The sequence below is a fragment of the Paenibacillus luteus genome (assembly GCF_006542765.1).
Classification (GTDB): Bacteria; Bacillota; Bacilli; order Paenibacillales; family Paenibacillaceae; genus Pristimantibacillus; species Pristimantibacillus luteus.
On sequence record NZ_SKCD01000088.1, the window covers coordinates 57,672 to 115,342 of the forward strand.

Annotated in this window: 50 protein-coding genes, 1 pseudogene and 2 riboswitches (1 of these 53 only partly in view); of the genes and pseudogenes, 11 read left to right on the plus strand and 40 right to left on the minus strand. The window is 49.1% G+C overall.

Annotated features, from left to right (window positions below; all coding sequences use genetic code 11):
• The 4 genes from rlmD to E0496_RS33615 all read right to left on the minus strand — a co-directional run.
• Positions 1–12, minus strand: partial view of a 23S rRNA (uracil(1939)-C(5))-methyltransferase RlmD gene (gene rlmD / locus E0496_RS33600; RefSeq protein WP_141506274.1) — the 5' end (the start) only. 1,470 nt of this gene lie to the left of the window's left edge; the window shows 12 of its 1,482 coding nt (coding positions 1–12); the start codon lies at positions 10–12; its stop codon lies off the left edge, out of view.
• Between the two features lie 80 nt (positions 13–92).
• Entirely contained in the window at positions 93–1,001 is a 909-nt protein-coding gene (locus E0496_RS33605) for a diacylglycerol kinase (protein WP_175598163.1), read from the minus strand.
• A gap of 48 nt (positions 1,002–1,049) precedes the next feature.
• Positions 1,050–1,835 (minus strand): sirohydrochlorin chelatase, encoded by a 786-nt coding sequence (locus E0496_RS33610; protein WP_141506276.1) that lies wholly within the window; start codon positions 1,833–1,835, stop codon positions 1,050–1,052.
• Positions 1,836–1,846: 11 nt separating this feature from the next.
• On the minus strand, positions 1,847–2,137 hold the full coding sequence (locus E0496_RS33615) for a YerC/YecD family TrpR-related protein (RefSeq protein ID WP_139991747.1): 291 nt from the start codon (positions 2,135–2,137) through the stop codon (positions 1,847–1,849).
• Positions 2,138–2,373: 236 nt separating this feature from the next.
• Here E0496_RS33615 and E0496_RS33620 point away from each other — a divergent pair, with 236 nt between their 5' ends.
• Positions 2,374–2,901, plus strand: coding sequence for a tyrosine protein kinase (locus E0496_RS33620; protein WP_141506277.1), 528 nt, complete (start codon positions 2,374–2,376; stop codon positions 2,899–2,901).
• A gap of 490 nt (positions 2,902–3,391) precedes the next feature.
• Here the strand turns inward: E0496_RS33620 and E0496_RS33625 are convergent, their stop codons facing one another.
• The 3 genes from E0496_RS33625 to E0496_RS33635 form a co-directional block, all read right to left on the minus strand.
• A complete protein-coding gene (locus E0496_RS33625; protein ID WP_141506278.1) occupies positions 3,392–4,387 on the minus strand; it encodes an inorganic phosphate transporter in 996 nt (331 codons plus the stop codon).
• Positions 4,388–4,411: 24 nt separating this feature from the next.
• Positions 4,412–5,023 carry a DUF47 domain-containing protein gene (locus tag E0496_RS33630; RefSeq protein WP_139991744.1) on the minus strand — a complete coding sequence of 204 codons (612 nt, stop codon included), beginning with the start codon at positions 5,021–5,023 and terminating at the stop codon, positions 4,412–4,414.
• Between the two features lie 221 nt (positions 5,024–5,244).
• Entirely contained in the window at positions 5,245–6,315 is a 1,071-nt protein-coding gene (locus tag E0496_RS33635; protein WP_141506279.1) for a DUF3048 domain-containing protein, read from the minus strand.
• Positions 6,316–6,484: 169 nt separating this feature from the next.
• Between E0496_RS33635 and E0496_RS33640 the strand changes: the two are divergent.
• From E0496_RS33640 to E0496_RS33650, 3 genes and pseudogenes are all read left to right on the plus strand, one after another.
• Positions 6,485–7,504: pseudogene (locus E0496_RS33640) on the plus strand (endospore germination permease); the annotation flags it as partial.
• Positions 7,505–7,577: 73 nt separating this feature from the next.
• Positions 7,578–9,077 carry a spore germination protein gene (locus E0496_RS33645; RefSeq protein ID WP_141506281.1) on the plus strand — a complete coding sequence of 500 codons (1,500 nt, stop codon included), beginning with the start codon at positions 7,578–7,580 and terminating at the stop codon, positions 9,075–9,077.
• Complete coding sequence (locus E0496_RS33650) at positions 9,074–10,234, plus strand: Ger(x)C family spore germination protein (RefSeq protein ID WP_161601665.1); 1,161 nt, start codon at positions 9,074–9,076, stop codon at positions 10,232–10,234. Before E0496_RS33645 ends, E0496_RS33650 begins: the two co-directional genes overlap by 4 nt.
• Positions 10,235–10,295: 61 nt before the next feature.
• On the opposite strand, the gene E0496_RS33655 is transcribed toward E0496_RS33650, so the two are convergent.
• The 19 genes from E0496_RS33655 to purE all read right to left on the minus strand — a co-directional run bounded on the left by E0496_RS33655 (position 10,296) and on the right by purE (position 31,629).
• Complete coding sequence (locus E0496_RS33655; protein ID WP_141506283.1) at positions 10,296–11,117, minus strand: alpha/beta hydrolase; 822 nt, start codon at positions 11,115–11,117, stop codon at positions 10,296–10,298.
• A 178-nt stretch (positions 11,118–11,295) separates the two neighbouring features.
• Positions 11,296–11,880 (minus strand): thioredoxin family protein, encoded by a 585-nt coding sequence (locus E0496_RS33660; protein ID WP_141506284.1) that lies wholly within the window; start codon positions 11,878–11,880, stop codon positions 11,296–11,298.
• A 295-nt stretch (positions 11,881–12,175) separates the two neighbouring features.
• Positions 12,176–13,570: a sensor histidine kinase gene (locus E0496_RS33665; protein WP_141506285.1), complete on the minus strand. Its 1,395-nt coding sequence runs from the start codon at positions 13,568–13,570 to the stop codon at positions 12,176–12,178.
• Positions 13,567–14,412 (minus strand): response regulator transcription factor, encoded by an 846-nt coding sequence (locus E0496_RS33670; protein ID WP_141506286.1) that lies wholly within the window; start codon positions 14,410–14,412, stop codon positions 13,567–13,569. The genes E0496_RS33665 and E0496_RS33670 overlap by 4 nt, the downstream gene beginning before the upstream one ends.
• A 25-nt stretch (positions 14,413–14,437) precedes the next feature.
• On the minus strand, positions 14,438–15,883 hold the full coding sequence (locus tag E0496_RS33675; RefSeq protein WP_141506287.1) for a hypothetical protein: 1,446 nt from the start codon (positions 15,881–15,883) through the stop codon (positions 14,438–14,440).
• A 30-nt stretch (positions 15,884–15,913) separates the two neighbouring features.
• Positions 15,914–17,053: a polysaccharide deacetylase family protein gene (locus E0496_RS33680; RefSeq protein ID WP_141506288.1), complete on the minus strand. Its 1,140-nt coding sequence runs from the start codon at positions 17,051–17,053 to the stop codon at positions 15,914–15,916.
• Positions 17,054–17,309: 256 nt separating this feature from the next.
• Entirely contained in the window at positions 17,310–18,575 is a 1,266-nt protein-coding gene (gene purD / locus E0496_RS33685) for a phosphoribosylamine--glycine ligase (RefSeq protein WP_141506289.1), read from the minus strand.
• 201 nt (positions 18,576–18,776) lie between these two features.
• On the minus strand, positions 18,777–20,324 hold the full coding sequence (gene purH / locus E0496_RS33690; RefSeq protein ID WP_141506290.1) for a bifunctional phosphoribosylaminoimidazolecarboxamide formyltransferase/IMP cyclohydrolase: 1,548 nt from the start codon (positions 20,322–20,324) through the stop codon (positions 18,777–18,779).
• Between the two features lie 458 nt (positions 20,325–20,782).
• On the minus strand, positions 20,783–21,394 hold the full coding sequence (gene purN, locus E0496_RS33695) for a phosphoribosylglycinamide formyltransferase (protein ID WP_141506291.1): 612 nt from the start codon (positions 21,392–21,394) through the stop codon (positions 20,783–20,785).
• Positions 21,394–22,437, minus strand: a complete 1,044-nt coding sequence (purM, locus tag E0496_RS33700; RefSeq protein WP_141506292.1) for a phosphoribosylformylglycinamidine cyclo-ligase — start codon at positions 22,435–22,437, stop codon at positions 21,394–21,396. Before purM ends, purN begins: the two co-directional genes overlap by 1 nt.
• 63 nt (positions 22,438–22,500) lie before the next feature.
• On the minus strand, positions 22,501–23,985 hold the full coding sequence (purF, locus tag E0496_RS33705) for an amidophosphoribosyltransferase (protein WP_141506293.1): 1,485 nt from the start codon (positions 23,983–23,985) through the stop codon (positions 22,501–22,503).
• Positions 23,967–26,213: a phosphoribosylformylglycinamidine synthase subunit PurL gene (gene purL / locus E0496_RS33710; protein WP_141506294.1), complete on the minus strand. Its 2,247-nt coding sequence runs from the start codon at positions 26,211–26,213 to the stop codon at positions 23,967–23,969. Before purL ends, purF begins: the two co-directional genes overlap by 19 nt.
• Positions 26,191–26,886, minus strand: coding sequence for a phosphoribosylformylglycinamidine synthase subunit PurQ (gene purQ / locus E0496_RS33715; RefSeq protein ID WP_139991586.1), 696 nt, complete (start codon positions 26,884–26,886; stop codon positions 26,191–26,193). Before purQ ends, purL begins: the two co-directional genes overlap by 23 nt.
• A 4-nt stretch (positions 26,887–26,890) precedes the next feature.
• Complete coding sequence (purS, locus tag E0496_RS33720; RefSeq protein WP_175598164.1) at positions 26,891–27,136, minus strand: phosphoribosylformylglycinamidine synthase subunit PurS; 246 nt, start codon at positions 27,134–27,136, stop codon at positions 26,891–26,893.
• A gap of 302 nt (positions 27,137–27,438) precedes the next feature.
• The gene (locus tag E0496_RS35810) at positions 27,439–27,591 is read right to left on the minus strand and encodes a hypothetical protein (protein ID WP_161601666.1); all 153 of its coding nucleotides are present in this window, start codon (positions 27,589–27,591) and stop codon (positions 27,439–27,441) included.
• A gap of 165 nt (positions 27,592–27,756) precedes the next feature.
• The gene (locus E0496_RS33725) at positions 27,757–28,653 is read right to left on the minus strand and encodes a phosphoribosylaminoimidazolesuccinocarboxamide synthase (protein ID WP_141506295.1); all 897 of its coding nucleotides are present in this window, start codon (positions 28,651–28,653) and stop codon (positions 27,757–27,759) included.
• 15 nt (positions 28,654–28,668) lie between these two features.
• A complete protein-coding gene (purB, locus tag E0496_RS33730) occupies positions 28,669–29,964 on the minus strand; it encodes an adenylosuccinate lyase (RefSeq protein WP_141506296.1) in 1,296 nt (431 codons plus the stop codon).
• Positions 29,965–29,971: 7 nt separating this feature from the next.
• Positions 29,972–31,147 carry a 5-(carboxyamino)imidazole ribonucleotide synthase gene (gene purK / locus E0496_RS33735; RefSeq protein WP_141506297.1) on the minus strand — a complete coding sequence of 392 codons (1,176 nt, stop codon included), beginning with the start codon at positions 31,145–31,147 and terminating at the stop codon, positions 29,972–29,974.
• Positions 31,144–31,629, minus strand: a complete 486-nt coding sequence (purE, locus tag E0496_RS33740; RefSeq protein WP_141506298.1) for a 5-(carboxyamino)imidazole ribonucleotide mutase — start codon at positions 31,627–31,629, stop codon at positions 31,144–31,146. Before purE ends, purK begins: the two co-directional genes overlap by 4 nt.
• A 350-nt stretch (positions 31,630–31,979) precedes the next feature.
• Positions 31,980–32,079, minus strand: a riboswitch (purine riboswitch).
• Positions 32,080–32,687: 608 nt separating this feature from the next.
• On the opposite strand from purE, the gene E0496_RS33745 reads away from it, so the two are divergent.
• Positions 32,688–33,965 (plus strand): LysM peptidoglycan-binding domain-containing protein, encoded by a 1,278-nt coding sequence (locus E0496_RS33745; protein WP_141506299.1) that lies wholly within the window; start codon positions 32,688–32,690, stop codon positions 33,963–33,965.
• A gap of 240 nt (positions 33,966–34,205) precedes the next feature.
• On the opposite strand, the gene E0496_RS33750 is transcribed toward E0496_RS33745, so the two are convergent.
• The 3 genes from E0496_RS33750 to E0496_RS33760 all read right to left on the minus strand — a co-directional run bounded on the left by E0496_RS33750 (position 34,206) and on the right by E0496_RS33760 (position 37,694).
• Positions 34,206–34,775 carry a nitroreductase family protein gene (locus E0496_RS33750; RefSeq protein ID WP_139991591.1) on the minus strand — a complete coding sequence of 190 codons (570 nt, stop codon included), beginning with the start codon at positions 34,773–34,775 and terminating at the stop codon, positions 34,206–34,208.
• 53 nt (positions 34,776–34,828) lie between these two features.
• Positions 34,829–35,761, minus strand: coding sequence for a peptide-methionine (R)-S-oxide reductase MsrB (gene msrB / locus E0496_RS33755; RefSeq protein WP_141506412.1), 933 nt, complete (start codon positions 35,759–35,761; stop codon positions 34,829–34,831).
• 175 nt (positions 35,762–35,936) lie between these two features.
• Positions 35,937–37,694, minus strand: coding sequence for a stalk domain-containing protein (locus E0496_RS33760; RefSeq protein ID WP_161601667.1), 1,758 nt, complete (start codon positions 37,692–37,694; stop codon positions 35,937–35,939).
• Between the two features lie 266 nt (positions 37,695–37,960).
• On the opposite strand from E0496_RS33760, the gene E0496_RS33765 reads away from it, so the two are divergent.
• From E0496_RS33765 to E0496_RS33775, 3 genes are all read left to right on the plus strand, one after another.
• Entirely contained in the window at positions 37,961–38,392 is a 432-nt protein-coding gene (locus tag E0496_RS33765) for a hypothetical protein (RefSeq protein WP_141506301.1), read from the plus strand.
• A complete protein-coding gene (locus tag E0496_RS33770; protein ID WP_141506302.1) occupies positions 38,389–39,465 on the plus strand; it encodes a phosphodiester glycosidase family protein in 1,077 nt (358 codons plus the stop codon). Before E0496_RS33765 ends, E0496_RS33770 begins: the two co-directional genes overlap by 4 nt.
• Before the next feature lie 100 nt (positions 39,466–39,565).
• On the plus strand, positions 39,566–40,498 hold the full coding sequence (locus tag E0496_RS33775; protein WP_141506303.1) for a proline dehydrogenase family protein: 933 nt from the start codon (positions 39,566–39,568) through the stop codon (positions 40,496–40,498).
• A 126-nt stretch (positions 40,499–40,624) separates the two neighbouring features.
• On the opposite strand, the gene E0496_RS33780 is transcribed toward E0496_RS33775, so the two are convergent.
• From E0496_RS33780 to E0496_RS33820, 9 genes are all read right to left on the minus strand, one after another.
• A complete protein-coding gene (locus E0496_RS33780; protein ID WP_141506304.1) occupies positions 40,625–41,629 on the minus strand; it encodes a 5-oxoprolinase subunit C family protein in 1,005 nt (334 codons plus the stop codon).
• Complete coding sequence (gene pxpB, locus E0496_RS33785) at positions 41,626–42,387, minus strand: 5-oxoprolinase subunit PxpB (RefSeq protein WP_241675079.1); 762 nt, start codon at positions 42,385–42,387, stop codon at positions 41,626–41,628. The genes E0496_RS33780 and pxpB overlap by 4 nt, the downstream gene beginning before the upstream one ends.
• Positions 42,384–43,145: a LamB/YcsF family protein gene (locus tag E0496_RS33790; protein WP_141506305.1), complete on the minus strand. Its 762-nt coding sequence runs from the start codon at positions 43,143–43,145 to the stop codon at positions 42,384–42,386. Before E0496_RS33790 ends, pxpB begins: the two co-directional genes overlap by 4 nt.
• 195 nt (positions 43,146–43,340) lie before the next feature.
• Positions 43,341–44,726: an NCS2 family permease gene (locus E0496_RS33795; RefSeq protein ID WP_141506306.1), complete on the minus strand. Its 1,386-nt coding sequence runs from the start codon at positions 44,724–44,726 to the stop codon at positions 43,341–43,343.
• Between the two features lie 119 nt (positions 44,727–44,845).
• A riboswitch (purine riboswitch) is annotated at positions 44,846–44,946 on the minus strand.
• A 110-nt stretch (positions 44,947–45,056) separates the two neighbouring features.
• A complete protein-coding gene (locus E0496_RS33800) occupies positions 45,057–47,108 on the minus strand; it encodes an iron ABC transporter permease (RefSeq protein WP_141506307.1) in 2,052 nt (683 codons plus the stop codon).
• A gap of 8 nt (positions 47,109–47,116) precedes the next feature.
• Positions 47,117–48,139 carry an ABC transporter substrate-binding protein gene (locus tag E0496_RS33805; RefSeq protein WP_141506308.1) on the minus strand — a complete coding sequence of 341 codons (1,023 nt, stop codon included), beginning with the start codon at positions 48,137–48,139 and terminating at the stop codon, positions 47,117–47,119.
• 248 nt (positions 48,140–48,387) lie between these two features.
• A complete protein-coding gene (locus E0496_RS33810; protein WP_141506309.1) occupies positions 48,388–49,704 on the minus strand; it encodes a 6-phospho-beta-glucosidase in 1,317 nt (438 codons plus the stop codon).
• 18 nt (positions 49,705–49,722) lie between these two features.
• Positions 49,723–50,694: an N-acetylglucosamine kinase gene (locus E0496_RS33815; protein ID WP_241675080.1), complete on the minus strand. Its 972-nt coding sequence runs from the start codon at positions 50,692–50,694 to the stop codon at positions 49,723–49,725.
• Between the two features lie 96 nt (positions 50,695–50,790).
• A complete protein-coding gene (locus tag E0496_RS33820; protein WP_141506310.1) occupies positions 50,791–51,642 on the minus strand; it encodes an AraC family transcriptional regulator in 852 nt (283 codons plus the stop codon).
• A gap of 223 nt (positions 51,643–51,865) precedes the next feature.
• Here E0496_RS33820 and E0496_RS33825 point away from each other — a divergent pair, with 223 nt between their 5' ends.
• The 3 genes from E0496_RS33825 (at position 51,866) to E0496_RS33835 (ending at position 54,012) form a co-directional block, all read left to right on the plus strand.
• The gene (locus E0496_RS33825; RefSeq protein ID WP_241675081.1) at positions 51,866–52,486 is read left to right on the plus strand and encodes a TetR/AcrR family transcriptional regulator; all 621 of its coding nucleotides are present in this window, start codon (positions 51,866–51,868) and stop codon (positions 52,484–52,486) included.
• Between the two features lie 248 nt (positions 52,487–52,734).
• Positions 52,735–53,259, plus strand: coding sequence for a PadR family transcriptional regulator (locus E0496_RS33830; RefSeq protein ID WP_141506312.1), 525 nt, complete (start codon positions 52,735–52,737; stop codon positions 53,257–53,259).
• Positions 53,260–54,012, plus strand: coding sequence for a CPBP family intramembrane glutamic endopeptidase (locus E0496_RS33835; RefSeq protein WP_141506313.1), 753 nt, complete (start codon positions 53,260–53,262; stop codon positions 54,010–54,012).
• A gap of 220 nt (positions 54,013–54,232) precedes the next feature.
• On the opposite strand, the gene E0496_RS33840 is transcribed toward E0496_RS33835, so the two are convergent.
• Together E0496_RS33840 and E0496_RS33845 are read right to left on the minus strand one after the other, a co-directional pair.
• On the minus strand, positions 54,233–55,723 hold the full coding sequence (locus tag E0496_RS33840; protein ID WP_161601668.1) for a helix-turn-helix domain-containing protein: 1,491 nt from the start codon (positions 55,721–55,723) through the stop codon (positions 54,233–54,235).
• Between the two features lie 225 nt (positions 55,724–55,948).
• The gene (locus tag E0496_RS33845) at positions 55,949–56,959 is read right to left on the minus strand and encodes an ABC transporter substrate-binding protein (protein WP_141506315.1); all 1,011 of its coding nucleotides are present in this window, start codon (positions 56,957–56,959) and stop codon (positions 55,949–55,951) included.
• Between the last annotated feature and the right edge of the window lie 712 nt (positions 56,960–57,671).

The window sequence follows — 57,671 nt, forward strand, 5'->3', positions numbered from 1 at the left end:
TCCTTTGTTCATAAACTCTCTCCGCTCTATCTTCAATGCTGTTGCCTGCTTGTTGCTAACCAGTATTCCCTATACCGAGCATTCATCCCTGCTCACCGATACGTTGATGCACCCGTCTCATCAGCAAATATACGCAAGTGCGAAGGCAGTACCGAGAATGTACATGGCAGCACGCCGCCATATTCGCCATCCAGATTAATTTGAACATAGTCCGGCGTCGTTACTCTCAGCTCATCCGTTCTGAAATGAATGACATGCGGATCGTTCAAATGCTCGCCGCGCAGCGCCAGCGTCACCAGCTTAATGAATTCCGGCAGATTGCACTTGCGAATCAGCAGCACATCCAATAGTCCATCATCCAGCTTGGAATCAGGAGCGAGGCGCTCGAATCCGCCAACCGAATTGCTGTTGCAGATGAGGAACATCATGAATTCATCATGAAACTCGCCTACGCCAGCCGCTTGAAAAGTCAGTTCCGTCGGACGAAGACGGGTCATTTTCTCCATGCCCTTCATATAATAAGCCAACTGGCCAATCATCGTCTTCAGCTTGCTTGGCACATCGTAAGTCAGCTCCGTCAAGGAGCCCCCTCCGGCGATATTAATGAAGAAACGATCATTTGCCTTGCCGACATCAATCGGCCGAGCATATTGCTGGATAATCAGGTCTACGGCATACTCCCAGTGCTTCGGAATGCCCATGGCTCTTGCAAAATCATTCGTTGTACCAACGGGAAGAATACCAAGCGGCGGTCGATTCACTTTGTTCGTCAAGCCGTTAATGACTTCATAGAGCGTACCGTCCCCACCCGCAGCAATAACCATATCATACCCGCGATCCGCCGCATCTGCGGCAGCTAGCGTAGCATCTCCTTCACCGATCGTCGCGTGACAGCTCGTTTCGATGCCGCCCTGCTCCAGACGCTGCAAGATATCAGGCAGACGTTTCTTCATTTCTTCTCTTCCCGATGTCGGGTTATAGATCAATCTTGCCCGCTTGATTGCCATCCTGGCTCACCCCTAACAATCACTCAACCTATGTACTGGGTATTACTTTTGCACCTGCAAACGCTGCAAGCCGCTAACCATTTGACGCTCTAGCCATCTCACGATTGCCGGATTAGGCAGCATCGCTCTGCCGTTATATCTATACTCAAGGCCGGTAAGCCTGGTCGGAATAACATGATTCGTAAAATAACCCTGACTCAGAAACAGCGGTACAACGATCACCGCTTCCTCTGGATTAGCCGTCTGCATAGCGGCTAACTTAGCAGCCGCTTGATCAGGCAGCAGCATGGCATATTCGGCACGCTGAAAGCCGCCCAGTGCACGCAGGCGCTCGCCAAGCTTCAGCAAGCCCTCCTGCCATCGTTCGTGAAATACCTTTTCTTTGCTTCCATGACCGATAAGCAGCAATGCCTCCTGCTTGGGGTCGAAGGACAATGAAGAAATATTATCCAAGAGCAGTTCGGCGATTTCCGGATCATCATCAATAGGCATCCCGTAATGAACATTCGCGGCTACGCGAAAGGTACCAAGGTCCCCTTCAAGGTCAGATAACCATGGGAAACCGAAGGCTTGCCCGATTTCATCCACATGGGTACTGCCTGAGGATATGAACAGCGGTACCACATAAAGATCGGTAACCCCCTGCTGCTCAAGCTCATCGATTCCATCCTGAATAAGCCGTCCCTCAATAATTTCAAGAAAGGACGACACAATTGGAACATTTGACAAGCTTGGCGAGGCAGCCGCTGCCGTTATCGCATCGTCAACCAGCTTTACCCACAAGCTTTCTCTGGAGCCATGGCTAATAACAAGTATTCCTGGCTTCATCGTATGGAGCACTACCTTCCAAGACGCTCTAAAGCCATTTTATACCCGTCATTGCCGTAATTCAAACAGCGTTTCACACGTGAAATCGTTGCCGTGCTAGCGCCTGTTTCAGCCTCAATGGCGTTGTATGTACTGCCTTTTCCGAGCATACGAGCGACTTCAAGCCTTTGGGACAAGGATTGAATCTCATTTACCGTACACAAATCATCAAAAAACACATAGGCTTCTTCGACCGATTTCAATGTTAGAATCGCTTCGAATAGTTGATCTATTGCTTTATCGTTCAGCTTTTTAAGCTGCATGCGTATTCACTCCTATTAAAACTAATGTAACTATTGTATCGTTTTTACCCGTTTTTTTCAAACATTACCGTATTCACGCATTTAGAAGCGAATCCATTGGAATCGATGTCCAACAGGCCAAGACGTTCAACATTACAGGGCATTTATCTAGAAAAAATTCCGTGAACCGAGACATTCGTCCAATCCTTATGTTCGCCTACTCCATAGACTATTAGAAAAGAAGGGTTGTGATCCGTGTGAATTATCGCAATAACCCCGGTACCGGCAACCAGCAGTACGATTGGCACGGCAGCGAGCGCCTTACGCAAGGCCAGCTAAGCAAATCGTCCGGCGCGAAGTCGAGCGGCTTCATCTTGGGTACAGATCTGCCCAAAATGCCGCCTGCAGCCGATGCGCTGGCAGCTCAGGATATCCTGCCCGCCATCATACCGGAATCAACTGCTCAACTAACCGAAACGTCCGCCAGCGCCAAGGCAGGCGGCTTCTCTCTTGCCAGTCTGGGCGAAATCAAGGGTTTCGTCGACAGGATTGGAGGCATCGATGGCATTCTGACTACCGTTACAAAGGTACAGAAGGTCATGTCCAGCGTATCTCAAATGGCACCTTTAGTAAAAGTGCTTATGGGCTCATTCGGCAAAAAATCGTCGGATGACTCCGATGATGAGGATTCTAGCGAATGGAAGCCAAAGCGCCGCAAGCGTCGCAAAACCGGCTCTGGCAGCGGCACTGCCAAGCGTCGCCGTACAACAAAACGCCGCCGCTAAAGAAGGTACACTATAGCACTATACCCTATATTCCCCTAAATGAAGCATACTCCTTTTGCAGTGATGAGACCCTGCAATCGGAGTATTTTTTATACACAGCCTATTATGCACATTTTCACACTTTTAATATGAAGTTGTCCTTCTGTGGATAACCTAATTTCGTTGTCTATCCACAGCTTTTTGAGCAATAACTGTACTTCCGGCTTGTACGCCTGTGCACAAGTGCAACCTTCGACACGCTTCGTCAGCTTCTACTTTGACTTTCATTCACACCTGTTACTTGAATGTGCATATCCTGTTTGGTCTCACGTTGCTCAAAGCATACTCATGCACAGCTGTGACTAATTATGTGCATACATGCAATTTTCGCGCATTTTCGCTAGAGATTGTCCACAAGAAAACGCAAAAAATAGTGAGAAAAAGCTCAATCCCCACGAACCTAAGGCTCATGGCGAGTGAGGTTTTCCTCACTATCTCAAGTCATATCGTCTTATAGGAAGAGAAGGTGGATAATCCAATAGAACAACATAGCCATAATAATCGTAATTGGAATCGTAATGATCCATGCAATAATGATTCTGCCGGCTACTCCCCATTTTACGGCCGAGAAGCGCTTCGCGCTGCCCACACCAAGAATGGAGGAGGTAATAACATGCGTCGTGCTGACTGGCAAGTGAATCATTGTAGCCGTCAAAATAACCGCTGCAGAACCGATATCTGCCGCAAAACCATTGATTGGCTCGATTTTGAATATTTTTGTTCCCATTGTCTTAATAATTTTCCATCCGCCGACTGAGGTACCTAGCGCCATTGCTGTCGCTGCAGAAATTTTAACCCACAATGGAACGTCCATCGTCGTCTGAATCCCGGAAGCAACAAGCGCGAATACGATAATCCCCATTGCTTTTTGTGCATCATTCGTTCCGTGAGAGAACGATTGGAATGCAGCCGTAAGAATCTGTCCGAAACGGAAACCTTTATTCACTTGATGAGGGCTAGATTTGGCAAATATCTTTTTTAAGATCCACATAATGATAAAACCGGCACTAAAAGCGATCAACGGCGAGAAGATCAGTGCTTGAACGATTTTAATCAATCCGCCGGAATTGATGGCACTCATGCCCGCACCGCCGATGACTGCACCCGCGAGGGAACCGATCAATGCATGTGAGGATGAGGATGGAATACCAAACCACCAGGTAAGCAAGTTCCAGACAATGGCCGAAAGCAATGCGGCGATAACAATCGGCACGCCATGCTCCAGCTCCGCTGGATTTGCAACACCTTTACCAATAGTAGCCGCAACGCCAGTAAACGTAACCGCGCCGACAAAGTTCATGACAGCTGCCATGACAATGGCAACTCTTGGTTTCAAAGCTCTTGTCGATACGGCGGTTGCGATTGCATTCGCCGTATCGTGAAAACCATTTATAAAATCAAACGAAAGCGCCAGAAAGACAACAATCCATAGAACCATTAAATCCATTGTGTAAGACTCCTACTCTCCAGATTAGCTGTTACGCATTATGATCGATTCCAGCGTATTGGCAACATCTTCGCAGAAGTCGGTCGTTTGCTCCAGCATCTCGTAAATCTCTTTGCGCTTCATCAATTCAATTGGATCGGTAACGTTAGTGAACAAGCTCTTGATACAAACTCGAAGCAGATCATCGGCCTGATTCTCAAGTTCATTAAGCGCAATATTCGGCTCGCGAATGGCAAGCAGCTTCCGCTCCGTCAACAAGTAGATCGCCTTCTTGATCTGATGCGAAGAACGAACGAGAATATCGCCGAACAAGGTGATGTACTCATCCTTTTCCTGAATGTTGTACATTTCAAAACGGGATGCGCAAGCTTCTATGCCGTCAAGCACATCATCAAGTGAAGTTGTAAGGGCCATAATATCTTCGCGCTCGATTGGAGTAATGAACGTTTTGTTCAATTCCTTCAAAATCGTATGCACATGCTTGTCGCATTTGCTTTCGTATTCCTTCATCGTTTTGGCGAAAGCCGATACGTCCGATAAGTCGGACAAGCCTTTGGCGAAGTACTCCACTGCTTCAACGATAGCATCAGCCATCTCTTCGAACGTCTTAAAGAAAATATCCTTTTTCTTGAACATCGTAATCCCCTTTACCCGACTTGATGTTTAGGCGTACTGCTATGAGCCCACAATATCTTAACATAGTTTACATGTGAATTGTTAAGAGAATGTAAAGGTTTTATGAAAAAGCGATAAATTTCAAAAAAAAATTAAAAAAGACGCAATCTTGAAACCAGATTGCGTCCATTTACCTCTCGGAGGCTCATCCGTTAACGCCTGTTAACAGTGTTCCCCATTTTCTATGTTTGTACCCAAGTGACATGTCCCTCGAAAGTCGGCGTGTTTGGCACGATGTGAAAAAAGGTTTTGCCAGGGACAAAGGCTGCCTCTGCCCCATCGATGACGATTCGTATCATACCATCCGGTGCGCGGACCCAATCCGCTTCAATGGCCTTGCCCTTTTGGAATAACAACGCCTTGCCTCCCCTGTCCAAATCGACAGCGAGCCGTCCTTCCTTATCCAACGTCTTATGATCCGCACCAAGCACGACCAAGTTAGACGCTTTCAGCTGTTCGTTATTATTCAGATCAATATGCGGCTTATCACCGATAGAACGTTGATATAATCCGGTTGCCGCATCGTATTTGTAGCCAACATTATAGTTTTTGAGCAAAAAGTTAATAGTAATATTCTCCGCAGTCACACCTGTCGCAGATACTCCTGAATCTGTAAACGTATAAGGCAGAGCGTGCTTATCCATGCTATATTTCTTCTTCTCCGCACCCGTTCGCAGCTTCTCTAAGCTCGAATAGAGGTTATGCGGCGCCTTCCGCTCCTTGCTTCTCCAGAAATAGCTGCCCGCATTAGAAATTTCATCCAGGTAAGGTTTGCCCTGCCGCTGCAGAATTGCATAACCATCATTGCTGGCGCCAGCGTGGGCAAGTATGGCCCCATAGCTGTCACCGATATCAATAAGATAAGGCCTAATGCTTCGGATCGGTCCAATCGTGTCCGTTATTGCATTCGTACTTTGGAATACCGCAATCAATCTGGTTATGCCGCCTTCAGCGAGCACTTCCCAAATGACATCAGCATTCGTCAATCCGGACTGTGGGCGAGCTGCTGCAAAATTATTAATCATAACGACAATAGGTCTTGCTGTTGCTGCCTGCTCCAGCTTAAGGCCCGTTAAAGGCGCATCATAAGGAAGCGGCGTGGGCTCTGCCACTGGCTCTGTCACCATCGTCGGTTCAGTCGTATCGCTCGTTTCCTGAGGGGGTTCATTGCCCCCTTTGCCACTGCATGATGTCACGAGAAGCATCAGCGACAACAACAAGGTTACAGCCGATAATCGGATTCGTATATTCATTCGTTTACCCTGCCTTTTCCTGCTATGTATAGCTTGTATTCGTTTACACTTATCTTCCATTTAAACACAATTCCTCGCCGATGTCTCGACAAAATAGTTGCTTTCTCGGTTAGAAAATCCATTAATTGCACATGTTATCCATATCTCCCACTAAAGAAAGGGTGTTTTCATGGGCAGAGCGAGCGGTCTTATTAGTATCTGGCTTTCCTTCACTATTCTTCTACTGAGCGCTGGTTTAGTCTCGCATGTCATGTCAATTCCCATCATTCTTGGTGTAGCCCATCGCGATTCGTGGCTGTCCGTCATTTTGGCAGCACCGTTTTTTTTACTTTGGATTTTTATCTTATTCGGCATCTTAAAGCAGCTTCATGGCCAGCGGCTGCCGGATTGGATTGAGAGAGAGTTCGGCGTTGTTCCCGCTTGGATATTCCGTCTTTCAGCTATTGTCCTTGTATTTGCTTCTGGAAGTTATACGCTCCATGACACCTCGAAGTGGACGGTCGTCACTTATATGCAGCAAACACCGATGATTGTCATCATTGTGATTGCCGTCGTGGTCTCCATGCTTGCGGCTTATGGTGGACTTCGAACAATTGCTATGACATCCAGCATCCTGCTTCCGTTTGTCATCCTACTCGGTTATTTCGTTTCTTTCGCCAATACTAAATACAAGGATTATAGCCTGCTCTTTCCGCTGCTTGAAAATGGCTGGCAGCCAGTTGCCAGCGGTATGTTCTATACGCTTGCCGGACTTATGGAGCTTTGGGTGATCCTGCTCTACCAGCATAAACTTCGGAGCCGGCTGCGCTGGTGGCATCTGCTGCTTCTTGCTTTGTTCATGCTAGGGATGGTGATTGGCCCAACCATTGGCGCTATTACAGAATTTGGCCCCCAAGAAGCAGCCAAGCAGCGCCATACCGCCTTTGAGCAGTGGAAAATCGTGAAGCTAGGCGAACTGCTGCAGCATGTTGATTTTTTATCTATCTATCAATGGCTGTGCGGCTCTTTCGCCCGAATAGCCATTTCCTTATATCTTGTTACGGATTTGCTTGATGTCCGCAAGCCCTTCAAACGTGGAATTACCTTGGGAATCATCTCCATCTGTATGACAGTTGTCGCCATCCAGCCTTGGAGAGATGACCAAACTCTCTCTTATTTGGCGAGTGTTCATTTCCCGGTTTCCGCTATTTATGTATCCGCCGTAACTGTCCTATTGGCATTCGCGGTCCTCATCCGCAGCAAACGAAAGGAGCCTGCCGTTAATGACTCAAATCGATAACTTTGATGCCGAGAAAAAAGTACATTTAGATGAGCACTTGCTCCGGCAGTGGTTTGCCAATACCGAGGATGTCATTGTCCTGACGCATATGTTCGGTAAACCGCCTGCATCCATTCAAGCCATTTTTATATATTGCAGTGGAATGACAGATACTCGGACCATTAATGATATTGTATTTCCTGAGCTGACCGAACTCTTCGAGCTTACCCGCTTCAACAGACGCGAGGATATGCAGCGAAGCGCCAGCATTCAATGGCATGCTCTTACGCAAACCGATCAGAGATTAGATCGCAGATCTCTTTCCACTTATGTATTTGAAGGCCATCTTGTTTTTTGCTTGCCCTCCCTCCAGACCATATGGACGATTGATATTGCCAATTTCCCGAATCGTGAGCCAAATGAATCCTCAACTGAGGTGTCCATACGCGGACCTAAGGACGGATTTGTAGAACAGGTTTCCATTAATATTGCTCTTATCCGCAGGAGGCTCCGTACCGATATGCTTGCTTGCCAGTATTTTGTCATTGGCTCAAGGACCTTAACCAAAACCGCTCTGCTCTATATTGAGGATATTGCTGATAGCGATATGATTGAGAACATAAAACATAAGCTCGGAGCCATTAACGTAGAGAAGCTGATCTCTACCGGACAACTGGAGGAGCTGCTTGCTCCATCGCCGATTACTTTATTTCCGCCTACGGATTATACCGGACGTCCCGATTTTGCCGTTGATTGCCTGCTTAATGGTCGCTTCGTCATCCTTGTGGATGGCAATCCAACCTGCATTATCGCACCCGTTAATTTATTTTTGCTCATGAAATCACCGGAAGACGCCTATTTCCCCCCGATGTCCGTCAATATTGGACGTCTGCTGCGATTTATCGGACTGTTGACAACTATTTTTTTGCCTGGGTTTTATATCGCACTAACTGCTTTCCACACCGATCAGGTTCCTTTTCCGCTTCTCGCGACGATATCTTCGGGACGACACGGTCTCCCGATGGAGTCCGGGCTGGAAATGTTTTTTATTATGTGCTTAATGGAGCTGTTTCGGGAAGCCGGCGTACGCCTGCCAAGTTCTATTGGACAAACCTTGACTGTTGTTGGGGGATTGATTATCGGTGATGCTGCTATCCGCGCAGGCATGATCTCTCCGCTTATGATCGTCGTAACCGCTATTACCGTCGTATCTGGCTCTACTCTCGTTAACCAAGTGTTGACAAGCACCACTATTTTGCTTCGTTTTGCTTCATTTTTTATGGCAGCGATACTCGGGATGTACGGGTTTATTTTATCCATGATCTTGTTTGTCATTTATTTGACCTCGATTGAATCGTTCGGTGTTCCGTATCTTGCTCCTGTCACGCCTCTAAATGTGAGACAGCTGCTCGTCTCCCTGCTTAAAATCCCTTTTCGATGGAACAAGCGCAGACCAGATTATCTTCATACCCAAAAACCTCGAAAGGACGGGAATTCTCCGTGAGACGCATCGCCCACTTATTGTCCCTCCTTTGCCTCCTCGGGTTTTGTTCGACGTTGTCTGGCTGCTGGAGTGCAACCGAAATTCAAAATGTTAGCTATGTCAAAGCGTTAGGCATTGATTATAAGGACAATCAGTTTCAAGTATATGTACAGCTGCTTGATTTCTCCAATATTGCAAAGTCGGATGCAGGCGGCAAAGCCAATGAGCAAGCCGTTGTATGGATTGGCATGGGCAAGGGGGAAACGCTTGTTTCTGCGATTACAGATTTGTTCAAAACAGCCCAATTCCGATTATCCTGGGGGCATGTCTCGTCCATTATCCTGTCTGAGCAGGCAATTAAAGCCAAGGGCGAAAGCTTGGTGGAAATGATTAATCGATATCCTGAAATTCGTTATAATGCATGGGTTTACGGCACAAAAGCGCCCATGGATAAGCTGCTGTCGACAACCCCTTTTTTCAAGCTATCACCGCTAGTCTCCATTATGCATGCTCCACAAAGGAACTATGATCAAAATTCAATGTATCCGCCTGTATTGTTCTTTAAGTACATTGCGCAATTCAACGAGCCCTCTTCCAGTGCCTACTTACCCAGTCTGGCGATCAATCTCACGCAGTGGGAGGAGAGCAACGTGAAGAAACCTATGCTGATGATAAATGGCGCTTTTTTTGAATATGGCGAACATACGAAAGGCTTCATCCCGCGTGCTAAGCTGGAAGGCTATCACTGGCTTATTACCAATATGAAGAGCTCGCCGCTTCAGCTAAAAAAAGAAGGAAAGGTTTACGGACAACTGGTTATCGGTCGGCCCAGGATCAAAATCACGCCCGTTATCCATGGCTCGAATGTCCGTTTTCGGATTAAAGGGAGCTACACCGCTGGTATGTATGAGTATTTAATTCCAATGCCCTACCCAGAAATGGCTGAGCTCGCAGAGGAAGCCATTAAGAAGCAGATCATGCTGACCTATGAGGAAGGGCTTAAAATCGGCGTCGATCCTTTTGAACTGGGACATAAGCTCCGTCTGAAGCACCCTCAATTGTGGAAGCAACTCTCGAACAACGGCAGTCAATTAGTCATTGATAACAAGTCCATTGAGTCTCTTGATATCAAAGTGAATATTTCGTTTAATGGAAAATACAAACGGCAGACGCAATAAAGGACAAGCTGCTTTGTTAATACAAAGTGGCTTGCCCTTCTCTGGTATGATCGATTTTCGCTTAAATACTCCAGTTATGCCATTCCTCTTGCTGCTTATCAAGTCCGCCTAACCAGTCTGAGGTGACCCGGATCGCTTCCTCCTGATGATCCCGCGCAGAGTAGGTATGATTGGCCTGAAAAATAATCTCCTTATCGCATAATCCCTCGTTGCGGGTCCAGAACACCTTCTGGTAAAGGAAGCTGTAATCGACAGGAATAAGCTCGTCACTCGTACCATGTACAAGCAATACCTCTCCGCCAAACTTGGTTGCCGCTTGAAACGGCTGATGCTGAAGCAGTGATTCGAAGAATACCGGCTGCATAGTATAGCCTTGATAATCCGAGCTGCCCGAGGTGACCGCTTGGTCATAACTCCTGCGTCCGACGATGCGGACAATATCATTGAAAGGGTACGCCACAGGGGACCATAACACAAGGCGTTTCGCCCGTTTGTCCTTGACTGCAGTCATAATGGCTACAGCGCCTCCTAGGCTATGCCCAAGCAAAACAATTTTTCTTGGATCAACGCACTCCATGCTTGCAACATAGTCAATAGCGCTGCGCGTCTGGTCGACCATTGAATCAAAGCCTAGCGAGCCATAGTCGCCGCTGCTTTCGCCACAGCCGCCGTAATCAAAACGTAGAACGTAAGAGCCTTGCGCTGCGAGCGCACGAGCCGTCTTCACGAACAGCCGATCTACCCCAATGCGGGAGCCAATGAATCCATGGCATATAATGATAGCTTGTTTTTTCTCTGAATTGTTTTTGCTTCCGTCTGTGGGGTAATGCAAGGTTGCCGCCAGTTCAAGCTCATTATGTCGCAGCGTCAAGTGCTTTTCCATCCCGAAAACCTCCTGCTAGCTTATATATAATAATTCCTACCTGTATACTGTGAATTAATGATAAATTCATAATATCACCCCTGCTCCTTACCTGTCAATCCGGTGTGATCAAATAAAGTCGCCCCCCGGCATGCATATGGGGACGACTTTGCTTTAGGCCCTGCCAACTCATCTATTATTAGGATACTAAATCGCAAGCCTCGACCGGCATCCAATGCTCATCCTGCCCATCCCATTTGACATTGCAGCCAATTGGATTCGTTAATGGGGTGCCGATGCCCTTGCCTGCCAAATGCTCGTTCAATGCATTTTCCAAATCATTCGTGCTCATTTTGCTCGTATCGCGGGGGTTATCAACGCCTCTTCCCGTGTAAATCAGTTTTCGAGCCTTGTCGAACACAAAGAAATGAGGAGTCCGAAGCGCTCCGTACTGCTTGGCTACTTCTTGTGACTCATCATGTAAGTATGTCCACGGGAACTGCTGCTCTTGCATTCGTTCCACCATGTGGGCAAAGGAATCATCTGGCTTTGTGTTCACGCTGTTTGCATTAATCGCAACAAATGCCACGCCTTGGCTTTTGAACTTCTCCGCAGTGGCCCGCGTAACCTCGTCCGAACCTACGACATAAGGACAATGATTGCAAGTGAAAAATAAGACTAACGTTTCATTTTGGACAAAATCATGAAGTGAGTAAGTATTGCCATCTGTCGCCGGCAATCGAAAGTCCGGCGCTTGCTCGCCAAGCTGCAACGTGAATGACATTAGAAATCCCTCCCATTTTTTGTTCATAGCTATTATACCATAATAGACGGATGATCAATATTTAGGCGTGATTTCAGGACATACTATGCCTGACACGAAGCCGTACTGGCTTCCATCCCATTTACAGGAGGTACATTATGCCTTTATGGATTGAATGGCTGCAGGAGCACTGGTTGTCCTTCCTGCTTACAATTGGCATTGTGGTCGCTATTATTTTCGTCATAGCGAACCGCAAACTGCTCTTCTACAAAGAATAACGATCCGGACCGCATGCTAACGAGGCACAAAAAACCGATCATTCCTCATGCATTAGCGGTACCCGAATCGTTACGATCGTACCGGCTCCACGCTCACTGTCAATGGCAAGCAGACCGCCGTGGAGCTCTATGATTTCTTTGCAAATCGCAAGTCCAAGCCCAGAGCCTCCTTGGATCGTGTTGGCCTTATAAAACTTCTCCGTCACATGGGGGAGGTCTTCCGCCTCAATGCCGCAGCCCGTATCCGCAACGGTCAGCATCGCATACTCCTGCTCGGTCGTAGTCGCCACTCGTATCGTACCGCCTGCTGGCGTAAACTTAAGGGCATTGTCGATCAAATTAATAATGACCTGCTTCATCCGGTTGGCATCGCCGCGCACCACAATCGGACTTTTTCCATAGGTAGCAAGAATCCTTACTCGTGTATGCTCTTCACGCACCGCAAGCTGATTGACTGTCTCCTTCACAGGGCCATTGAAATCAAGCACCTCCCGGTGCAGTTCCATCGTTCGCGCGGACAGCTTGGAGAAATCGAGCAAGTCCTCTACAAGCCCGGACAGCCGTTCCGTTTCCTTGCTGATGATGGACAAGCCCAGCTTAACTTCTTCATCATCCTCGGTAGGTTCGCTCTCCTTCAGCGTTTCGCTCCATCCCTTGATTGAAGTTAACGGCGTTCGAAGCTCATGCGAGATCGACGATATAAAATCATCCTTTAGTTTCTCACGCTTACTGAGCTCAATAACCATTGCGTTAAACGTTTCTGCCAGCTGGCCAATCTCATCATCATTGCGCTGAATCGCGCGGCGTGTCCAGTCCCCTTCAGCCATATAGCGCGCCGCGCGCGTTAGCTCGCGGATCGGCTTAACGATCCGCTGCGCGAGAAACAGGCTAAGCCCTAGAAATAGCAGCACGACGGCAATGCCGACCGCTATAGCCATCCGAATAAGAGTGATGACCATCGCATCCACCTGATTCAAGGAAGCGGAGTACCGCAGCATGGATACTACACGCGTTTCATTCCAAAGAGGAATGGTCACGGACATCACTCGTTCACCGTAGTAGGGATCAACGCCCCGCCAACTACCGGTCGCTCCTGCTATAGCTGCCTTCACATCCGCCGTTGTATAACGAATATCCGGCGCAAAGCCATCGGAGTCAATCCGAATTTGCCCTGTACTGTCGAGCAACTGCAGCCTTATGCCGCTCTCCACCATATATTGGAGCATATAATCGCCCTGATCCTGCACCGTCAGCGACGAGAGTGACCGGCTATGCAGAGTGAGCGCCGATTCAGCTCTCTGCTTAACCGAGCTCTGGGCGCTCCCATAGTAGTAGTTCCACATTAATGCCGCAAATACGCCGCCGAGTACGCTGACAACAAGTACGATGAGCAGGAGATAGCTCCACACCATTCTCGTTTGGACGCTTTTCATTCTTCGCCGCCCCGCTTCCAGCGATAGCCGTAGCCCCACACCGTTTCAATAAAAGCAGGATCGGAAGGATTCTTCTCAATCTTTTGGCGGATTCTCCGTATATTAACGTCTACCACCTTGAGATCGCCAACATAATAGCGGCCCCATACCTCTGTTAAAATATAATCACGGCTCACGCTCTCACCGACCCGCTCCATCAGCAGTCGCACGAGCGTCCATTCCGTTGGCGTTAAAATAATTTCCTTCTCGTGTTTCCATAGCTTACGCTCGGCAACAGAGAGTCGAAACGGGAGGACTCTCAGCTCAAGAGGGGGGTGTGCTGGCGGATTCGACTGAAATGGCATCTCTGACGTACTTGAAGTCAATAGGTTCCCCGCAGTGCCTGCCGCAACGGCTGCGGCACCTTCATTTCCAGCAGCACTCTCAGCTCCCGAGGAGGCCTCAGCAGCGTTCCCGGTCTCCTGCGCCTCAAGGTCAGGCTTCATGCGCCGATAAAGTGATTTAATACGGGCAATCAGCTCGCCTGGGCTAAACGGCTTTTGTACATAATCGTCAGCCCCAAGCTCTAGCCCATGAATTTTGTCCTCTTCCTGAGACTTGGCTGTCAGCATAATAATGCCCATGCGGGGATAAAGCGCCCGCAGCTGCTCACATACCTCAAAGCCGCTGATCGTAGGCAGCATGACATCCAGAAGCGCAATATCGATTGGACCCTCTGTGGCAGCAAGAGCAAGCGCCGCCTCCCCCTCCTCCGCTTCAATAACCTCCATGTCATTGCGCTTCAGATTAATGCGGACGAAGCCGCGAATGGACTCCTCGTCCTCCAACAATAATATTCGCATAACTTAGAGCACCCGCTTTTCCTTCTTAATCGTTAAGAACCTTGAGGGTTGAAACAAAATCCGTTTCCACCTGTTCCATTTCGCTGAACGCTTGCCGCTCTTCTTCCGGCCATTCCGCAGGCGCCTCCTTGACGAAGGAAACCGCAAATACGTTGCCGCTGTCTGCAAGCAGCTGATGGTACGATCTTCCTTGCTGCTTCCATTCCGACTCCACGCTCTCCCATAACTTGTGAGGTACTGCATACAAAGTCGCCAGCTCGGCCGTCAGGTTCTTCTGCTCGTTCCAATAATCAATGCCTACGAATGCATACTGCTCCTCTGAGTTGTGCAGCGTATATCGGCCCATCCACTGCTCTGGAATACGAAGCTGCAAGCCATATCGGTAGTCGGTAAATTCTTCTTTTACTTTCACAAAACCGTCCTTGCCATCCCATTGCATCCATTCATTGAGCCACTTGGACTCCGCATAAGAAATATCGGGATACCCTGGCGCCTCCCTTGCCCATTGCAGCTCCAATATCCCATCGTTATTAATATCCTTGCTCATAGATGGCGTACCATTCAGCCCTTCCAAATCTTTGGATCGGTCGGGGTACACCAGCCTCAGCTTATTTTTCTCCCATACATACATAGAAGAGTAGGTGCTGTGGGCTCCTGTTGATGCCTCCAAAATAATGCCTCGGTGGCGGGATGATATTTTCCCAATGATTAAACGGTCATAATTATTAACGTCATTATATAAATTTTCCGTATAAAGCTCCTGCATACGTCCATTTTCCCACGTATAGATCGTCAAGTGAAACTCAGGCAGCGCCATCTCCTGATTGGTTCCAATCTCAGATATGATCGCCAGCTCCAATTGCCCGTCATCATTAATGTCGCCCGTATCCCCGTAAGAGTAAGGGATGGACTCCAGCGGCTTCAGCATCAGCTTGCCTGCTTCATTCCGAACGGGCTTCGAGCTGAACGAATAGATCTCAAGCATATTGGGACTGTCGAATGCGCCAATCCAACCGATCATTATTTCCAATTGGCCATCCTTATCAAGATCCTCGATCTTCAGCCAATCAATTAATCTTGCCAGCGGCTGCTGGACAAGCACCCATGGTCTCCATAACCCTGAAGTATATTTAAACACCATTAACTCAGGTGAACTATATTCGTTGTAATAAGAAACGATTGCCTCTTTAGTGCCGTCTCCATCTACGTCCAGCAGGCGAATGGCCTCCATATGGTCTTCACGAAACGGAAGCATTAGCTTGCTGTAATCAGGCAAATATTTCTCGATGGCTGCGACGATCGCCTGTTTCTCGGGGGAAATCGCCGGCTTCTGCAGCAGATCTGCAGGTGCCGCTGTATAACGACAGCCTGTAACTACGAAAAGGAGTGGGATTGCGCAAAGGAGCAGCAAGCCCGCCCGCACTATTTTCCCACGCCTGTTCTTGGCATAGCTATGGATTGAGACATCCAACTTGACGGCCTCCTCGTGCATGAATCCTTGTTAAGAGATTTGATTAGCGAAGACAAACGTGTAACCCATGTCCTTCAGATCATCAATGACTCCTGGCAGAGCTTGTACGGTATTCTTAATATGCTTGCCGCCAAAAGAATGCATTAATATTATACCACCAGGCTTAGCCTCTTTTTTAATCATTTTGCGAATGCCCGCCACAGAGGTTCCCGCCCAATCACGCGTATCGATATTCCAGCCAACCATATCACGGTTGCCTGCTTTCAATAAAACTTTCAGCGTATCCGACACAGCGCCATAAGGAGCCCTGAACATCACCGGCGTGAAACCTACTGCTTTCTTGATAGCAGCGTCTGCCGTTTTAACTTCCTCAATAATTTGCTGCTTATTTAGCTTGGATAGATCTTTATGATTATAAGTATGATTGCCAATTGCATGTCCTTCGTCCACGATTCGCTGAAGAACCTTCGGATTTTTGGTTACCTGTTGTCCGACGACAAAAAAAGTAGCCTTTACATCCTTATCCTTTAGGATATCCAAAATATCGGACGTATAATTTTTATCGGGTCCATCATCAAAAGTCAACGCAATGAGCTTCGCGTCTTTGCTTGGTTTTTCTACTACAGCTTGCTCATCAGGTTTGTCCAACTTATCCGTTGCTGTTGCACCCGGCTTGTCCGTTGCTGTTGCACCCGGCTTATCCGTTGCTGTTGCACCCGGCTTGTCCGTTGCTGATGCATCTGGCTTGTCCGTTGCTGTCGCACCCGGCTTGTCCGTTGCTGGCGCATCCGGTTTGTCCGTTGGTGTCGTACCCGGCTTGTCCGTTGCTGGCGCATCCGGCTTGTCCGTTGGTGACGCATCCGGCTTATCCGTTGCTGTCGCATCCGGCTTGTCCGTGGTTGGTTGCCCGCCTATATGACCATGAACGATTCCTCCGTCATCATTCCCTCCATTACCGATAACCACAACATCCTCGTCTTGATCCGTTGCGCTTCCTGTCTGAGGTCCTTTTCCTGTGCTGCCCGTGTGATCAACCGTTTGCTTCTCGCCCGAAAAAATGGACGATAAACTAAGGGAAGAGCCTGTACTGCATCCACTGACCCCAATCGCAACAACAATCATAATTAGCAATAAAAACATCTTGCGGTTTTGCTTTCTTGCGCTTTTCATTCCATTCACCTTCTATTCCTCGCTAGTAGTTTCATTGTAGCCCTATTGCCGTGTGATAGAGTTACAAATTAGTAACACCATTCGAGCGCATTTGACACATTTATTATGAAATAGACGGCTGTTAATTGGTCTTCTCTATTATTCTAGTAACCTGCCAGAGGCACAAAAAAGCCAATCCTTATTGCCGCTCTGCGCGAGCGTTGCAAAGGATTGGCTATTTGCGTTCGGATCCTGTTTCCTGTTGTTTGTGTAGCGATTAAACTAGTGCTTTGGCAGCAATATCCGTACGGTTTTGTTTCCCTTCAAAATCAATTACGCTAACCGCTTCATAAGCACGGGCACGAGCTTCCGCAATATCACGGCCACGGCCAACAATGCCAAGCACACGGCCGCCATTTGTAACGAACTGGCCATCTTTCTCTGCTGTACCTGCGTGGAAGATTAAAGCGCCCTGCGCTTCTGCTTCAGCAAGACCCGTAATAACACGGCCTTTCGGATAAGAAGCCGGATAGCCTTCGGAAGCAACAACGACGCAAACCGCCGCTTCGTCACTCCATTGAATGTCCAACTGATCCAGATTGCCATTCATCGATGCAAGAACGATGTCGATTAACTCGGTTTGCAAGCGCGGCAATACGACCTGTGTTTCCGGATCGCCCATACGCGCGTTGAATTCGATCGTTTTTGGGCCGTCTTTTGTAATCATGAGACCTGCGAATAATACGCCACGGAATGGACGACCTTCGCTAACCATCGCTTTAGCGGTTGGAATAATAATATTTTGAATGGATTCATCGATGATTGCTTGATCGATATGCGGAAGCGGCGTGTAAGTGCCCATTCCTCCCGTATTCGGACCTTTATCACCATCAAAGATCGGCTTATGATCCTGTGCCGGAACCATCGCTCGTACCGTCTCGCCATCAACGAAAGCAAGAATCGACATTTCCTGTCCAATCAGGCACTCTTCAATTACGATTTGGCTGCCCGCTTGACCAAACACTTTGTCGACCATCATATCGCGCAGCGCCTGCTCTGCTTCTTCAAGCGTTGCGGCAACCGTAACGCCTTTGCCTGCGGCAAGACCATCTGCTTTGATAACGATCGGAGCAGACTGCTCGCGAAGATACGCAGAGGCTGTTTCGTAATCGGTAAACGTTTCGTATTTGGCTGTCGGAATTTCATATTTCCGAAGCAGGTTTTTCATGAATATTTTGCTTCCTTCGATTTCCGCAGCATTTTTGCGAGGTCCGTAGGCCTGAATGCCAACAGCCTCAAACGCGTCTACGATTCCGTCTGCAAGCGGATCATCCGGGCCCACAAAAACCAGATCGATCGAAGCATCCTTGGCAAAACGAATCAGCTCATCAAAATCGCTAACCGGAATCGGAACGCATTCCGCAAGCTGTGCAATGCCCGCATTTCCTGGCGCACAGTAAATATCTTTGACCTTCTCGCTTTTCTTAAGCGCCCAGACGATCGCATGCTCCCGTCCGCCGCCGCCAACTACCAAAATACGCATATGAGTAACCCCCTAATTAACTATACAAGCGTAACGACTATCTCCGTCATCTATCTGAAAGCATAAGCTCGTTTTGCTAAGAAAAATAACTTGTTGATCGAAAAATAACCGTACCCCACTTATTGCTTAAACAAGCAGCAGCCGCTCGCTTCGCCAGCTCTCTGTCGTTAACGCGCGGCTGCCTATGGGGAAAAGTAAGCTTTAGTGCTTAAAGTGACGTACGCTTGTGAACACCATAGCGATGTTGTTGGCGTTTGCCGCAGCGATGGACTCTTCGTCCTTGATTGAGCCGCCTGGTTGAATAATTGCAGTAATGCCGGCTTTTGCCGCAAGCTCTACCGTGTCGCCCATTGGGAAGAAAGCGTCCGAAGCAAGTGCTGCCCCTTTTGCCGCTTCGCCAGCTTGCTCAATAGCAATGCGAGCTGCGCCTACGCGGTTCATTTGACCAGCACCTACCCCGATGGTCATATCATCCTTCGCAAGCAAAATCGCATTCGATTTTACATGCTTAACCACTTTCCATCCAAACAGTAGCTGTTTCAGCTCTTCTGCTGTTGGTTTGCGGTCCGTTACAAATTGCAGGTCGGCTTCGGTTACGCTGTGAACGTCGCTCTCTTGCACAAGCATGCCGCCATCAACGGATGTTACCAGCCATTCCGGCTTGCGCTCGCCAGCTGCGGACAGCTCTCCAAGCTTAAGCAAACGGATATTTTTCTTCTTCGTCAAAATATCAAGCGCCTCAGGCGTGAAGTCAGGAGCGATGATGATTTCAAGGAAGATGCCGCCTAGCAGCTCAGCTGTATCCGCACCAATCGTACGGTTAGCTGCAACGATGCCGCCGAAGATCGATGTTGGATCGGCTGCATATGCTTTTTGGTAGGCTTCATGGATCGTTGCGCCGATGCCTACGCCGCATGGATTCATATGCTTAACCGCAACTACCGCAGGCTCGTCGAACTCTTTTAGAATCGCAAGCGAAGCGTTAGCATCGCTAATGTTATTGTAGGACAACTCTTTGCCGTGCAGTTGCTCAGCTGTCGTTACATTGCCTGCCTCTGCTAGCGGCTTGCTGTAGAAAGCAGCTTTCTGATGCGGGTTCTCGCCGTAACGAAGATCCTGTACCTTCTCGTAAGTAACCGTGTACGTTTCAGGCAATGATTCGCCAACTTGCTTAGTCAGGTAATCCGAGATAAGAGAATCATAAGCCGCAGTATGGCGGAACACTTTGGCGGTCAGACGTTTACGTGTCTCAAGCGTCGTATCGCCTTGTGCTTTTAATTCTTCAATTACCGTGCCGTAGTCGGCAGTATCCACTACAACGGTTACGAAGGCGTGGTTTTTGGCAGCTGAACGTAGCATTGTCGGGCCGCCGATATCAATGTTCTCAATCGCATCCTCATAAGAAACGTCAGGCTTCGCGATCGTTTCTTTGAATGGATACAGATTAACGACAACAAGGTCGATATAATCAAGACCAAGCTCTTTCATTGTGTTCTGATGCTCTTCATTATCACGCACCGCCAGCAAGCCGCTATGTACGGCCGGGTGAAGCGTTTTGACGCGCCCATCCAAAACCTCAGGGAAGCCAGTTACATCGGAGATGCCGATAACCGGAATGCCTTCCTTTTGCAGCAGGCTGAATGTACCGCCTGTCGAAATAATTTGCACACCTTGGCTAGCCAGTTCTCTGGAAAACTCCACGATTCCTGACTTATCCGAAACACTAATTAACGCTCTGCGAATTGCCATGCAAATCCCTCCTCCTCTATTTGGCCAAACCATTGCTTCTCCCAAAATCATACGCCCGCTCGAAATCGCCGAAGTTGGGGAAATAGAGCTACTTTTTAGATCTATTCTGCTCTCCAACGCCAATATGAGCTCATATCTGCCGATTCCGAACCAATTAGATCTACTTTTTAGACCTATTTCGCTCGAAACCGCTGAAGTTGGGGAAATAGAGCTACTTTTTAGATCTATTCTACTCTCCAACGCCCATTTGAGCTCATAACCGCCATTTTCGAACTAATTAGATCTACTTTTTAGACCTATTTCGCTCGAAACAGCCAATGTTGGTGAAATAGATCTACTTTTTAGATCTATTCTACTCTCCAACGCCCATTTGAGCTCATATCCGCAGTTTCCGGACCAAAGCACCATCAGATCGACGCGCTCGCATGCTTTAAACAAACTAACACTATGCTCGTCGCTTAGTTCTGTACGCGCACATGGCGGCCATCCAGCGTCACGCGCCCCTGCGCGATCTGCTGGATGACACCCGGCAGCAGCGACTGCTCCGCTGCATGAATACGCACGGCGAGCGAGTCTTCCGTATCCTCATCCGCCACTTCAACCACGCGCTGCGCGATAATCGGCCCGCTGTCCATGCCCCCGTCCACATAGTGGACGGTGACGCCGGTCACCTTAACGCCGTATGCGAGCGCCTGCCCGATGCCGTTCACGCCGGGGAATGCCGGCAGCAGCGCCGGATGAATATTAATCATCCGCCCGTAGAACGGCTCAACGAGCACTGACGTGATAATGCGCATATAACCCGCCAGCACGATCAGCTCAACGCCGCGACGCTCCAGCTCGGCGATAATTTCCGTCTCGTAAGCTTCACGAGACGAGTACTCCTTCGGCGTGAACAGGAACGTGTCCACGCCAGCCTTCCTCGCGCGCTCCACAACGGGAGCGGCTGGCTTATCACAAACAAGAAGCTCGATGGTTACATCGAGCTTCCCCTCCTGCACCGCATCTACAATCGCTTGGAAGTTGGAGCCTTGTCCCGAAGCGAAAACAGCGATGCGAAGTGCTCCCATTATACTTCCGCTCCCGTAAACGTCACGATGCGGCTTCCTTCCGTAACCGTTCCGATACGGTAAGCCTGCTCACCAAGCTCATTTGCAATGCGAAGAGCTTCGTTTGCTTGATCAGCTGGTACAACAACAACCAAGCCGATGCCCATATTAAAAGTCGTGAACATATCACGATTCGTAATGCCGCCTTTATTTTGCATCAAATCGAAAATCGGCAGAATCGGCCAAGAGCCGAATTCTACATCCACGTTCACGCCATCCGGCAGCACCCGCGGAATGTTTTCAATAAAGCCGCCGCCCGTAATGTGCGCCATGCCTTTCACTTCTACCTGCTCCACCAGCTTAAGCGCCGATTTCACATAGATGCGGGTTGGCTCAATCAATACGTCGCCAAGCTTAGCACCGCCAAGCTCTTCGAGCTCTTGATCCAGCTTGTAGCCAGCATCTTCAAGCAGCAAACGGCGAACGAGCGAGAAGCCGTTGCTGTGAATTCCGCTTGAAGCAAAACCGATAACCGCGTCGCCAGCAGCAATCGTGGAGCCATCGATCATTTTTTTCTTGTCCACGATACCTACAGTAAATCCAGCGATATCATATTCTCCGCCTTGGTACATGCCCGGCATTTCAGCCGTTTCGCCGCCGATCAAGGAACAGCCCGCTTGCACGCAGCCTTCCGCAATTCCTTTGACGATGGCTTCGATTTTCTCAGGCACGACTTTGTCGCATGCCAGGTAATCAAGGAAGAACAAAGGCTCCGCGCCCTGTACGATAATATCGTTCACGCACATCGCAACGGCATCAATGCCGATCGTGTCATGCTTGTCCATAGCAAAAGCAAGCTTCAGCTTCGTTCCGACGCCATCCGTTCCAGACACGAGCACAGGCTCATCATACTTGTCCTTGTTCAGGCTGAACAGACCGCCAAAGCCGCCTAGCTCCGCCAGTACTTCTGGACGGTACGTCCGCTTTACGTGCTTTTTCATCCGTTCTACCGCTTCGTTGCCTGCCGCGATATCGACGCCGGCTTTTTTGTACGCTTCTGACACTCTCGGTCAACTCCTTAACTATTTTAGGAGCATAATCACTCCATGGGTTAAACATTTATGCGATTAACAGCTGCAGCTTTTGTCCGATTCTTCGTCAACCACCGTAGGGTAGTCATTATCGAAGCATGCGAGACACATGCCGCGATTGTAGGCACCGTCATTGCCGCCAACGGAATCCACAAAGCCCTGATCAGTCAAAAAGGATAATGAATCCGCATTGATCTGCTTGCGAATCTCCTCTACCGTACGGTAAGAAGCGATAAGCTCCTTGCGGTCTGGCGTATCGATGCCATAGTAGCAAGGGTTTTTGAAAGGAGGCGACGTAATCCGTACATGCACCTCTGTCGCACCTGCTTCACGAAGCAGGTTAACGATGCGAAGCGAGGTCGTACCGCGTACGATCGAGTCGTCGATCATAACGACGCGTTTGCCTTCGACCACTTTACGAACAGCGGACAGCTTCATTTTGACACCCTTCTCGCGAAGCTCTTGGGAAGGCTGGATGAATGTCCGGCCCGTATATTTGTTTTTGATGAGGCCAAGCTCGTATGGAATGCCCGTTTGCTCTGCATAACCAATGGCCGCCGAAATACTCGAATCAGGCACACCCGTTACGATATCCGCATCGACAAAAGACTCCGAAGCGAGCTGGCGTCCCATCCGTTTGCGCGCCATATGAATGTTAATGCCGTTGATATCACTGTCCGGACGGGCAAAATAAATGTACTCCATCGCACAGGTCGCACGTCGTTCCACCTCAGCGTAACGCGTTTCGCGCATGCCGTTCACATCCAGAATCAGAAGCTCCCCTGGCTGAACGTCACGCTCGTAAACAGCGCCAATCGTCTCAAACGCGCAGGACTCCGACGAGAACACGTAGCCATCGCCGATACGGCCCATTACAAGCGGACGCAAGCCATGCGGATCAGATGCGACAAGCAGCTTGTCGTTCGTCATAATCAGGAATGCAAAGCCGCCGACAATGCGCTGCAAAGCTTCCTTAGCCGCCGTCTCGAAATCCTTCGAGGAACGGGCGATAAGATGGGCAATAACTTCCGTGTCGCTTGAAGTTTGGAAAATCGAACCCGACATTTCCAGCTCTTTGCGAATTTCTGGCGCATTTACGATATTGCCGTTCGTTGCAACCGCTAGGTCGCCGTCACGATAGCGGAAAATAAGCGGCTGCGCATTGGCCAGCTTGCTCTCTCCCGCAGTCGAGTAACGGACATGTCCGATGGAACGGTCGCCCGCTAGAAGATCAAGGTTATCCTTGTTGAATACTTCTTTGACAAGGCCCATGCCGCGGTGATACGCGAACTTATTGCCGTTTTTCGTATCGACTGTGCAGATTCCCGCGCTTTCCTCGCCGCGGTGCTGAAGCGCATGAAGCCCGTAATAAGATAGGTTGGACGCTTCAGGGAGATTAAATACCCCGAAGACGCCACATTCCTCACGCAATTTATCAAATATATCGTCACGGCCAATGCCTTCGTTATAATGGTCGCCCGTCCATAACAAAGGCTCCTGTCTTATTTGCTCATCAGACATGGAATCGCATCCTTCCAGACCTTCTCCAGTTGTGTTACCGGCGCCTGAATGCCGGCTTTTCCGTTTACGCTTATGGTCAGGCTGCTGCCTTTAACAGTACCGATTTGAGTGTGAACAACGCCTTGCTCCGAGAGCTTCGCTTGCAATGCCGCAGCATTTTCCGGCTTAGCCGAAAGAAGAATACGGGATTGCGATTCACTGAACAACAGGTGGTCAGCACGCAGGTCAGAAGTCAATGCAACTTCCGCTCCCAGGCGACCGCTGATACAAGATTCAGCTACAGCTACAGCAATGCCGCCTTCAGACAAGTCATGCGCCGAAGCGACTAGTCCGCCTTGGATGGCGCCAAGCACCGCATCCAGAACCTTTTTCTCCGTTGCAAGATCAATTTCAGGAGGACGACCAGCAGCCCCACCTTGCAAAACATATTGCAGCTCGCTTCCGCCAAGCTCCGCTTTCGTCTCGCCTACGAGAATGATAACGTCGCCTTCCGATTTAAAGCCTTGTGTTGTAATGTGATCGATGTCATGCACGAGACCAACCATACCAATTACCGGTGTCGGGTAAATCGCACCCTTGGCGTTCTCGTTGTACAAGCTCACGTTACCACCGATAACCGGCGTATTCAAGATAACACACGCCTCGGACATGCCGTCAGCCGATTTCTCAAGCTGCCAGAACACTTCCGGCTTCTCCGGGTTACCAAAGTTTAGGTTATCCGTAACAGCAAGCGGCTCAGCGCCCGAGCATACAATGTTACGTGCTGCTTCAGCAACTGCAATGCGTCCGCCTACTTCTGGGTCTAGATATACGTAACGTCCGTTGCAGTCTGTCGTCATCGCAAGCGCCTTGCGCGTGCCGCGAATCGTCACAACTGCCGCATCGGAGCCTGGTTGAACGGCTGTCGATGTACGAACCATGTAGTCATATTGGTTGTAAACCCACTCTTTGCTCGCAACCGTTGGGGAAGCAAGAACCTTCTCCAGCGCGCCAGTAAGGTCGGTTACTTCTTCGTAAGCCGAAGTGTCTACCGCAGCATTTTCGCTGAAGTAAGCTGGCTCTTTCGAAGGTTTGTCGTATACAGGGCACTCGTCAACGAGCGCTTTAACCGGCATATCGGCAACCTCTTGGCCTTGGTGGAACAAGCGAAGACGTCCGTCATCCGTTACTTTCCCTACTTTGGCGCAAATAATGCCCCAACGTTCAAAAATTTCTTTCGCTTGCGCTTCATGCTGAGGCTCGACAACGAAGAGCATACGCTCTTGCGACTCGGAAAGCATCATTTCATAAGGCGTCATGCCTGTTTCACGCTGAGGAACCTCGTCAAGGTAAAGCTCAAGGCCGTTACCCGCTTTGGAAGCCATCTCCGCGCTGGAGCAAGTCAGTCCCGCTGCTCCCATGTCTTGAATGCCGAGCACGATACCGGAATCGATCAGCTCAAGCGTCGCTTCCATTACCAGCTTCTCCATGAATGGATCGCCGACTTGTACAGCGGTACGATTCTCTTCGGACTCTTCGGATAGCTCAACGGATGCAAAAGTTGCACCATGAATACCATCGCGGCCAGTTGCAGGACCCACGTAGAATACCGGGTTGCCTACCCCTTTAGCCACGCCACGTTGAATTTTATCATGATCGATTAGACCCACGCACATTGCGTTAACAAGTGGGTTGCCTTCGTAGCTCTCGTCAAACATAACTTCGCCGGCAACCGTCGGAATTCCGATACAGTTACCATAACCTGCAATACCGCTAACGACATGCTCGAACAAATATTTTACGCGCTCATTCTCTAGGCGGCCGAAACGCAAGCTGTTCAGCAATGCGATCGGACGTGCGCCCATGGAGAAAATGTCACGGATAATGCCGCCAACGCCTGTTGCCGCGCCTTGGAAAGGCTCAACCGCAGATGGATGGTTATGCGATTCGATTTTGAATACGACCGCTTGGTTGTCGCCAATATCGACGATGCCCGCGCCTTCGCCCGGTCCCATTAGCACGCGTGGTCCTGTGATCGGGAACTTTTTGAGAATCGGCTTGGAGTTTTTGTAAGAGCAGTGCTCTGACCACATGACGCTGAATACGCCGATCTCTGTGTAGTTTGGCTGACGGCCTAGAAAACCGCAAATCAGCTCAAACTCATAATCGGATACGCCAAACTGGCTGTAAATCTTTTGCTCGGCAATTTGCTCCGCTGTCGGTTCCTTAGCTGTTAACTGCTGCGCCATGTTGTTCCCTCCATGCATTCAAAATCGATGTAAACATCCGTTTGCCGTCTTCCGAACCGAGCAATTGATCAATCGCACGCTCTGGGTGAGGCATCATTCCTACTACATTTCCTGCTTTGTTGCTGATTCCGGCAATATTCTCAACCGAACCGTTCGGGTTCGTGTCGCCTGCATAGCGGAATACGATTTGGTCGTTCGCTTTGAGCTCGGCAAGCGTTGCGTCGTCGCAATAGTAGTTGCCTTCGCCGTGGGCGATCGGAATATTAATAATCTCGCCTTGCGAGTATTGGTTTGTGAATGCCGTGCTGCTGTTTACCACTTCAAGAGGTGCTTGATGGCAGCGGAACTTCAGTCCGTTGTTGCGGATCAAAGCGCCTGGCAAAAGGCCAGCTTCCGTCAAAATTTGGAATCCGTTGCAAATGCCCAAAATAAATTTGCCTGCTTCGGCCGCTTTTTGCACTTCGCTCATAACAGCTGCGAATTGCGCGATCGCTCCGCAGCGCAGGTAGTCGCCGTAGGAGAAGCCTCCTGGCACTAGAATTGCATCATACGCGGACAAGTCCGTAGCTGTATGCCATACATAGTCAACCGACTGGCCGATGGTGTCTTCGACGGCTTTGTAGCAATCGATGTCACAGTTGGAGCCAGGAAATACGAGTACCGCAAACTTCATCGTCTTAACCCTCCAGTTCAAAACGGAAATCTTCTACAACCGTGTTCGCGAACAGCTTTTCGCACATCGCTTTGATGCGTACTTCCGCTTCAGCGCGGTCAGTCGTATCAAGCTCAAGCTCCAAATATTTGCCGATGCGTACTTTTTCGACTTCGGAGAAGCCCAGTGTGTGAAGCGCGCCTTGTACAGCGGTTCCTTGTGGATCCAAAACGTTTTGCTTGATGGTGACGTAGACGGTTGCCTTCATAATAGCCTCCTGAAAATGTGGGTTTTTGTCGCAGCAGCCTTTATTAAAAATGTGATGGCCGCTCGGGCGCGGGAGTTATTGCCTACGCCGCTATTGAAGCCGGGAAATCTGATTACACCGCTTAAGCGGGTATTTCCCGGTCTTCAAAAAGCGATCGCTGTCGCTCTCCAGCAACAACTTCCCGCTCTCCGAGCTCTCACATTTTGAGATAAAACCTTTGCGAGGGTGATCGGTGAAGCAAGGGCGGCGGCCGCGCTGTCGCTGGCCACCATGATTATGGTGACTGGCCTGCGCTGCGCTGCCAGTCAATATGATTGCTGCAGCCCTGCACTATCGTGCTCAGGCTGCTGGTAAATGGGGTGCAGCAGCGCTCTCGCTGACTGCCTGCTGTTTAAAGGCATGCGCTTCCGCGCCCCTATGTCAGCGTCATCGCATGCGCTCGACGTTGTTTTACTCACTTCATCCGGCCTTCAGCGGCGGATTTTTAATTTAACGGGATTTACTCCCGTTAATTCACTCAGCCTGCAAGATGCCAGTGAATTAACATAAATTTCTCCTTCTAATTCAATCAAACTAGCTAGCTAGTTTGCTGAGAATAGCCGGATTTTTTGGTGTTATTGCTCCTACAGCTCTACGCCAGTCAAACGGCGGTAGATGTCGCGGTAGCGGGCTGTGGTTTCTGCGACAACCTCATCCGGCAAAGGAGCAGGCTTGCTGTCGCGGTCCCAATCGGAGCCAAGCAGGTACGTGCGCACCGGCTCTTTGTCCATACTGTCGATTTCGATATCGAACGCATAGTTGCCTTCCGCCCAGAAACGCGAGGAATCCGGCGTAAAGATCTCGTCGATCAACACGACTTTGCCGTCGATTATACCGAATTCAAACTTGCAATCCGCGAGAATGATGCCATGCTCAGCGCAATAGCCGTGAGCGAACTCGTACAGCTTGATGCTGCGGTCGCGAAGCTCTTCGGCAAGCTCGGCGCCGACCATTTCTGCCATTTTCTCAAACGGAATGTCCTCGTCATGGCCGACGTCATTTTTCGCAGCAGGCGTAAAGATGGGTGCCGGGAAACGTTCGTTTTTGCGAAGTCCCGCCGGAAGCTCGATGCCGTTAATCGCTGATGTTTGCTGATATTGTCTCCATCCGCCGCCTGTGATATAGCCGCGAACGACGCACTCGATATCGATGCGTTCCGCTTTGCGGGTAACCATAATGCGGTTTTTGAGCAGCTCAGGCTCGGTAACCAGATCGCCTAGCTTCGCTACGTCGGTATGAACGACATGGTTCACTTGAATATCTGCCGTTTGCTCGAACCAGTAAGCCGACAGGCGGTTAAGCACATTGCCTTTGTCCGGTACGGCTGGGTCAAGCACGTAGTCAAATGCCGAGATCCGGTCGGTGACGACGATCAGGAAATGCTCGCCTAGATCGTAGAGCTCACGAACCTTGCCTTTGTATATAAGCGGAGCTTTAATATAATCGACTGCCGTCGATAATGCTTGCGATGTTGCGCTCATCAGGCCAACCTCCCTTTAGATCAATCCCAAACGTGTGAAAATCGTATCGACATGCTTCAAATGCCAAGCTGGGTTGAAGCAATCGTCGATTTCTTCTGTTGAAAGCACGCTTGTGATCTCCTCGGTTTCGCCGATGATATCGCGGAACTGACGCTGTGTTTCCCATGCTTGCATCGCGCGCGGCTGTACCGTGTCGTAAGCTTTCTCGCGGCTAAAGCCTTTGTCGATCAGCTTCGTCAATACGCGGCCTGAGAACGGCACGCCGTAAGTCGCCTGCATGTTGCGTTTCATGTTTTCCGGGAACACTTGAAGATTGTTGATGATGTTGCCTAGACGGTTCAGCATGTAGTTCAGAAGCATCGTTGCATCCGGCAAAATAATGCGCTCAACTGACGAATGGCTAATATCGCGTTCATGCCACAGCGCAATGTTCTCGTAAGCCGTAACCATATGTCCACGAATCACGCGGGACAAGCCGGAGATGTTCTCGCAGCCGATTGGATTACGTTTATGCGGCATCGCCGATGAACCTTTTTGGCCTTTAGCGAACGGCTCTTCGACTTCGCGGAATTCACTCTTTTGCAAAGCACGAATTTCCGTTGCAAATTTATCGAGCGAAGAAGCGACAAGCGCAAGAGTTGCCATGTATTCAGCGTGACGGTCGCGCTGCAGCGTTTGCGTCGAGATCGGAGCAGCTGTAATGCCAAGCTTGTTGCAGACGAATTCTTCCACGAACGGATCGATGTCAGCGAACGTACCTACAGCGCCGGACATTTTACCGAATTGCACGCCGTTAGCCGCATGGTGGAAACGCTCGAGGTTGCGTTTCATTTCCTCGTACCAAAGCGCCATTTTCAAACCAAAAGTTGTTGGCTGTGCATGCACGCCGTGCGTACGGCCCATCATAGGCGTGTCTTTATATTGAAGTGCTTTGTTTTTCAAAATTTCAATGAAGCGCTCGATATCTTTCACGAGAATCTCATTGGCTTGCAGCAGCAAGTAACCAATTGCGGTATCAACTACGTCTGTAGAAGTCAGGCCGTAATGTACCCATTTGCCTTCTGGGCCAGCTTTCTCGGATACAGCACGCGTGAACGCGATGACGTCATGACGAGTTTCCTGCTCGATTTCATAGATACGGTCAATATCGAAATCTGCCGAAGCGCGAAGCGCGACTACATCTTCCTTAGGGATAATGCCTAGCTCGGACCAAGCTTCGCATGCGCAAAGCTCAACTTCCAGCCAAGCTCTGAATTTATTTTCCTCTGTCCAAATTGCTCTCATTTCCGGTCTGCTGTAACGCTCTAACATGAAATGCTCACACCTTCCAAATAGTTGTTTCTTCAATCCAGCTTAGAGCAGCGTCCGTGCTCTCGGCCAGTACGTTGACATGTCCCATTTTACGTTTCGTAACCGCGTCTTTCTTGCCGTACAAATGAACCTTTGGCGCAGCCTTCAACCGATCAGCCGCCTCATCATGGCCAGCCATCAGCTCAAGGAGCGGTGCGACATGCTGGCCCAGCACATTGACCATCACAACAGGGCTCATTAGCGTCGTATCGCCAAGCGGCAAATTGCATACCGCGCGAACATGCTGCTCGAACTGTGAAGTCCGGCAAGCCTCCATCGTATAGTGGCCGCTGTTGTGCGGACGCGGGGCTAGCTCGTTCACGAACAGCTCGCCTTCCGCAGTAACGAACAGCTCCACCGCGATCAATCCGACTGCCCCAAGTCCCTCAGCAATTCGCGACGCTAGGCTCTCTGCCTCGCGCTGCAGTTCCTCGCTGATTCTTGCGGGAACGATCGACAGATGCAATATATTATCGACGTGTATGTTCTCCGCTACAGGGAAGGTCTTAATCTCCCCCTGCGGGCTTCTCGCCGCTATAACCGATATTTCCTTGTCAAAACGAATGAATTGCTCCAGCACCAGTTGAACCTTGGCACGAGCGAGCGTCTCATACGCGTCTTCGATCTCGTTCTCGCTGCGTATGACCCACTGCCCTTTGCCGTCATAGCCGCCCATAGCGGTCTTCAGCACACAAGGCGTGCCCAAGGCCGCAACAGCCTCGCGCAGCTCATCGACGCTGCCAACTTCACGGTAAGGCGCAACCCGCACGCCTGCTGCTTCAATGGCACGCTTCTCGCGAAGCCGATGCTGCGTTGTATACAGAAGCTCGCTGCCCTGCGGCACATACGATTCCTTCATTAGCATTGCTGCCACTTCGGCATCCACATTCTCGAATTCATAAGTAATGACATCCGAACGCCCTGCGAGCTCCATCGCCGCCTCACGATCATCGTAAGCGGCAATAATTTGCTCGGCTACTTGTCCAGTGGGGCTGTCAGGCGTTGGATCAAGTGTGATGAACCGGTAGCCCATCGCACTCCCTGCATTAGCCATCATGCGGCCCAACTGGCCGCCTCCCAAAATCCCGATCGTGCTGCCCGGCAGCAGTGTCTTCACCTGCTGCGTGTCCGCTTCACGGTTCATAGCGTCTCACTGCTTTCGAGCACTTCCTGCTTCACGCGCTCGCGACGCGCTTCTACGCGCGCTTGCACCTCAGTATCGAATGCTCCGAGTATTTGTGCCGCAAGCAGACCTGCATTGGTGCCGCCCGCGTTGCCAATCGCAACCGTAGCGACCGGAATGCCGCCAGGCATCTGGACGATGGAGAGCAAAGAATCAAGCCCACTCAGATTGGATGATTTAACGGGAACGCCAATAACCGGCAAAATCGTCTTTGCAGCGACCATGCCGGGTAAATGTGCAGCTCCGCCAGCTCCGGCGATAATCACCTTGAGTCCACGCTCTACTGCCGTTTCCGCGTATTCAAACATTAAATCCGGCGTCCGATGCGCCGAAACCACCTTTTTCTCATAAGGAATTTGCAATTCCTCCAGAACATCGCAGGCTAATTTCATTGTGTCCCAATCCGATTTGCTGCCCATGATGACGCCTACCTTCGCAGACATGCGATCAAACCCACTTTCATTTATAAGATGATAAATCATTAAATCTCATGATCCAATGCTGCAAAAACAAAAATAGCCCGCCAGCAACCATTCAAAATGGGAATGCCGCAGGACTCAAGCGCAAAGCAGATAGAACGACCGCCCTTCAAGGGAATGCACGGTGCATTCTGCTTCACTTCAATGAATGCGACGAAAGCGGTGCAGCATAGCCGGAGAGACAACAGAAGGCTGCCCCGTCAGAGAGGCAACCTATGTCCAATGAATAGGCCATCTATATGCTGCAAACTTGCTTTATGGCGTCTCAGAGCTTGTAAGTGAATACTCTCAGCCAGCTTACAACCCATTCCCGCTTGTCGATTCATCTTGCTCGTAGTCCGAAAATTAAGGTTTCCGGGTAGAAACATTCAGGCCTTATCCCAAATATATACGAGGGTGACATTTAATCATAAAGGAAGGAGTGTCCATCCTCAAATTCACGTTATAAATTTATGCACTGCATAGCTGCTTCTTATCGAGGAAATTCGACTGTTTTTTACACGCAGCCAGCATGCTTTGCCTCAAACCTATTCTAGTTTATCTAATCCCCAAACTACTGTCAATGAAATACGAACATTAAAAGAGAAAGTTTTATAAAGGTTCGTTTTTTTGAATAAAACAATCGGAAAATCAAACATGAATAGCCAAAATAAGGTGTATCGCCCTCCTCTATTTTTCGATCAGCATACTCTCACAGCTGCCTTATCCCTCATTCCGCCAAGCCTTTACCTGCTGCCAGATGAACAAGCCATCGAATAAACGACATTTTCCTCGCGCGCGAACCGTGCCTATCGCCTTATTATTCCCATTCCCCGGTTATTCATCTAACACTCCACATACAATCTCATCTATCCCTTTATTTTTGCGTTTCTAAAAAATCTCATTCCCGCTGCAACAGACTAACAGCGCCTGTTTCGGAATACAGTTAAATAAATGGGATTTAGACATAAACCCTATAGGACAGGACGGCAAAGCAGGAATATACGGTCGAACAAAAAATCGAAAATGGAGGTCGGACGAAGGTGCAAATTCAAGTCGTGCAAAAGGGAGATACGCTATACAAGCTGGCCCGAAAATTTGACGTTTCCGTTGATGAAATAGCAAAGGCCAATGGACTAGCTGATCAAAATCTACTCGTTATCGGCCAGTCCCTTATTATTCCTACCGAAGCAGGCATTCACAAAGTGCTAGTAGGAGAAACGCTTTGGCTTATTGCCCGCAGGTACGGCGTGACGCTGGAAGGGCTCGCCAAGGTAAATCAGATCGCCAATCCCGCACTTATTTACCCTGGACAGACGCTGGTTATTCCTCAGGCCGCAAGACCAACCATTGAGGTCAATGCCTACACAGAGAAGCTCGGAGCCGCCGGCGTGGAAATTGTGAATGAGATCGGCCAATATTTAACCTATTTAAGTCCGTTCAGCTACCGTATACAAGCAGACGGCTCTTTTACAACATTAGACGATTCAGCGATTATAAATGCGGCTTACAGCCATCAAGCAGCTCCCATGATGGTCATTACCAATTTTGAAAATGGTACCTTCAGTCCGGATATCGCACATGCTGTTCTTAGCGAACCCGCTCTTCAGCAGAAGCTGATCGCAGGCATTTTGGAGACGATGAAGCAGAAGGGGTACCTGGCACTTAATGTGGATTTCGAATACGTGCCCCCGGCAGACCGTGAGCTATACAATGCCTTCTTGCAAAAGCTTGTCGACAGCCTGCATCCGCAAAATTATCTCGTATCCACTTGCCTAGCACCCAAACTAAGCGCCAATCAGGCCGGCACCTTATATGAAGCGCATGACTATCCGGCGCATGGGCGCATTGTCGATTTCGTCATTCTGATGACGTATGAGTGGGGTTGGTCGGGCGGCCCTCCGCGCGCGGTCGCTCCTCTGAACGAAGTCAATAAAGTCGTAAGCTATGCGCTTAGCGTTATCCCGGCGGAAAAAATCATCATGGGCATGCCGTTATACGGCTACGATTGGACCCTCCCCTATGTACATGGCGGCAAATGGGCTCCTACCGTCAGCCCAAAGGAGGCCGTTAACCGTGCGGCAAAATACGGCGCCGAAATTAAGTACGATGATGAGAGCCAATCTCCGTACTACAACTATTATGATGAGAATGGCCTTGAGCATATCGTGTGGTACGAGGATGCCCGCAGCGTTCAGGCAAAGTTCAATATGGTTAAAACGTACCGGCTCCGCGGGATTAGCTATTGGGTGCTCGGCGTGCCATTCCCTCAAAACTGGTATGTGCTGGGAGCCAATTTCACCGTTAAGAAGCTTGTATGAGCTTATAAGTATATATGGCTGCCGCCATCCTCTGCCGGTAAAAGCTCACGGCGGATTAAGTCATAAAAGGTAAGAATCCGAATGCAAAAGCGGTCACAACGTTTCTCCAGAACAATTTTCCCGCTTCGCTAAAACTTCATTTCATTTGTTCAACTCTTTTATTCAACTTAAACTATGAAAAAAAGGCCAAAGCATTCGACGACTACGAATGCTTCGGCCTCCATTATGAGATCTTTCTGTTTATACGAGCCATACCGTCTTCGCTGTCGCCGGAATACGCTTCGGCTCTGGCGGGGTCATATCGGGATAGCCTAAATAAATTAAACCTACGATCTGGTCCTGCGGAGCAAGTCCAAACGTTTCATTCATAATCGGATTATACATCGGATCTCCAGAACGCCAAATTGCGCCTAGTCCGTTCGCATGTGCAGCAAGAAGCAGATTTTGCACCGCTGCTTGTGCGGCTGCTAGTTCTTCCGACAGCACAGCGCGCGGATCGTCCGATGGCGAACATACAGCTGCAATGACAACCGGCGAGCGATACGCTTTCGTGCGTTCTTTCGCTAGCCGATCTTCAAGCTCCTGTCCGCTAAGCTCAGGCACAAGCGATGCAGCGACCCGTGCATACCCTTCTCCAAGTCTCGCTCTCCCCTCGCCGCTCATCACAATAAAGGACCATGGCTGCGTATTGAAATGGCTTGGAGCCCAAACAGCGGCATCCAGCAGACGCTCAATAAGAGCGCGGTCTACCGGGTCCTGCTTCACTCTCCCAATCGTCCTGCGTGTCCGAATGGCTTCTTCGATATTCATCTCTCGTTCCTCCTCCGATCAGTTCAATTTTCAAGTGCCCGTCTTCCTACGGCTTACTCGAACAAATATAAATATTCACCGTAGCCTTCCTGCTCCAGCTTATCCTTGCTAATAAACCGCAATGAAGCAGAATTAATGCAATAGCGCAATCCAGTTGGCTGAGGCCCATCGTCAAACACATGCCCCAGATGTGAATCGCCTTCTTTACTGCGAACTTCAACCCTTACCATAAAATGAGAGCTGTCGGTATGCTCAGATACCGCTGCTGCCTGCAAAGGCTTCGTGAAGCTTGGCCAGCCGCAGCCAGCATCATATTTATCGAGGGAACTAAACAGCGGTTCTCCCGATACGATATCGACATAAATGCCGTCCTCGGTATGATCCCAGTATTCCCCGGTAAACGGGCGCTCGGTGCCGCTATTTTGCGTCACTTCATACTGAATCGGCGTCAGACGCTGCTTAAGCTCGGCCTGATCCTTCTGCATCGACCAGTTATCCGAGATAAAAGCATCGCGGCCTGATCCTTTCCTGTACATTTTATATCGGTAAGGATTCGTTTTGTGGTAACCCTGATGATAATCCTCTGCAGGATAAAATACCGCAGCCGGCTCGATTTCCGTTACGATGGGACGATCAAAGCGGCCGCTCGCCTGCAGCTCCTGCTTCGACTGCTCAGCAAGCTCGCGCTGCGTTTCATCATAATAATAGATACCGGTTCGATAAGACTCTCCGCGGTCATGGAACTGTCCGCCTGCATCGGTCGGATCGATTTGCCGCCAGAAAATATCAAGCAGCTTCTCGTATGGGAAAATTTGCGGATCATACGTAATTTGTACAGCTTCTGCATGGCCTGTCGTCTCCGAGCATACCTCCTGGTAGGTCGGGTTTACGGTATGTCCTCCCGTATAGCCGGATACGACAGAAATAATGCCAGGCATTTCTTCGAAAGGTGAAACCATGCACCAGAAGCATCCTCCTGCGAACATGGCCTTCGCCTCGGTTCGGCTTGCGCCGATATTTGTGATTGGTTGATCCACGCTGATCACCCTCCTGAATGGTTCAATTCATAACTTGCCTCTTTATTATACATGACTAAGCGTGCTAATCACAAAAAAAAGGGAGGATGCGCCGCTTATGAGCGGTACATCCTCCCTTAGCTATTTATTCGAATTCCTTGCCTGGAGTAAAGATGAATAAGACCGGCAACGAGCTTGCGCCCGGTGATGAATAGGTGATCGTAACTTCAGGAGGAGCTTGCAGCGCGGCTTCAGCTGATTCCGCTTTCTTCTGCGTATAAAGCAGCACGCCCTCGCCAAGGTTCACATAACCGCCTGTTGGCACATTGATGACCGTGCCGTTAACGGATACGGCACCTTGGAAAATACCTGCCCGCGGATTGAGGAAAATACGCGTTCCATAGGCAACATCCTTAAGCTTGATTGTTGTCACGGCCCCATACTCGCCGCCATTGAATGTCATTTCACCCGTTAGCGCGTCGATGCCTACCATACTGGTTCCACGGCTGCCAAGACGAAGCTTGCCTTCGGTTACACCCACTTTTTCTGTCACTTCAATGTATTGATCGGTATCAAGGAATCTGCCGCGGTTGCCCACTTTCTCAAGCTCCTCAAGTCTAAAGACAGAGCCGAGCGCATCCGTCGTTTCTCTAACCGCCATGGTTGAGAATGTCAACGGACCATCCATGTTGACATCCAGCAGTCCCGAGAAGCCTTCATCCGGATTCATAATGATCTTCTCAAGCTCAGGCAGCAGCACTGCTGAACTTCCCGGCTCTACTACAAGCTCGCGCGGCGTGCTGACTCCCAAATATCTCGATATGGCAGCAGAACCGAATTGCATTGCGCTTACGCTTGGTCCGGCCAAGCCCCGATTACCCAGTGTCAATGTGACCGGTTCACTTTGCATATTGGTGACGATGACAGCTAATTTCATCCGTTCTCCTGAACCGTTGCGGTGATGCAGGAATAATCGGCTTTGACCATCCAGCACATCTTCATATAACAAGCCTTCACCAAAGAACCGCTCTGGGGCGTTCGACATGTACAGAGTCGTATGTCCCTTGGTCTCAAAAGTATCCACATCTCTAAACGTATTCATTAGCTTTGCGTCCACAGGAAACTTATCTCCTGGATTACCATAACGCATGTAATATTCGTACTTCGTATACATCACTTCATCAATAACCGTAATATCTTGTGATTTCTTCGGGCTCCAGACTCCGTCATTGTCATAAACGGATTGTGTAACGGTATAAACCCCTGGTTCGAAATACGTGCTTTTTCGTCCCGTCCATTCGGTTTTGACAATCGTACCATCAGGGTCATAGCTGAGATCCTCATATTCAATCGGTTCCCCTAGCTTCACTACCGCAGGCGCTTTAAAATCTGCTACTGGTGCCACATTCGGATCACGCTGAATCGTAATGCTGATTTGCTTCAAGGTGGCATTAAACACATAGTCCGCGTTCCACAACAGCTTCACCGCAGATAAGGGCACATGTATGGTGCCATTGATGATAGCAGCAGCGTTTGGCATCAGAATATAACTGCCATTGCGGCTCGCGCCGCGCATGTTGACGTTTAACGTAACTTTATTAAGAAAAGTATCGATATGAGTTCCCTTGCTATCGTTATATACGCTTGCTCCCACCGAGTTCGCAATCGTACGGACCGGAATCATCGTGACCCCTTTAACTACCGGCAATGGCGTCGTCATTTGCTGCGTTTTGCCATTGACCGTCATCTGCTTCGACCCATGTACGAACACCAGCTTAGCTGGCTGACGCTCTGCTGCATCTACTTGCTCTCTCGCTCCAAAACCTGCGCCTACAAGCGAAACTAGCAAGCTAGCAACCACGACCCGCTTCGCAATTCGGCTAAATACATTATCTCTCTTCATCCTGATCTCCTTCCGATTTGCGGCATCGGCTGCCGCATCCCGTATGGTTAGACGCAGGTAGTAGGGAGAATGTTCCGCTAAAAAATAAAATTTACAATAAATTCCCACATGACGCGGACGACAGCTCGTATTCTCTTTGTTACAATAAGATGACATACGCAACTATTTACCGGTACGTGAAGTCTAATTCTATGAATAAGATAATGCTTGCAGTTCGTTCATCCGATCCTTGTGCAAGTGACCAACATGAGAGGTGAATGAATAACATGAGTGATTTAATTTTGGAACAACGCACTGCCAGCCAAACCGACAAAAAAACGCGTAAAAAGAGAGGAAACCGTACCTTCTTCCTTTTCGTCTGCGTGTGGATCATTATTATATGCTCCGGCATACTAGGCGCCAAATGGTATACGGAACGGATTCAGCAGACGTTATCCGCCGATTTGGAGCGCCAGACCTCCAGTCAAATATCGGCTATGCAGTTGGCATACGAGGCACGCATGCTGCAGCTAGAAACCAATTACTCGGAGGATCTGGCTGAACTGAAAACCAAGGTAGACGCGCTAAATGAGCTGCTTCTCTTCACGAAGGACAACGCGGATTCCAAAACCGATAACAGCAATAAGCTTTATACGCAGCTGAACGAAGTAAAAAAACAGCTGAATGAGCTGAAGAAAAGCTTGGATGTGCTGAAATGAATCTGACTGTCAAAGCACTTAATCGAACTGCCCTGCTCGCATGCGCGCCTTTTCTCGGAATCATGATCTGGCTGCTGTTATCCGACATGGTCATACAACTGTCTACGGAAGCTTTTCCGCAGCCCATAACCGAGCAAGCAAGACTGCCTGAAGCCGACATTAAACCAGCGTCCTCAGGCCTTGACCTTGCGCAGGAAACTGCTTCTTTAACTCATGAGTCGATTCAGAAGCAATTGAAGCTCTATAACGAAACGAATGCGGATATGGCTCAAATTTCTTCAATAGCCGCCTCGCAGGCGATGAGGCCGCTCGAAATTTATGACCGCAACATTACCGCCAAGCTAGGCAAGGCCTCCGCAACGATCGAATCGGACAAGCTGAGAGCACAGCTATTTTACATAAAAGCCGAGAATTTCTCCGCTTATGCGCTGAAGGTGAAGCTCAAAAGCTCCGATGCCATGAGCATGACGCTCGGCGGAGACGAGCTGGGCAAAGCCGAGAGCACGCTTGCCGCAGTTAATCGGCATGGCGCCGTCGCTGGCGTTAATGCGGGCGGCTTCGCCGATGGCCGAGGCAAGCGGTATCCGCTAAGCACAACAATCGTGGACGGCTATTACGCCACAGGCTTTGAGGCGCCGCACGCAGATTTGTTTTTCGTCGGCCTAAACGAACAAAACGAGCTGATCGGCGGAAAGTTTGCGACTAAGGAGCAGCTCGATGCAAAAAAACCGAAATTCGGCGCCTCCTTCGTCCCTGTCTTGCTGCGCGGCGGAGCTCCACAGCCGATACCAGCTAAATGGCAGACGAGTCCGAAACGCGCGCCACGCACCATCATTGCCAATTACAAGGACGACCAGCTGCTCTTTCTTGTGGCGGATGGATACAATGAAGCAGGCAGCTCCGGGGCCACGCTTAGCGAGATGCAGCTGCTGCTGCAGCGTTATGGCGCTGTCGATGGCTACAACTTGGACGGCGGCGGCTCATCCTCGCTCATTTTTAATGGGCGCGTCATTAATAATCCGTCCGACGGCTCGCTGCGCAAGCTTCCGACGCACTTTTTGTTCTTCAAATAATTAGGCTAACATGGAGCGATATCGAACTGAACTGAATATACTAATACCGAACTCCCTGAAACGGACTCCTACTCATGCTTTGCGGAAAGGAGCAGTACGGATGGGCATCGGATCAATATGGTACCGCAAAACCTTATTAACGATTACGGGCATACCGCTCGTAGAGAGGCTTTCCACCACTTATGGCAAAAAGCTCGCAAGCCGATTTATTGCTGGAGAAACACTTCAAGAAGCGCTCGAGGAAGTGGACGCGCTTGGCAAGCTTGGCATTATAGCTACGCTCGATCATCTTGGCGAGGGTATTCATGATTTAAGTGAGGCTGCTGCCTACAAAGAACAATATATCAAGCTGATTGATGGCATTGCCGCTTGCAAAGCAAGCTCTAACGTATCATTGAAGCCGACCCAAATGGGACTCGCTCTGGACCGGTCTGCTTGCTACGAGAACATTCGGGCAGTGGTCAAGCATGCGAGGCGTCACCGTAACTTCGTCCGCATTGACATGGAAGATACGCCTTACACGCAGGCAACGATCGATATCGTGAAACGGCTTCATGCCGAGGGATTAACCAATGTAGGAACCGTGCTGCAGGCTTATTTGTTTCGCACGGATCAGGACGTGAGGGATCTGTTGCAGGCGCGGATAAGCCTGCGGCTTGTGAAAGGAGCTTATAAAGAATCGCCGGAGGTCGCGTTTCAGAAGCCTGCGGAGGTTCTGGAAAGCTTCAAAAGCATGATTAAGCTTCATTTGGAACAAGGCGTATACACGGCGATCGCCTCGCATGACGATGCCATTATTAGCTGGGTGAAGGCATATGTACGCACCCATCGCATACCCAAACATGCTTTTGAGTTCCAGATGCTATATGGTCTCCGAATGAACGAACAAGCCCGGCTGGCCAAGGACGGCTACCGCATTCGCTGCTATGTTCCCTACGGCGAGATGTGGTACCCCTACTTCACTCGCCGCTTGGCCGAAAAACCGGCCAATCTCATGCTCGTCCTCAAAAACATGTCCAACTTAAAGCGCTGAGCTGCCCAATGCAGACTCAACGCTTTTTTTCTTCATTTGTATTGTCGCCAGCAAGCACACCCGCGTTCTTACAGCTCCATTTCGGCGTATCTGCCACCTCGATAATTAGCCATATTTATGATTTGCCTAGTTAAATTTCAACGCAATAGCAGCCTTTAATATCGCCATATCGCGTTCGCTGTCTAGATAAAGCCGCTCCGCCTGCTGCTGCGTGATGGCCTCGAATCGAAATCGGTCGCCTGGCTTTAACTGGGCAAATACCGGAAGATCAACCGTTGCCACCTGGGCGATACGCGGGTAACCGCCCGTTGTCTGCCGATCGGCAAGCAAGACAATCGGATTTCCGTCCGATGGCACTTGAACGGTTCCGTTCGCTACGGCTTCCGAGAGAACCTCGAATGGAGCATCAAGCATCAACGTTTCAGCTCCATTCAGGCGATAGCCCATCCGGTCGGATTGCGGCGCAATTCGGAAGGTTTGGCTAAACAAAGCCGCTTGGCTAGAAGCCATGAAGCGTTCATAATCAGTACCCGGCATTGCGCGAATCAGGGGCTTCGCTAATTCATCGGCTACCGCGAAGTGGCTGGCATGCCACGACGGCACCGTTACATTGCTGAATCTCTTCTTTTCCCAATCTTTCATCATTCGCATAGACAGCGGACTAGCCACCCCCGCAGACAGTTGGTCCCCAGCCTTAACTCCCCTTCCCATGAAGCCTCCTATTGCAGCACGCAAATATGTGCTTCTGCTGCCCATGATCTTCGGCACGTCAAATCCGCCTGCAACGGCCAAATAAGAGCGGCATCCCGAATGACAAGCTTCGAAATGAATCGTTGTCCCGGCTTTCACCAGCGCTGGACGCCATAAAGGGAGCCGTTCACCAGAAGCAGTTACCTTCATATCTGCTCCGCAAATAGCAAGCAGCATATCCTCTTCAATCAGCAGCATCGCTCCCGCAAGCGTTACTTCCAGTACAGCCTCATCTCCGGCGTTTCCCACTAGAAAATTAGCGACCCGCGCTGCACCCGTGTCCATAGCTCCACCAGGCACCACGCCGTATTTTTGATAGCGATATCTGCCTAGATCCTGAATCGTAGCGAGCATGCCGGAACGAATAACGGTTATACTCATAACGCACCTTCTTTATAAAGCTCGTATTGCTTCCTTCTTATGGGAATAAAACGTACCATATCGCCTGCTCTGAGCAAGCTTGGAATTTCGTCCTGCGGCCGAAATAGAGCTAGCGGCGTGCGGCCAACCAGCTGCCAGCCCCCTGGCGTAGCAAGCGGATATACACCCGTCTGTTTACCTGCAATTCCAACACTTCCTTGAGGAATGGTTGTCCTCGGGGTTTGATGCCTTGGCGCTGCAATGCGCTCCGACATACCGCCTAAATAGGGAAAGCCGGGCGCAAAACCTAGCATATAGACTCGGTAATCGCCGCTAGAATGAATCGCAATCACGTCCTCTTCCGTAAGCCCGTTGTGACTGGCTACAAAGCTGAGATCAGGCCCTTCCTCTCCGCCATAACAGACGGGTATTTCAACCGTGCGACTTGCTTGCTCGTTTAAATGCAGCTGATCGCTGCTAAGATAACGCTCTAACCGAAAGCATACCGTCTCAAACAGCGAGGCATGCACGACCTCCTCCCAAGTGCGGCTCTTCATAACGAGCACCGGATCATAATGCACGGCAACCGATGCAAAAGCAGGAACGCACTCGATCCATCCCGCAAAAGGCTGAGCTTCCAAGCGTTGACTAAGCTTCATTACTTTCTGATTGGTTTCTAGCTCGATACGGTCACCCAAACGGATAAGTACCGCAGAATCACCGAGCGGCAGCAGCTCGCATGCCATTCGCTGACGAACGCTCACATGATTCCCACTCATTCGCCTGCACTCCTCACTTCAATCCCCTCAGCTTCCAAGGATGCACGAAGCAGCCTCACATGCTCTGCTGCCCCAGGCGTATCCCCATGAACACATACCGAATCTGCTCTTAAAATAATCCGGTTGCCTTGGCGCGTACGAACCTCGCCTTTTTTTATCAAATCAAGGGCTTGTGCCGAGGCGCGAGTCTCATCCTCGATAACAGCTCCCTCCGTTCCACGTGGCGTAAGCGAACCATCGGCTTCATAAGAACGGTCTGCAAACACTTCACTGACGGTATGCAGTCCAATCGCCTGCCCAGCCTGTATGAGCTCGCTGCCAGCAAGCCCAAACAACAGCAGCCGCGGCTCAACTTGGTAGATGGCCTCTGCGATGGCTTCTGCTAGCAAGCGGTTCTTTGCAGCCATATTATAAAGAGCTCCATGTGGCTTAACATGCGCTAACCTACCGCCTTCTGATTTTGCAAAAGCATGAACCGCTCCAATCTGGTAGACCACCAGCTCATAAGCTTCCTCAGGAGAAATCGCCATTACACGTCGGCCGAAGCCTGCAAGATCCTGCAAGCCCGGGTGTGCGCCAATGGCAACCCCATGCCCTAATGCCAGCTTAACCGTTCTCCGAATCGTTGCCGCATCGCCCGCATGGAATCCGCAGGCAATATTCGCCGACGTAATATATTTCATCAGCTCTCGATCTGCATTAGCCTGATAAACCCCGAAGCCTTCGCCCATATCGCAATTCAAATCCACGCGCAGCATATTGTTCCTCCTCTAATCCTTGGAATTCTTCTCAAAAGTATATCAAATCTGAACCGCGGTGAACGAGCTAACAATCCCATATATGACATTAAAGCAGCAGTGTAAACCCACTTAAAGTTATCCAACTCTCTACAAGCCTCCTCCACTACAAAAAAAAGAAGCAGCGCCGGTCCAGCGCTGCTTCTTCCCTCTTGCTTATTCCCCGCCCATAAACACGTAGCGGCCAATGATGAGAACCGCCAGAATCCACATGAGCCAGTGGATCTTATATTTGCCTTTGCCTGTCGCATTCGCAACCGATGCAAGCAGCACGTAAGATACGATACCGAACGAAATTCCGTTCGCGATGTTGTACGTAAGCGGCATGAACGCAAGCGTCAGGAATGACGGAATCGCGTAAACCATATCCGAGAAATCAATGTCTTTCACCGATTGCATCATCAGCACGCCTACGATAATAAGCGCTGCTGCCGTTGCCGCGCCCGGAATGAGCACAACAATCGGTGACAAGAAGATTGCAAGCAGGAAGCAAATTCCCGTTGTTACGGCTGTAAGCCCTGTACGTCCGCCCTGTGCAATACCGGCGGAGCTTTCGACGAAGGCCGTAACCGTACTCGTTCCAAGCACCGCACCGCCACTGACGCCGATGGCATCAACAAACATCGCTTTACCGACGCGTTTCTTGCCTTTTTCCGCATCCTTCATATAACCAGCACGGTTGGCCGTACCGACCAGCGTACCGAATGTATCGAACATCTCTACGAACGTAAACGTCAGGATGACGGTAACGAGCCCAACCTCGAACACGCCCGCAAAGTCAAAGTGCCAGAAGTTCATTTTGGTGAAATCAGGTACCCATGTTTGGCCGCCGAATGCTTCTTTGACGTCTACATGGCCAATAAGAATTGCTACAACCGTTGTGCCTAGAATCCCGAACAAGATCGCGCCCGGTACGCGAAGCACCATTAGCACGCCGATCAGAAGCAAAGCAATAACGGTCAGTACAACCGTTTCATTGTGGAAGCTGCCCAGTTGGATAACGGTTTCGGAACCGCTAACCGGCGTGAACACGCCAGCCTTAATGTCGGTGAAGCTTGAAACGGCAATCGTCATAATGCCGCTGTTCTTCAAGCCAATAATGGTAATGAACAAACCGATACCAACCGTAATCGCATGTTTCAAGCTGTCTGGAACAGCGGTGATCAGCATTTGGCGAATTTGCGTCAGCGTCAAAATAATAAAGATAATTCCTGAAATAAAGACTGCCGTTAATCCCATCGCAGGCGATATCGGGGTATCCGTCGAAGCTGACGCGATGACGACGGAAGCAAAATAAGCGTTAAGCCCCATGCCTGGAGCTAGAGCAACGGGGAAATTAACGAATAAGCCCATTGCAATGGTAAAAATACCGGCGGCAAGCGCCGTTGCCAGAAAGACAGCTGTCCAGTCTAAACCCGCTGGCGTAAGTATGATTGGATTGACGGCCAGTATGTATGCCATCGTCATGAAAGTCGTCAGTCCCGCCATAATCTCTGTTCTGACATTTGTTCCGTGTTCCTTTAAGCGAAAGAAACGTTCCATTTTGATTACTAACCTCCCAAAATTGTGGTGGAACAAACAAAGAAGCCTAGAAAAAATGCAAATATCGCATTTCTCCTAGGCTCTGCAAAAAGGGGAAAAGTATACCGCCGGACCGATGCGAGCTTTTCCGCCATTTTCGTAGCCTGATCATTTACGGTGACCGAGTAGAGACTCCCAAGCCGATTCTTGAGATTATACGAAAAAATATGCTGTTGTTGTTTTCCGTTTTCAATTCTAATGAAGATGTGTCCAATTTGTCAACAACTTTTACGAACGTTAATGGCAATAAACAACTTCATCATTCGCTTTTTACTTAGATTTGGTATTAGATCACTTTTTTCTCACGAGAGAGCGGTACATCAGAAGCAGGAAGTAAGGCGCGCCGATCAGCATAATGATCAACCCTGACGGAATTTCCTTTGGTGCCATTACCGTACGGCCGATCGTGTCCGCAAGCACCAGCAGCATTCCTCCAAGCAAGCCCGACAAAACAATCGAACGTCTTGTATGGTGTCCGACCATCATTCTAACCGCATGCGGCGCCATAAGACCGAGGAAACCGATGGTTCCCACGCTCGCTACCGCTCCAGCGGCAAGCAGCACACCTACGATCATGGCCCAAAGCCGTGTACCTCTCACGGGCAAACCTAGGCCGGTTGAGCTTTCATCACCGAAAGCGAGCAAGTCAAATTTTCTGCCCAAATAATAAGCGGCTGGAACGAGAACAAGAAGGAATAACAAAATGCTGTTGAACTGGTTCCAACCGCGTCCGTAGGTCGTGCCGGTAAGCCAAACGAAAGCCGTGCTGCTCCAAAGGCTCGCTTTGACTATCATCGCTTGTATGCCCGCAGAGCCAATGGCGGAAACCGCAATACCCAGCAAAATAAGCACCGATGGGTTAAGTGATTTGCGCCAAGCTAAAAAAAATACAAACGCGGCAGCAATAATTCCGCCAGCAATGGCAGCAATCGGCAGCGCAAAGATCGGCAGTGTCGGCCAAATGACCAGTACGGTTAAGGCGCCAAAGCCCGCCCCGGAGGTAACCCCAATAATCGAGGCATCAGCCAGCGGGTTGCGTACCGCGCTTTGAATGAGTACGCCGCTGATCGCAAGCGCGATGCCTCCACCTGCTGCAACAAGCGTTCGCGGAAGTCGTAGATTAAGGAGCACGGAATAAGAATCGTCTCCGGCGCCTACAACGCTTCGGAGCAATTCCATGATTGGAATGCGTGTGCCGCCGAGCGAAAGGCTGACGAGAACAAGTGCGACGAGCAAAACCGTCATTACGATAGCCGTTGGCGCGAAGCGCATCCGTAGAGGCGCCCCTCCAATGCTCATGGAGGCCTGACCCGAGCCAGAGGAAATGTTTTTCATCTTGGTGAGTACCAGCCAAATCAGCCATGGTGCCCCAATTATCGCCATGACTGCGCCAACCGGCATCTCGCCGAGGTTGCTTCTCACCATTCGAGCAAGCAAATCCGCAGCCGTTATGAGCAGCGCGCCCCAAATCGCACTCGCCGGAATAAGCAGGCGGTGCTTGCGAATACCCGATAGCCTGACGAGATGCGGAGCTACAAGCCCGACAAAGCCGATCGGCCCGACAACGCTCACAACGATTGCGGCTAAAAACACCGAAAGCACAAGTCCGCCCGCGCGGGTTAAGCCCACACGCTGTCCCAGTGAGCGAGCAGTCGATTCGTCCAACTCCAGCGCATCGAATTGGCGACCGGCGAAAATCGCAACGGCGAGCATCACCGCCACGAACGGCCAGGCAAACTCGACACCGCTCCAATCGAGCTGAATCAGCGTGCCTCCTCCCCATAGAAATAACGATTGCGTCTCTGTTGCTTTAAAAATATGAATGGCCGAAGTGAATGCGCCAAGTACCATCGAAACGATCATGCCCGACAACGCTAGTCTGACCGGCGTTGCTCCTCGCCCGCCTCCTAGGAAATAGGCAGCTAGCGCAGCCAGGAAACCACCAGCAGCGGCTAGGACAAACGGGGCCTCATGCTGCAGCGCGGGAAAAGCGACGATCCCGAATACGACCATAAAGTACGCGCCAGCGTTAATGCCGAGCGTGTCAGACGCCGCAAGTGGATTTCTCGTTATCGTCTGCAGCAGCGCCCCTGCCGCCGCAAGCGCAGCACCAGCAATGATGCCGATGACGGTACGCGGCATACGAATATCCCAGAGCAGATTATGCTCCATGATGTCGGTGCGGTGCAGCAAGCCGTCAAACACGGTTGCAAACGGAATCTTGGCTTCCCCGAAGCACAGACTAAGGATAGACAGAACGAAAAGGGCGGCAAGGCCGCCCCCAAATATGCCGATAATTCGTCCGATCATGCCTTTTGAGGCTTCATTTTTAGGTGTGCTCATTAGCTCACTCATTTCGTCAATGCGGTTACGACTTGATCAACGATCACTTTGGAGGAAATCGGACCGCCGAATACCCAAGTTGCGCTGTCCAGCGCAAACGTGCGTTTTTCTTTTACGAAGTTAAGGCCATTCCATACGGAATTGTCTTTCAACGTACCTGAGAAAATGTCATCGTCCTTCTGAACGATATAGAGCAAATTCGTATCTTGTACAGCCGGCAAAGCTTCCACAGTCGATGTGCTAAAGCCATACATTTCAAAGTTTTTCGGTTTCCAATCGTTTTTAAGGCCAATGCGGTCCAGCGTTTGTACTGCCAGCGAGTTATCCGTGAACAACCGCATGGTTGCTGCATTCTGATAGCTGAACGCTTGCGTCAGTACATAGTTCAAGCCTTCTTTGCCAGCTGCAGCCAGCTTCGTTTTCGCATCTGCATAATGCTGGTCAAGATCGGCAAGCACTTTATCGCCTTCCGCTGTTTTGCCTACCGCTGCCGCAATCGATTTGAACATATTAACCATCTCGGTGTATTGGTCGCCTTGGCCTTCAGGCGGATAAAGGCCGAATATCACAGTTGGAGCAATGCCTTTCAATTGTTCGTAAATCGCTTCATGGCTGTCTGTATTCGCAATAATCAAGTCAGGCTTCAATGATGCGATTGTCTCAAGGTTAGGCTCGTGGCGGAAACCAACATCCGTCACGCCTGCGTCAAGCGGAGCTTCTCCTGTAACCCATACCTTATAGCCCTCATTGTCCGCATTGCCCACTGGCTGCACGCCAAGCGCAATCACGTCCTCCGTGAATGTCCACTCGAGCACAACGACTTTTTGTGCAGGCTTCTCTAGCGTGACTTCTCCTTTGGCATCTTTGATGACAATCGGGCCAGTCGTGTCTGCGCTTGGAGCATTCGTCGCAGCCTCGTTGCCAGCTGTCTCGCTGCCAGCCGAGTTATTAGCCGTATTATTCGCGCCGCAGCCCGCAGCTACCAGCATCACGACAATAACCATAATTAAGCTCATTAACCGTTTTTTCATTTTCACTTACCCCCTATTTTTGTAAACCCAAGCTTCATAAATAGAAATGATAAAGATTTTCTTCACGATGATAATGATTATCATGATCAAGAACATTAGCTATCATATAATCGTTTGACCTTAAAGTCAATGTCAAATTTTTTATATTTTTGTTTCATTTTTCAAAGTTCAAACCTGCTTTCACACCAAAAAAGGACGGGAGCTGCGCTCCCGCCCTTTTGTATGTCTATAACGATAACGAATGTAAATTATAGCGTTTCTTTTTTGAAGAAATTAGGCAAATATTCTTTATTCGCCTCCAGCATCTCTTCAAGAAGAAGCTTCGCAACCGCTACGCTCGGCACGAGCGGATGATGGACGAGCGCCTGCAGCGCAATGCCCCGGTTACCAGTGATCGCTGCTTCAATCGTAAGCGATTCGTAGGTCTTAACCGCATGCATAAGTCCTTTGATTTGCTCAGGAACACGCTGCAACGGAAGAGGAATCGGTCCCTGGGCTGCAACGACGCAGTTCACCTCTATGCTCGCGTCCTCTGGAAGGAATGGAAGAATTTTGCCGTTTCTTACGTTCAATGTCTGAATGTCGCGTTTATCCGTATACAGTGCGTGCATGAGATTTACCGCCGCCTCAGAGTAATACGCGCCTCCGCGCTTCTCAAGCTGTTTGGGCTTCTCGTTCAAGTTCACGTCCTTGTAAAGCTCGAACAGCTCCTCTTCTACGCGGCTGACCACCTCCGCGCGCGTGCCGTTCTTCTCAAGCGACTCCTTCATATCCGCAAGCATCGCATCGGTCATATAGAAATAACGAAGATAATACGTAGGAAGCGCACCGAGCGAGCTCAGAAAATCGGCATCCCAGTCAAACGCCGTTACGTTCGTAGCTGAATAATCGCGGCCCCCGCCTATCATTTCCTGCAGCTTGTCTTCACCGTTGACATACGCTGCCGTCACCCAGTGCAAATGATTAATGCCAACAAATTCCGGCAAAACTTCGCTCTCGCTTACGCCATATTCCTTGGCGAGAAACTTCTGAAAGTTAATCGGCGAGTTGCAGAGGCCTACAGTTTTGACACGGCTATGCTTCTGAACCGCTTCCGTGACAATGCCCGCAGGGTTCGTAAAATTAAGCATCCACGCATCCGGAGCGAGCTCTTCAATATCTTTGCAGATGTCCAAAATAACGGGTACCGTGCGCAGCGCCTTGAACATGCCGCCCGGTCCTGTGGTTTCCTGACCGATCACGCCATGGGAAATCGGGATATGCTCGTCACGGCGGCGCGCTTCAAGCAAGCCCACCCGCATTTGCGTAGTAACGAAATCAGCTCCTACAATCGCTTCTCGGCGGTCAAGCGTCAACTTCACTTCAATCGGAACCCCTGCTTTCTCAACCATCCGCCTCGCTAGCTCGCCTACGATGGCAAGCTTGTGTCGTCCCGCTTCAATATCCACGAGCCACAGCTCACGAATCGGCATTTCATCGTATTTTTTTATGAAACCCTCTACGATTTCAGGCGTGTAGGAGGAACCGCCGCCAATGACAGCTACCTTCAATGTTTTTTTGGACATATGCTTAACCTCCCATAGTTAAAATGTTATTTTTCTCAAAGTCGCGTCTACGGCATCGCTGATCGTCAGACCGCTGCTATCCATGGCACTCATGACCGCGCCGACAACCGGATCAACCGTCAGCTTTACTGTTCTCGCATACGGTGCAACCGTGAGCAGCTCTTCGCGGATGGCCTCAATCATATGGGGAGAGCTGCCGCGCGCGAGAACACTGCCTGTCAGCACGACATCAAATCGTTCCTGCTCCATGCCTAAACGCTTAATCAGAGCATTTGCCGAATTGGCATGTTCACGGCCAGCCTCCTGCAAAATACGGATCGCTACCGCATCCCCCTGCCCGGCTGCCTCAAACATCACCTTCCCGAGGTCTTTCGGAAGTTGCTTGCCATTGTCCAGCGTATCGTCATACATCTCTTGAATGGTCATATAACCAAGACGCTGAGGAACTAGCTCGCTTAGCATCGTCGCCTGTTCGCGACCTTCCCATGCCCGAACCGCGCTGCGAAAAGCATGAACCGCCAAATCACTTCCTGAACCCCTTCCGTCTCCGAACAAATAACCAAAACCGCCGTACTGCAGCTCTTTTCCCTCGCGGCTTCGAGCCGCCGCATTAAAGCCTGTTCCACTGATGATAACCGCGCCAAAGGACTGATTCGTCCCTGCGCGCATACCGATCATCGTATCGCATGCAATGGCATGCTTCGGGTAATCAAGCGATGCAATCATCGGTCGCAATATCGCATAATCAGGTTCACGGTCCGCTCCGGCCAGCCCAAAATAAGCAAAATCAACTTGTTCCTTCGTAACTCCCGCCTCATGCACCGCTTGCTGACATGCTTCATCTATATTAGGTTTTGCTTTCTCAAAAGCGGTCTGGTGATTGCCGTTGCCGCTTTGCCCCCGGCCCAGCACATGTCCTGCCTCATCGACAAGCAAAGCATGCGTCTTGCTGCCTCCTGCATCTATACCAAGAAAAATAATGTCGCTCACGCTCCTTAATCAAATGATCCATATGCTAATCATAAAATAAAAAACATCGTTCTTCTAATGAAAAAGAACGATGTTCTGATACTATCTTACTGTTTTTTAAGTTCTGAGCTCCGAGGGCAGCTTGCCTACATGCTGCTTGAACAACCGATTGAAATTAGACAAGTTGCGAAAGCCGCATTCTTCCGCCACTTCTATAATCTTTTTATCCGTAGCTTCCAAGAGATGGGCTGCCTGCGACAGCCTAAGCTGGATTAAATAGTCCATAGGCGAGGTGCCCACCACCTGTGTAAATAATGAGCTGAACCTGGACGAGCTTAAATGAGCGCCTTCGGCTAGCTCTCCTAACGTCCAAGGGTACGAGATATCTTCCTCCATTTGGTGCAGAACAGCACGAATGACGTCCATGCCTCTCGCGTGTTGAGCTTTAATCGTATCGTTCTTAGAAAAGTAACGGTTAACGAGTGCCAGAAATTGAATAAGCTGAGCTCTCACAACAACCTCGAAATAGGGTTCCTTGCGTGCGTACTCCTCCTCCATGCCTGATAGCATGCTCACAACGCACCCATGCATCGGATTATCTCGGTCAAGTACATTATCAAAGCGATTACCCGTTTCACGGAAAGGGAGCAGCAGTTCCGGTGCGTAGCGCTGCTCCAAAGCCAGAAAGCCCGGATCGAACATAACGATGCTCATCACCAGCTCCTCTGCTTCGAAGGCACGGTGTAAATCATTGGAATGGATAAGTACCAAATCGCCTTGCTGAAATTCATAACGGTTCCCATTGATTAAATAGTAGCCGCTGCCTTTTTGAATATAGTTAATTTCGAGCGCCGTATGCCAGTGCAGTCTCTGAAAGGTAGGCGTTACCCCCTTCGACTCTGATATCACCATAGGAAAAGCCTGCGGCAGCACGATTTCATCTTTGCTAATGGAAGGATGCAGCTTCATGGTGACCTCCTCAAAAGTTTGCGAATGCAAACTTGACTTCGTAAGCGTATTCTTAAGTTTGCGAATGCAAACTTAGCTTCGTATGCGTAGATATATCTCCTCAAATTATAGCAGAGCTGTGTTCATTGACAATATCTGTAGATCCGCGCTAATGTTTAGCCAATAGTTACTAACCATTGGTTATATTCTATAAGGAGGAGTCCCCATCGTTACAAAAAAAGAAATGCGGTCCGAGGAAACAAAACGTTCAATTATTGCCGCGGCAGAGAAGCTGTTCCAAGAACGAGGCTACGAAGCTGTAACAATTAGAGAAATTGCCAAGGAGGCCGGCTGCTCCCATACGACGATCTATATCTATTTCCAGGATAAAGAAGCATTGCTTCACGCTTTGTCTATGGAGCCTCTGCAGCAGCTCAAAGCCAAGCTTGACGTGCTTGTAGCGGATGCCTTCTTATCCACTGATGATAAGCTGCTGCGCTTAAACGCACAATTCATCCAGTTTTGTTTGCATTACAAGAGTATGTACTCCATCATCTTCGAAGCTAAATCCGTTCTAAACGATGAGGAAGAAGCTGAGCTACCGTTCCATCGGCTGCTCAATCAAATGTTCAACATCATTGTTCAGTTGCTGGGAACACAATTGAATCTTTCTGAGGGAGAGCAGTTGCTCAACTGTTCAAGAATTTATTTCTATATGCTGCGCGGCATCGTAGGGACGTATTCCAACTCGGAGGAGAGCGTTGAATCAATCATGGGACGTCTATCCATCACTTTCGATCACGCCTTCGAGGCGTTGATGCTGGGATTCAGCATACAGCTGCAAGATAGAAGAAAAGAGCGATGAGCTTTCAGCATGTGCTTCGTATCCGATGATTTCCCCTCTAGTTAAGATGCCTTTCTAACGAAACCCAAAAGCCCTTCCGTTGCAGCCGCTATGCTGACGGGAAGGCATTTTTTTATTTTGCTAATGTCACTTTTTGCTAATGTCACTGGTGGAACGCTATCGCATTTACCTCTTGACATAACATTCCAAATCCAATACATTAAATATATCAAATAGATATATCAACTTGATACATAAGGAGATTTTATATGATTGAGCTCGTTACATTAGGCATGTTGATGCAAGGAAAGATGAGTGGTTACGATATCAAAAAAATTACCGAGCAATCGGTGGGCATTTTCTACAAAATGAGCTATGGCAGCCTGTATCCCGCGCTGAAGCGGCTCGTGCAAAGCGCCTTCGTAACTGAAGAGGAAACCAACGACAGCAAGAACAAAAAAATATACAGCATCACCGACCGAGGCCGCGCCCATTTCATGCAATGGCTTCGCGAGCCGCTTCAAGCTAATAAACGGGAATATCTCATCAAAATATTTTTTTACGATTATTTGGATGAACCAGCCAAAAAACAAAATTTAATGGCATATCAGCAAAACATCGCACGCCATATTGCCCAAATGGAAGTTGTGCAGGGCATCGTTTCCAAGGAGCTCGAGCAGCTCGAAGATAAGGACCAATACTACTACCGCGTATCCGTCATGCATTACGGATTGGATTTTTTCAAAATGGAAAACGAATGGCTAAAAAAAATAATCGAAAAAGAGGAACTATAAATGATTAAACCAGACAGCTTTACCGTAAAAAGACCGCTAATCACAATTATCCTGATCGAGTTGATGCTCATGATTTTTGTCGCTGGAGGCAGCGCTTATGTATCGATTGCCGAGCTGACCCATCCGCTTGCGCCATTTCTCGGATTTATCCCGATTGCCTTGTTCCTGCTCATCTACCTTTCGGTCAAAAAACGTTGGAGCATCTTCTATTTCAGCAGCCTCTCCAAACTAACGAAGCGGCAATGGCTCGAGTACCTGCCTCTGCTTCTGGTCTTGATCGTTTTGGTTATCGGCAACAAGGGCTTTCAGCCTGAGTCCTTCTCCTTTTTTGCTTATTTGCTGCTTTCTCAAATTTTCTTGGTCGGTTTTGTGGAAGAAACATTATTCCGGGGAATAATCCTGCGGATTCTTATGCCAAAAGGGAAAGCTTTTGCCATTGTGGTGTCCAGCGCTTTGTTCGGCATCACACATGCCTTGCAGGCACTTAGCGGCCAGTCCCTAGAGGACACCATTTTGCAAATCGTGTACGCGTTTATTCTCGGATTTGTTCTGACGATGCTGGTCGTGCGGAACCGTGCTATTTTTCTAACCATTCTGTTCCACGGCTTGCATAACTTCCTGAACTTTACCGGCAATACGCCGAGCACACACCTCTATGACTATCTCGTGCTGACGATTCTTCTTGCTCAATTGCTGTGGCTGCTCTCCTCTTCGAAAAAAAGCTCTGCGGCATCGGATGGGATCTATGCCTAGAACAAAGGTTGGTCTTACAAACCACATATACATTACAAAAGAATGCCAAAAAAACTGCGGCACCGAAGAAACGTTGCCGCAGTTTTTTTGAAATCATTGCCTATTCCCACTCTTTTTCAAAATTAAACCAGTTTGTACTACGAGCCTTGTACCATATACAATCGCTTGTTCAACCCAATTGACCGTGCCTTATTTTTCATAGAATACGCTTCTATTCGTTTCATTGTTCGAAATATAGGTTGATCCCTTCATCCAATTGTCCGGAAAGCGATAGTACATCATAAAAAATCCATTTTTCAGGATCCATGTTTTGCACCTTGCCTTGACGTACAGCTGCCAATTGCCTCCATACTGGGTTTTTCTGCAATTGCTGATACGTTAAGGCAGCTTCCGCCCCATATACAATAATAAATAACCGATCAGCTTCATATTGACGGAGCTGCTCGACCGTTACCTTCCTACCATACTGGTTAGGATGTTCCACTAGCAAATTTTGTACAAGCGCAGGCGGCTGTAAACCGAACGAACGATACATGACCTCCCCCACATTGCGGTCCCCTAGCACAAATATCTCTTTCCCTTCTATCAAGATAAGGCCAACGGTCTCATTTGTATTGATATAGGGCTTGATCCGCCGATGCGCCACCTCTCGCTGCAACTCGTAGCCGTCAACCCAGCTCTGTGCTTGCTTCCCCATCCCAAGTAAATCCCCGATTGCTTGCAAATGTTCCGTCGCATGCAGTCCCATCCATGGTATCGTTGCAATCGGAGCTATGCGCTCCAACTGTTGCTGTATTTCATGCTCTAATGTGTCGCAACTAATAATGAGATCAGGTTTTAGCGCATTCATTCTGTCATAGTAAAGAGTGAATTTATCCCCGATACTCGTAATGTTTTCGCCTAACCGTTGAGCATAATAACCCAAATGATAGGCAGGCGCACCTATCGGTTTGATGCCAAGCGCCAGTAGCGTACATACATAACTCATGGACATAATTTTATACTGCCGCGTGTTTACATATACTCGCGGCGGTACGCCTGCTATCTGTTTAAAACGGCGGTTAAAATAATAGCTGTCGCGGTACCCAACTTGCTCTGCAATTTCAGCAAGCGACTGTCTGGAAACAAGCAGCAGTTCCTTGGCCTTGCGTATGCGCAGCGCGGATATATATTCGTGAGGCGTTAAGCCTGTCATTTTTTTAAATAAAACATTGTATTGCTTGACGCCGATCCCGGTCCGCTCAGCTAGCTGTTGCGTGCTTATTTCTTCATTATAATGGTCATTTAAAAAAGAAACGGTCCGTTCCACAGCTTGCATGGAGGTAATCGTTTCAGATACAGCCGTATTTTGCTTCAGCAATGCATGCATCAGCTTCTGGAAACGAAAATAATAATGAAGCTGATCTTCCTCGCTTTCAGGATTTTTTATGGTCATCAACTTACGCATTACGCCAAGCGTACGATCGAAAGACTCCATCATGATTTCGCGATTTAAAAACTGAAGCGGCCGGTCGCTGTTAGGCTGAGCCTCAATGATGTCAAAGGTCATGCACATATAATGCATGTCCTTCTCCGCTTCTCCGGTTGATGCGATAACAAGTTTGGCATCAGGCGCTATCGCATAACCGCTTCCAACGGTAACGTCATAACGATTGTCGTTTATATATAAGCAGCCTGAGCCGCTAGATATAACTATCAGCCTGTAGCTCAAACTGACTACAGAGGGTGTTTGGAGAATACTGTTGTTTTTTACTGATACAATATCAAGCAACCTAAAAAAATATGAATGAAAAGGAGCCGGTTGGTAATTCCTATTTGAAACGCTGCTATTCATCGAGTCATGGACTCCTCCTGCATCTATTGAGAATTATTATCATCATTTTAATTGAAAAAGAAGAAGCCAGTCAACCCATGAGGTCCACTAGCTTCTTCTTTGTTATTTATTAGGAATAATCGCAGTCATGACGTTTTCCAGCTTTTTTTCGTAAGCAAGTGGACCGTTCGTGATCCATACATCGCCGCGAACTTCAAAGACATGGCCTTGTTGGACGGCAGGAATGTTCTTCCACATGCTGCTTTCTTTAAGCTCCTCAGCCTGATTCTCTCTACCTTCGTCTACCGCGAGGAAAATATAATCCGCATCGATTTGTGGAATAATCTCCATGGATATGGTTTGAATATCCATATCCTCTCCCCATGCCAGCTTGCGTATAATCGGAGCAGGCTCCAGCCCAAAATCACCATACAATGCCGTCCCTACTTGACCTCCTGGGCCTCCATATAATCTCAGTTCTTTACTGGCATGGATACGAATCATCGCCGCTGTTTTTCCTTTAGCTGCAACCTGCAATTGCTCTTTGGCCAGCTTCGTTTCCGCTTCGCGCTTATTAATAACGACTTCCGCCTGTTCTGTCTTTCCGAGCAAATCAGCTACAATAAGCAGGTTCTTTTTCCAGTTCTGCGGGTATTGAATTTCACTGCCGGTAAATACATAGGTAGGAGCAATTTTTGACAATTTTTCATAGGTGCCTTCCTCTGCCCAGCCCTGGAAGCCGAGAATAATGAGATCCGGCTGCGCAGCCATTATCGCCTCAAAATTAAAAGCGGCAGTGTCCAGCTTCGGTACATCTTTTAAGTAGTCCTCCAGATAGGTCTGATAATAGGCTCCGCTTGAATATTGCATAATGGGTTTGACGCCAAGCGCGCTCATTTCATCTTCGACAAATAGTCCAATAACGTTCTGAGGCTGTGCTGGTATTTCAATTTTGCCAAGGACATGCTCAACGATACGCGTATCCGTGGATTGGATTTCAGGCGATGCCGATGCTTGCTCTGTTTGTACCGCACCCGCTTCTTCCTTTGCCTCTCCCCCGCCGCATGCTGCAAGCACCAAGACAAGCACAATAATCGTGCAAAATAGGGACCAGCCCTTTTTACTATAAGACATAACCTTTCCACTCCCTCAACTGATACTTATTCTCATTTGTTTACCTTGCTTATCATAAATACCGGAAGTGATTAATTCAATGGACTTTTGTGTACAAACGTCCTTTATTAAAGTCATGCCCAAATTGTACATTTTCAATATAATCATCGCTTGAGCTGGAACGGATACGCTAAGTTGGACAGTGACCAAGCCTGTAAAAGCTAATGATAATAATGAATCCAGTATTATCAACTACCCTTAATAAAGTCGTGCATTCATCTAAATTTAAATGAAAACAATAAGAACAAAGAAGATAAGACCAAACTTAAAATGAAATATTTTAATATAAAAAATGATTAGGTATCAAAAAGACATGATTTTGTAAGCAACCTACAATTACAATAATGCAAAATAACAATGAAAATATGGTGCCAGAAGATAACCACCACCGAATATGAAGAGATGATCTTGAATTAACTTGCTCATGTTTTTGGTTAAAAATAAAACCTAACACATAAAAGACAATGGATATAAATATTAAAATCCATGATAACAAAGATTTTCCCCACCATTCATATATATATAATCTTGTTCGTTATACCCAAATTGAATCATTTTTTAATCACTTCTCACCTCTCCATCATACTATAAATTGGTAATTTTCATATTATTATATTGCTTAAATTTTTGCTCATTCGTGTTATAACGGTCCCCCTTTATAGTAGACATTGCA

Coding starts and splice junctions, on each gene's coding strand:
- E0496_RS33610 (WP_141506276.1), bottom strand. CDS start 1,835: ATGAAGCCAGGAATACTTGTTATTAGCCATGGCTCCAGAGAAAGCTTG.
- E0496_RS33615 (WP_139991747.1), bottom strand. CDS start 2,137: ATGCAGCTTAAAAAGCTGAACGATAAAGCAATAGATCAACTATTCGAA.
- E0496_RS33625 (WP_141506278.1), bottom strand. CDS start 4,387: ATGGATTTAATGGTTCTATGGATTGTTGTCTTTCTGGCGCTTTCGTTT.
- E0496_RS33630 (WP_139991744.1), bottom strand. CDS start 5,023: ATGTTCAAGAAAAAGGATATTTTCTTTAAGACGTTCGAAGAGATGGCT.
- E0496_RS33635 (WP_141506279.1), bottom strand. CDS start 6,315: ATGAATATACGAATCCGATTATCGGCTGTAACCTTGTTGTTGTCGCTG.
- E0496_RS33645 (WP_141506281.1), top strand. CDS start 7,578: ATGACTCAAATCGATAACTTTGATGCCGAGAAAAAAGTACATTTAGAT.
- E0496_RS33655 (WP_141506283.1), bottom strand. CDS start 11,117: ATGGAAAAGCACTTGACGCTGCGACATAATGAGCTTGAACTGGCGGCA.
- E0496_RS33660 (WP_141506284.1), bottom strand. CDS start 11,880: ATGTCATTCACGTTGCAGCTTGGCGAGCAAGCGCCGGACTTTCGATTG.
- E0496_RS33665 (WP_141506285.1), bottom strand. CDS start 13,570: ATGAAAAGCGTCCAAACGAGAATGGTGTGGAGCTATCTCCTGCTCATC.
- E0496_RS33670 (WP_141506286.1), bottom strand. CDS start 14,412: ATGCGAATATTATTGTTGGAGGACGAGGAGTCCATTCGCGGCTTCGTC.
- E0496_RS33680 (WP_141506288.1), bottom strand. CDS start 17,053: ATGAAAAGCGCAAGAAAGCAAAACCGCAAGATGTTTTTATTGCTAATT.
- purD (WP_141506289.1), bottom strand. CDS start 18,575: ATGCGTATTTTGGTAGTTGGCGGCGGCGGACGGGAGCATGCGATCGTC.
- purH (WP_141506290.1), bottom strand. CDS start 20,324: ATGGCAATTCGCAGAGCGTTAATTAGTGTTTCGGATAAGTCAGGAATC.
- purN (WP_141506291.1), bottom strand. CDS start 21,394: ATGGGAGCACTTCGCATCGCTGTTTTCGCTTCGGGACAAGGCTCCAAC.
- purF (WP_141506293.1), bottom strand. CDS start 23,985: ATGTCTGATGAGCAAATAAGACAGGAGCCTTTGTTATGGACGGGCGAC.
- purL (WP_141506294.1), bottom strand. CDS start 26,213: ATGGCGCAGCAGTTAACAGCTAAGGAACCGACAGCGGAGCAAATTGCC.
- purQ (WP_139991586.1), bottom strand. CDS start 26,886: ATGAAGTTTGCGGTACTCGTATTTCCTGGCTCCAACTGTGACATCGAT.
- E0496_RS33725 (WP_141506295.1), bottom strand. CDS start 28,653: ATGAGCGCAACATCGCAAGCATTATCGACGGCAGTCGATTATATTAAA.
- purB (WP_141506296.1), bottom strand. CDS start 29,964: ATGTTAGAGCGTTACAGCAGACCGGAAATGAGAGCAATTTGGACAGAG.
- purK (WP_141506297.1), bottom strand. CDS start 31,147: ATGAACCGTGAAGCGGACACGCAGCAGGTGAAGACACTGCTGCCGGGC.
- purE (WP_141506298.1), bottom strand. CDS start 31,629: ATGTCTGCGAAGGTAGGCGTCATCATGGGCAGCAAATCGGATTGGGAC.
- E0496_RS33750 (WP_139991591.1), bottom strand. CDS start 34,775: ATGAATATCGAAGAAGCCATTCGGACACGCAGGACGATTGGGAGAGTG.
- msrB (WP_141506412.1), bottom strand. CDS start 35,761: ATGTTCGCAGGAGGATGCTTCTGGTGCATGGTTTCACCTTTCGAAGAA.
- E0496_RS33760 (WP_161601667.1), bottom strand. CDS start 37,694: ATGAAGAGAGATAATGTATTTAGCCGAATTGCGAAGCGGGTCGTGGTT.
- E0496_RS33765 (WP_141506301.1), top strand. CDS start 37,961: ATGAGTGATTTAATTTTGGAACAACGCACTGCCAGCCAAACCGACAAA.
- E0496_RS33770 (WP_141506302.1), top strand. CDS start 38,389: ATGAATCTGACTGTCAAAGCACTTAATCGAACTGCCCTGCTCGCATGC.
- E0496_RS33775 (WP_141506303.1), top strand. CDS start 39,566: ATGGGCATCGGATCAATATGGTACCGCAAAACCTTATTAACGATTACG.
- E0496_RS33780 (WP_141506304.1), bottom strand. CDS start 41,629: ATGAGTATAACCGTTATTCGTTCCGGCATGCTCGCTACGATTCAGGAT.
- pxpB (WP_241675079.1), bottom strand. CDS start 42,387: ATGAGTGGGAATCATGTGAGCGTTCGTCAGCGAATGGCATGCGAGCTG.
- E0496_RS33790 (WP_141506305.1), bottom strand. CDS start 43,145: ATGCTGCGCGTGGATTTGAATTGCGATATGGGCGAAGGCTTCGGGGTT.
- E0496_RS33795 (WP_141506306.1), bottom strand. CDS start 44,726: ATGGAACGTTTCTTTCGCTTAAAGGAACACGGAACAAATGTCAGAACA.
- E0496_RS33800 (WP_141506307.1), bottom strand. CDS start 47,108: ATGAGCACACCTAAAAATGAAGCCTCAAAAGGCATGATCGGACGAATT.
- E0496_RS33805 (WP_141506308.1), bottom strand. CDS start 48,139: ATGAAAAAACGGTTAATGAGCTTAATTATGGTTATTGTCGTGATGCTG.
- E0496_RS33810 (WP_141506309.1), bottom strand. CDS start 49,704: ATGTCCAAAAAAACATTGAAGGTAGCTGTCATTGGCGGCGGTTCCTCC.
- E0496_RS33820 (WP_141506310.1), bottom strand. CDS start 51,642: ATGAAGCTGCATCCTTCCATTAGCAAAGATGAAATCGTGCTGCCGCAG.
- E0496_RS33825 (WP_241675081.1), top strand. CDS start 51,866: ATGCGGTCCGAGGAAACAAAACGTTCAATTATTGCCGCGGCAGAGAAG.
- E0496_RS33830 (WP_141506312.1), top strand. CDS start 52,735: ATGATTGAGCTCGTTACATTAGGCATGTTGATGCAAGGAAAGATGAGT.
- E0496_RS33835 (WP_141506313.1), top strand. CDS start 53,260: ATGATTAAACCAGACAGCTTTACCGTAAAAAGACCGCTAATCACAATT.
- E0496_RS33845 (WP_141506315.1), bottom strand. CDS start 56,959: ATGTCTTATAGTAAAAAGGGCTGGTCCCTATTTTGCACGATTATTGTG.